At 45.0% G+C, this 57,671-nt stretch carries 40 protein-coding genes and 1 CRISPR repeat array (1 of these 41 only partly in view); of the genes, 19 read left to right on the top strand and 21 right to left on the bottom strand.

The features are described from left to right. Positions 1–141 precede the first annotated feature (141 nt). The 3 genes from C1A02_RS02410 to C1A02_RS02400 all read left to right on the top strand — a co-directional run bounded on the left by C1A02_RS02410 (position 142) and on the right by C1A02_RS02400 (position 5,871). Entirely contained in the window at positions 142–2,781 is a 2,640-nt protein-coding gene (locus C1A02_RS02410) for a YhgE/Pip domain-containing protein (RefSeq protein WP_101696600.1), read from the top strand. Between the two features lie 13 nt (positions 2,782–2,794). Then, positions 2,795–5,023: a YhgE/Pip domain-containing protein gene (locus C1A02_RS02405; protein ID WP_101696599.1), complete on the top strand. Its 2,229-nt coding sequence runs from the start codon at positions 2,795–2,797 to the stop codon at positions 5,021–5,023. Between the two features lie 140 nt (positions 5,024–5,163). Further along, the gene (locus C1A02_RS02400) at positions 5,164–5,871 is read left to right on the top strand and encodes a lytic transglycosylase domain-containing protein (RefSeq protein ID WP_370737776.1); all 708 of its coding nucleotides are present in this window, start codon (positions 5,164–5,166) and stop codon (positions 5,869–5,871) included. Positions 5,872–6,216: 345 nt separating this feature from the next. On the opposite strand, the gene C1A02_RS02395 is transcribed toward C1A02_RS02400, so the two are convergent. After that, complete coding sequence (locus C1A02_RS02395) at positions 6,217–6,681, bottom strand: pyridoxamine 5'-phosphate oxidase family protein (protein ID WP_243577888.1); 465 nt, start codon at positions 6,679–6,681, stop codon at positions 6,217–6,219. Between the two features lie 434 nt (positions 6,682–7,115). Here C1A02_RS02395 and C1A02_RS02385 point away from each other — a divergent pair, with 434 nt between their 5' ends. Continuing rightward, positions 7,116–7,586: a low molecular weight protein-tyrosine-phosphatase gene (locus C1A02_RS02385; protein ID WP_101696596.1), complete on the top strand. Its 471-nt coding sequence runs from the start codon at positions 7,116–7,118 to the stop codon at positions 7,584–7,586. A gap of 211 nt (positions 7,587–7,797) precedes the next feature. Here C1A02_RS02385 and C1A02_RS02380 read toward each other — a convergent pair whose 3' ends face one another. The 3 genes from C1A02_RS02380 to C1A02_RS02370 all read right to left on the bottom strand — a co-directional run bounded on the left by C1A02_RS02380 (position 7,798) and on the right by C1A02_RS02370 (position 11,054). Continuing rightward, complete coding sequence (locus C1A02_RS02380; protein ID WP_101696595.1) at positions 7,798–8,304, bottom strand: folate family ECF transporter S component; 507 nt, start codon at positions 8,302–8,304, stop codon at positions 7,798–7,800. Positions 8,305–8,493: 189 nt separating this feature from the next. Further along, positions 8,494–10,170, bottom strand: coding sequence for a formate--tetrahydrofolate ligase (locus C1A02_RS02375; RefSeq protein WP_101696594.1), 1,677 nt, complete (start codon positions 10,168–10,170; stop codon positions 8,494–8,496). Positions 10,171–10,427: 257 nt separating this feature from the next. Beyond that, positions 10,428–11,054, bottom strand: coding sequence for a HutD/Ves family protein (locus tag C1A02_RS02370; RefSeq protein WP_101696593.1), 627 nt, complete (start codon positions 11,052–11,054; stop codon positions 10,428–10,430). A gap of 244 nt (positions 11,055–11,298) precedes the next feature. Here C1A02_RS02370 and ftcD point away from each other — a divergent pair, with 244 nt between their 5' ends. The 4 genes from ftcD to C1A02_RS02350 all read left to right on the top strand — a co-directional run bounded on the left by ftcD (position 11,299) and on the right by C1A02_RS02350 (position 16,947). After that, a complete protein-coding gene (ftcD, locus tag C1A02_RS02365; protein WP_101696592.1) occupies positions 11,299–12,192 on the top strand; it encodes a glutamate formimidoyltransferase in 894 nt (297 codons plus the stop codon). Positions 12,193–12,218: 26 nt separating this feature from the next. Then, positions 12,219–12,845, top strand: coding sequence for a cyclodeaminase/cyclohydrolase family protein (locus C1A02_RS02360; RefSeq protein WP_101696591.1), 627 nt, complete (start codon positions 12,219–12,221; stop codon positions 12,843–12,845). Between the two features lie 886 nt (positions 12,846–13,731). Further along, positions 13,732–15,261: a histidine ammonia-lyase gene (gene hutH, locus C1A02_RS02355; RefSeq protein ID WP_101696590.1), complete on the top strand. Its 1,530-nt coding sequence runs from the start codon at positions 13,732–13,734 to the stop codon at positions 15,259–15,261. A 381-nt stretch (positions 15,262–15,642) separates the two neighbouring features. Beyond that, positions 15,643–16,947, top strand: coding sequence for a Na+/H+ antiporter NhaC family protein (locus tag C1A02_RS02350; protein ID WP_101696589.1), 1,305 nt, complete (start codon positions 15,643–15,645; stop codon positions 16,945–16,947). A gap of 152 nt (positions 16,948–17,099) precedes the next feature. On the opposite strand, the gene C1A02_RS02345 is transcribed toward C1A02_RS02350, so the two are convergent. The 6 genes from C1A02_RS02345 to C1A02_RS02315 form a co-directional block, all read right to left on the bottom strand. Continuing rightward, positions 17,100–18,428, bottom strand: coding sequence for a Na+/H+ antiporter NhaC family protein (locus C1A02_RS02345; protein ID WP_101696588.1), 1,329 nt, complete (start codon positions 18,426–18,428; stop codon positions 17,100–17,102). A 359-nt stretch (positions 18,429–18,787) separates the two neighbouring features. Further along, on the bottom strand, positions 18,788–19,756 hold the full coding sequence (locus tag C1A02_RS02340; protein ID WP_101696587.1) for a C-terminal binding protein: 969 nt from the start codon (positions 19,754–19,756) through the stop codon (positions 18,788–18,790). 180 nt (positions 19,757–19,936) lie between these two features. Continuing rightward, positions 19,937–20,350 (bottom strand): aconitase X swivel domain-containing protein, encoded by a 414-nt coding sequence (locus C1A02_RS02335; RefSeq protein ID WP_101696586.1) that lies wholly within the window; start codon positions 20,348–20,350, stop codon positions 19,937–19,939. 1 nt (position 20,351) lies between these two features. Continuing rightward, on the bottom strand, positions 20,352–21,557 hold the full coding sequence (locus C1A02_RS02330; protein ID WP_101696585.1) for an aconitase X catalytic domain-containing protein: 1,206 nt from the start codon (positions 21,555–21,557) through the stop codon (positions 20,352–20,354). Between the two features lie 1,144 nt (positions 21,558–22,701). Further along, positions 22,702–23,490 carry a histidine racemase CntK family protein gene (locus C1A02_RS02320; RefSeq protein ID WP_101696877.1) on the bottom strand — a complete coding sequence of 263 codons (789 nt, stop codon included), beginning with the start codon at positions 23,488–23,490 and terminating at the stop codon, positions 22,702–22,704. 81 nt (positions 23,491–23,571) lie between these two features. Further along, entirely contained in the window at positions 23,572–26,583 is a 3,012-nt protein-coding gene (locus C1A02_RS02315; RefSeq protein WP_101696583.1) for an AfsR/SARP family transcriptional regulator, read from the bottom strand. 198 nt (positions 26,584–26,781) lie between these two features. On the opposite strand from C1A02_RS02315, the gene hutU reads away from it, so the two are divergent. Together hutU and hutI are read left to right on the top strand one after the other, a co-directional pair. Beyond that, positions 26,782–28,803 (top strand): urocanate hydratase, encoded by a 2,022-nt coding sequence (gene hutU / locus C1A02_RS02310; protein WP_101696582.1) that lies wholly within the window; start codon positions 26,782–26,784, stop codon positions 28,801–28,803. A 91-nt stretch (positions 28,804–28,894) separates the two neighbouring features. Continuing rightward, complete coding sequence (gene hutI / locus C1A02_RS02305) at positions 28,895–30,142, top strand: imidazolonepropionase (protein ID WP_101696581.1); 1,248 nt, start codon at positions 28,895–28,897, stop codon at positions 30,140–30,142. Positions 30,143–30,833: 691 nt separating this feature from the next. Here hutI and C1A02_RS02295 read toward each other — a convergent pair. Further along, a complete protein-coding gene (locus C1A02_RS02295; protein WP_101696579.1) occupies positions 30,834–31,775 on the bottom strand; it encodes an agmatinase in 942 nt (313 codons plus the stop codon). Between the two features lie 222 nt (positions 31,776–31,997). Between C1A02_RS02295 and C1A02_RS02290 the strand changes: the two genes are divergently transcribed. Then, entirely contained in the window at positions 31,998–32,432 is a 435-nt protein-coding gene (locus tag C1A02_RS02290; protein ID WP_101696876.1) for an Lrp/AsnC family transcriptional regulator, read from the top strand. Between the two features lie 244 nt (positions 32,433–32,676). Here C1A02_RS02290 and C1A02_RS02285 read toward each other — a convergent pair whose 3' ends face one another. The 3 genes from C1A02_RS02285 to C1A02_RS02270 all read right to left on the bottom strand — a co-directional run bounded on the left by C1A02_RS02285 (position 32,677) and on the right by C1A02_RS02270 (position 36,900). Further along, positions 32,677–34,365: a CapA family protein gene (locus C1A02_RS02285; RefSeq protein WP_207204867.1), complete on the bottom strand. Its 1,689-nt coding sequence runs from the start codon at positions 34,363–34,365 to the stop codon at positions 32,677–32,679. 403 nt (positions 34,366–34,768) lie between these two features. Next, entirely contained in the window at positions 34,769–35,899 is a 1,131-nt protein-coding gene (locus C1A02_RS02280) for a DUF4317 domain-containing protein (RefSeq protein WP_101696578.1), read from the bottom strand. Positions 35,900–36,270: 371 nt separating this feature from the next. Further along, positions 36,271–36,900, bottom strand: a complete 630-nt coding sequence (locus tag C1A02_RS02270; RefSeq protein ID WP_101696576.1) for a flavodoxin family protein — start codon at positions 36,898–36,900, stop codon at positions 36,271–36,273. A 572-nt stretch (positions 36,901–37,472) separates the two neighbouring features. Between C1A02_RS02270 and C1A02_RS02265 the strand changes: the two genes are divergently transcribed. From C1A02_RS02265 to C1A02_RS02245, 5 genes are all read left to right on the top strand, one after another. Next, complete coding sequence (locus C1A02_RS02265) at positions 37,473–38,666, top strand: saccharopine dehydrogenase family protein (protein WP_101696575.1); 1,194 nt, start codon at positions 37,473–37,475, stop codon at positions 38,664–38,666. A gap of 490 nt (positions 38,667–39,156) precedes the next feature. Then, positions 39,157–39,480: a hypothetical protein gene (locus C1A02_RS02260; RefSeq protein ID WP_101696574.1), complete on the top strand. Its 324-nt coding sequence runs from the start codon at positions 39,157–39,159 to the stop codon at positions 39,478–39,480. Between the two features lie 391 nt (positions 39,481–39,871). Further along, positions 39,872–40,813 carry an alpha/beta hydrolase gene (locus C1A02_RS02255; RefSeq protein ID WP_101696573.1) on the top strand — a complete coding sequence of 314 codons (942 nt, stop codon included), beginning with the start codon at positions 39,872–39,874 and terminating at the stop codon, positions 40,811–40,813. After that, positions 40,800–42,080 carry a hypothetical protein gene (locus C1A02_RS02250; RefSeq protein WP_101696572.1) on the top strand — a complete coding sequence of 427 codons (1,281 nt, stop codon included), beginning with the start codon at positions 40,800–40,802 and terminating at the stop codon, positions 42,078–42,080. Before C1A02_RS02255 ends, C1A02_RS02250 begins: the two co-directional genes overlap by 14 nt. After that, a complete protein-coding gene (locus tag C1A02_RS02245; protein WP_101696571.1) occupies positions 42,067–42,735 on the top strand; it encodes a DUF6320 domain-containing protein in 669 nt (222 codons plus the stop codon). The genes C1A02_RS02250 and C1A02_RS02245 overlap by 14 nt, the downstream gene beginning before the upstream one ends. A gap of 66 nt (positions 42,736–42,801) precedes the next feature. On the opposite strand, the gene C1A02_RS02240 is transcribed toward C1A02_RS02245, so the two are convergent. From C1A02_RS02240 to C1A02_RS02225, 4 genes are all read right to left on the bottom strand, one after another. Continuing rightward, a complete protein-coding gene (locus C1A02_RS02240) occupies positions 42,802–44,049 on the bottom strand; it encodes a DEAD/DEAH box helicase (protein WP_101696570.1) in 1,248 nt (415 codons plus the stop codon). A gap of 84 nt (positions 44,050–44,133) precedes the next feature. Beyond that, complete coding sequence (locus C1A02_RS02235) at positions 44,134–44,346, bottom strand: cold-shock protein (RefSeq protein WP_101696569.1); 213 nt, start codon at positions 44,344–44,346, stop codon at positions 44,134–44,136. A gap of 409 nt (positions 44,347–44,755) precedes the next feature. Then, entirely contained in the window at positions 44,756–46,840 is a 2,085-nt protein-coding gene (locus C1A02_RS02230) for a sodium-translocating pyrophosphatase (protein WP_101696568.1), read from the bottom strand. A 990-nt stretch (positions 46,841–47,830) separates the two neighbouring features. Next, positions 47,831–48,667, bottom strand: coding sequence for a pentapeptide repeat-containing protein (locus C1A02_RS02225; protein ID WP_164997131.1), 837 nt, complete (start codon positions 48,665–48,667; stop codon positions 47,831–47,833). A 406-nt stretch (positions 48,668–49,073) separates the two neighbouring features. On the opposite strand from C1A02_RS02225, the gene C1A02_RS02220 reads away from it, so the two are divergent. Then, a complete protein-coding gene (locus tag C1A02_RS02220; protein ID WP_164997130.1) occupies positions 49,074–50,180 on the top strand; it encodes a PRK06851 family protein in 1,107 nt (368 codons plus the stop codon). Between the two features lie 186 nt (positions 50,181–50,366). Here the strand turns inward: C1A02_RS02220 and C1A02_RS02215 are convergent, their stop codons facing one another. The 3 genes from C1A02_RS02215 to C1A02_RS02205 form a co-directional block, all read right to left on the bottom strand. After that, positions 50,367–50,996: a hypothetical protein gene (locus C1A02_RS02215; protein WP_101696566.1), complete on the bottom strand. Its 630-nt coding sequence runs from the start codon at positions 50,994–50,996 to the stop codon at positions 50,367–50,369. 108 nt (positions 50,997–51,104) lie between these two features. Beyond that, entirely contained in the window at positions 51,105–51,986 is an 882-nt protein-coding gene (locus tag C1A02_RS02210) for an MBL fold metallo-hydrolase (RefSeq protein WP_101696565.1), read from the bottom strand. 294 nt (positions 51,987–52,280) lie between these two features. Then, positions 52,281–53,936, bottom strand: a complete 1,656-nt coding sequence (locus tag C1A02_RS02205; protein ID WP_101696564.1) for a DUF2207 domain-containing protein — start codon at positions 53,934–53,936, stop codon at positions 52,281–52,283. 152 nt (positions 53,937–54,088) lie between these two features. After that, positions 54,089–55,880: direct repeats of the CRISPR family, unit length 33 nt; unit sequence ATTTCAATCCACGCTCCCCGGGTGGGGAACGAC. Positions 55,881–56,533: 653 nt separating this feature from the next. Here C1A02_RS02205 and C1A02_RS02200 point away from each other — a divergent pair. Together C1A02_RS02200 and C1A02_RS02195 are read left to right on the top strand one after the other, a co-directional pair. Further along, on the top strand, positions 56,534–57,526 hold the full coding sequence (locus C1A02_RS02200) for a hypothetical protein (RefSeq protein ID WP_101696563.1): 993 nt from the start codon (positions 56,534–56,536) through the stop codon (positions 57,524–57,526). After that, positions 57,523–57,671 carry the 5' portion of a protein-glutamine gamma-glutamyltransferase gene (locus C1A02_RS02195; protein WP_101696562.1) on the top strand. It continues 661 nt past the right edge of the window, so the window shows 149 of its 810 coding nt (coding positions 1–149); it begins with the start codon at positions 57,523–57,525; the stop codon falls past the right edge of the window. The genes C1A02_RS02200 and C1A02_RS02195 overlap by 4 nt, the downstream gene beginning before the upstream one ends.

The raw sequence follows: 57,671 nt of genomic DNA, 5'->3' as shown, positions 1-57,671 counted from the left end.
ACAGAAATCAAAAAAGATTATAACCCCAGTTTGTTTCCCCCTTAATCCATTGACAAACTGCAAGAAAAGTGTATTATAGTAAACCATGTGTAACTGCCAAAAAACCGATCGTAACTGCGAAATCATTGCGGGAGGAAAGTCATGAAATTCAAAAACATACGGAAGGTTTTTATTCGGGATTGGAAAAATATTGCCCACAATCCATTTGCTATGATTATCGTTTTTGGAATTTGTCTGATTCCGTCCTTATACGCTTGGGTTAATATTCAGGCGTGTTGGGATGTTTATGAGAATACAGGGAATATTCCGGTTGCCGTTGTCAATAACGATAAACCAGCTTTATTAAACGACACGGAAATTAATATTGGTGAAAGTGTCATAGAACAGCTTGAGGAAAATGACAAAATAGATTGGAAGTTTGTGAACGAACGGCAGGCCGAGTTGGGCATTGCAGACGGAACCTATTTTGCAGCTATTGAGCTGCCAGAGGATTTTTCGGAAAACTTTGCAACTATTTTTTCGGATAATCCGGTTAAACCTCATATCATTTATAAAGTGGATACCAAAGTAAACCCCGTAGCAGAAAAAATTACGGAAACGGCCAAAAATACATTGGTTCAGGAAATTGAGTCTAATTTCATCGCCACCGTTAACGAAACGGTTTTTGCCATTCTAAACCCGGTGGGCAGCAGTGCAGACGAAAATCTGCGCGATGTTATCAAGATGAAAGATGCCATTGTCAAGCTGAGCAAAAACATGAATGTAATCACAAAGTCTATGGATGGCCTGCATGACAATGCCGACAACCTGAATCAGTTTTTAACCAGTATGAATGCGGCGTGGCCTATGATGCAGAACAGCCTGAACACCGTGACGAAAAATGCGCAAACCCAGCAGGAACTTTCCCGTGCCACGCATCAGCGGCTTAACGATTCCCTTACTTATACCGATACTAATTTACATACCGTGCAAAACTCCAGCCAACGCATCCATGTGCTTTTAGAAGAACTAAACAACACCGCTTCGGAAGGTAATGTTGCCAAAATGAACAACACCTTCTCTAAGCTGGACACCACATTGTCTTCTATGGATCGTTCCATCGGCGCCACCATTACTTATTTGCAGCAATACAAAAAAATTGATTGGAGCGACGATGCAGACAATGCTTCTGATAGGCTTTCATCACTGCAAACCTCTTTGACAAATCTGCGTTCCCAACTGGAAGATCTGCAAAAGAATTTGAAGAAATTTTCTTCTTCTACCGACGGCTTATCTGAGTATTTGGGAAAAACACAACAGCAGCTGCAGAAACAGATTGAGGAAATGGATGCCTTAATCGGCAGCACGATTTCTTCGCTGGAAACCATCAATAAAATCCTTAAATCCCCAGAAATCAGCGCTGTGATTCAGGAACTGAAAGCCTTGCGGGAATCCGGAATCGGCGACGCCGTTTTAGAGCCGCTGAAAAACCTTCAGAACTCTGCCGAGAATATTACCGCGTCCATACAAACCGTTTCGGGAGCCGTGGGCAGTGCCATCCGAACAATCGATCATGCGATGCCCAAAATCAAAAATGCTATTTCTTTCTTGGATTCTGTTCAGAAACACGATAAAACAAAAAAGCAGGAAGTGGGCAATCTCATCACCTCTTTGGACACCATTCAAAGCGAAGTGGAGGGAATGCAGGCTCAGCTTACCGCCATTCAGCAGGAAGCGAACCCGGCCGCGGCGCTCTCGAAAGAAAAGCGCGATACCATCAATAAAGATTTATACGAGATGCAAACGCAGCTCAACACTGTTTTGACTTCGTACAATCAAAGCATCCGGGGCGATTTGGATACCATCGGTTCACGTCTGGTCGTTTCTTCCGACACCGCTGCCGCTGTGGCACAATCTGCAGAAGATCTGGGTGTCGAAATCGGCGCCATGCTGAAAACAGCCCAAGAAGGTGCCGATTTAACCACCGATTTTACCGGCAGATTAAATAACAAGCTGAATGAATTCAGCGATGTCATCGAAAGCCTTGGCAGCAAATTAGAGCTGGTTAACAACAATGACATTGCACAAATGATATCGATTCTGCAAAACAACCCCGAATTCATGGGCGATTTTATTGCAATGCCCTTTGAACAAAGAACCGAAACCATCAATGACATTCCCAACTATGGCTCCAGCATGGCGCCCATTTACACAACTCTGGCCTTATGGGTCGGGTGCCTAATCCTCAATTCCATTTTGCGGTCACGCCCGGTTACCTGTGCCGAAATGGATGAACTGACACTGAGAGAAAAGCATTTTGGGAAAATGCTGACCTTCTGCTCTTTTGCAATCATTCAGGGACTGATTGTTGCGTTGGGAAATATTTTTCTGGTAAAGATTTATACGGTTCACGCATTTCTGTTTGTCTGCGTGGCTGTGTACTCTTCCATTGTGTTCTGTATTATCACTTATACTCTCTATTCCACTTTGGGCAACAGCGGTAAAGCCATTGCCATTATCTATATGATTTTTCAGCTGGCCGGCAGCGGAGGAACCTATCCCATTCAGGTAGATCCCCAAATATTCCGGGTTCTGCAGCCCCTTTTCCCCTTCGCCTATACCGTCAGCGGATTTCGAGAAGCCATTGCCGGGCCTTTGATTACAACCGTGCTTTTGGATTTTGTTGTGCTGAGCCTGTTTGCTTTTGTATTCTTGATTTGCGGATATTTTCTGGTAGTACGGCTTAACGAACCGGTGCACCGTTTCGAAGAAGAATTTGAAAGCTCTGGTCTGGGAGAATAAGGAGGTTGCCATAATGAAATTTCGGACATCTTTGAAAACGGCGCTTCTGAAAATTGCCGGATGGTTCCGCCACATTGCTCGTGATCGGATTAAGCCTGTATTTTTGGTTTTCTTTCACGACTTAAAAACCATACGCAACAGCAAGGCTACCCTTGCCATTGTAATCGGTCTTTGCATTTTGCCTTCTTTGTACGCGTGGGTCAATATTTATGCCTGCTGGGATCCTTATGCAAACACGGGGAACCTGCCCGTAGCAATTGTAAACAATGATGAGGGAACCGTCATGAACGGCGAAATCATCAATGTTGGCGAAACCGTTATGGATGAGCTAAAAGAAAACAAGTCGATCGGCTGGGAATTTGTAGACGACTGGCAGGGAAATTATGGCCTTAACGAGGGAAAATACTATGCCATGATTGAAATCCCCCGCAATTTTTCAGAGCGTTTGACCAGTCTTGCCACCACCACGCCACAAAAACCAGTCATCACTTACCGGGTCAATGAAAAGCTGAACGCCATTGCTTCTAAAATCACCAACGTGGCAAAGGATCGGCTGATTGAAAGCATTGAAAGCAGCTTTGTCAGAACTGTGAACGAAAAGGTGATGGACACCTTAAAATCAGAATCGGATAACATGAAGATGGATTCTTCCCGCTTAAAAGAGCTGAAAAAGTCTTTAGAACAGGCTGACAAAGACATCACCAATGCCAAAGAACAAATTGAGAAAGCAAATAAAGACTCAGAAAACTTTCAAAAATATTTAGAGGACGCTTCTGCGCTGTCACCAAAAATTACAGCACAAATCAACAGCCTGCAAGAGTTAACCGCCGCCGGTGCCTCGCTGGCACAAAAAACCCAAACTGCCGTTGAAACCATTGCAGAAAACATCAGCGATGATCTCAACCGCATGCAGGAACTGAATCGGCAGAACCAGCAGTTGATTGCTCACCTGAAAGCCATCAACGACAACACTCTTGATGAAAACACAAAGACGATTCTTCGCCAGAATATTACCATGTGCAACTCTTTAAGCATCCTTTTAACAACAGATATTGCCGATTTGGATGATTTAAACGATTCGTATGACTTAAATTCGCTCACTTTATTGATTAACTCTCTGCGTTATGCCAATCGGCTGGTGCTGGCGCAGCAGGACGCCATGGAACAGCTATTAACCATAAAAAACAATAGCACATCCAAAGAGACGATTTCAAAGTCACTGGATACAATTTCAAAGCTCAGCGACGAAATCGCCCAAACAACACAAACCTTGTCTTCGACCTATACCTCGCAAGGCGCACCGTTGCTAACCAGCTTGGGTAATAACATCGTGCGCTCTTTGAGCAGCGCCAGCGGACTCATCGGTTCGACTTCAGCCATTGTGCCCCAACTGGACGCCTTGTCTGCCTTTACGCAGGCCTCCAGCGGCATAGCTGTGCAGCAGGGAAACCGAATGATTGACCTTTTGGATTCCGTACAAGAGGACTTAAATAAGATTCTGGAAAAGATAGACGATGTTTCTTCAGAAGATATTGAAACGCTGGAGGATATCATTCACAATAACCCCACTGTCATTGCCGATTTCATTGCCTCTCCCTTAGAAGTTGTTCAGACAGAAGTCTATAAAGGCGGCACTTTTGGGGAAGGCCTGACTCCGTTTTATACCGTATTAGCCATTTGGGTCGGCGTTTTGTTGCTTTGCGCTTTCTTGACGGTTCATTGCAATGAACTGGAAGGGTATCAGCTGAATTTAAAACAAAAGCATTTTGGAAAAATGACTCTGTTTTTGTTTTTATCCCTGATCCAATCCACCATTATTACCATTGGCGATGTGATTTTGCTGGGCGTAAAGCCACAGGATTTTGGCCTGATGCTTTTGTTCAGCGCCCTTTGCTCGGTGACTTTTGTGGTGATTATCTTTACCTTGGTTTCTTTGTTTGGCAACGTAGGAAAAGCCATTGCAGTCATTATCATGGTGTTTCAAATTGCGGGAGCCGGGGGAATTTACCCCATTCAGACCAATCCCCGTATTTTTGGAATTCTTCATCCTCTTTGGCCCTTCACCTATGGAATCAACGGTTTTCGCGAAGCGATTGCCGGGCCCACCTGGGAACATGTCAGGGCGAATATTATCGCTCTAATCGGATTTATTCTGGTGTTTCTTCCCTTGTCTGCTCTGCAAAACTTGGTGCATAAACTCACCGCCTATTTCGAGCGTCGATTTAAGCAGGCCGGTATTTAATATCAGACAACTCCTGCGCAATAAAATGTTTCTTTATTTTTCCAAAAATCCATTGACAAACTCTTGTGCTTATATTAGGCTTGAATCAGAAAGAAATCGTCGAAACACTTTGAAATCGGACGAAAAAAGGAAGATGCATTTTGGAATCATTGCTTTTAAATGGCATTCCGATTCATACCAACCGATACAATGGACGAACAGACATAAGCGGCTCTGCGGAATCTGGCGGAGTTTTTTCCGGGTTACTGGATGCCGCCATGAAGCCCACCGATCTGGATGCGATATTTGATAAGGCTTCTCAAACCTATCATGTTCCCGTGGGTTTGCTGAAATCAGTGGCTAAGGCAGAATCCGGCTTTGATCCCAATGTGGTGTCCTCTGCCGGGGCTCAGGGTGTCATGCAGCTCATGCCCGGCACAGCCCAAGGCTTGGGTGTAACGGATCCCTTTGACCCCGAACAGAATATCATGGGCGGCGCAAAATATTTAAGCCAGCTTCTTTCTCGGTTTGACGGGGATGTTACTTTGGCGGTGGCAGCATACAACGCCGGGCCGGGCAACGTGGCCAAATATGGCGGCGTACCGCCTTTTGCAGAAACTCAAAACTATGTCAAAAAAGTGTTGGGAACCGACGGAACCGCTTTGACTGCCGGAACAGTCAGCACAAGTGCACTGTCGGCAGATTCTCTGCCGCCTTCTGCGGATCTCAGTGCCTTTGCGGATACCTCTTTTCTGGGAGCCACCACCGCAGAAAGTTACCTGCTTCTGAAACTCTATCAGTTTCAGGCCACTAAGGGTCTATTTTCCGACTTTTCTGATTCGGAAACCCCTTTGGATTATCTGATCTGATTTTCTTTCAAAAGAACAAAAATAAAACTGAATGCAAAAATCCCGTGCAAATGGCCTGAGCCGCAGCACGGGATTTTTTGATTACACGAGCAGAATAATTACAGTCCTCTCACTTAACAGGACTGCCTGTAAAAATTTAATTTTCAGTTTTTCTAATTTCGGCAGAATTCTTCTTTCCCGGGAAATGACGAAACAATAGATTGCACATCACCGTGATTTTTTCTTCATAATCAGCAAAGAAAAGAGCATAAAAAGGAAGAAACTTCCCTTTTCATGCTCTTTTTGGTTGATATTAGATTTTTCATTTGACCTTTTGCCGATTCGTGTTACGGTCACTGCTTTATCTTAATCGTCCCGGTTCTTTTTGCCGGTGATTTGTTCCACATTGATTTTGACAATGGTAACCGCAGCCAATTGTTTGCGGATTACTTCATCCCGCCGGTCCAGCACGCCGGGCGCCAGAATATCACAAAGCTGTATCAAACGCTTGGTTTTCTCCTGTGGATCCGTAATGAAACTGGCAGTGCCCGTAGCAATCACACTGTCATAGTGGGTCACAAAGCGTTCCGGCATAATGGTTTCCTGCCCGATTACCGCAAAAGATACCCGGTTATTCTCTTTCAAAATATCCAGCTTGCGGCCTTTGACAAAACAGTGAAAATAAATGGCCTGCTCTTCCGGCAAATAAAAATAATTCAGCGGCACGCCATAAGGCTCCCCATCAGGGGTGGCAATGGACATTATGCCGTATTTCCCTTCCTGCAGCACCTGAATGGCTTCTTCCTGTGACATCACTCTTCTTGGGTTCATCTCGAATTCTCCTTTTGTTTGGGCCGGCTCCTTAGCCGCCCGACTGTTTCTGTATTCGGCACAGCTGAACTGCACGTATAAGATGATTCTGAAACATAAAACAACTTTCGGCGCCATAGGCAGCGAATCGTTTCTTGTAACTTCAAATTACATCAAAAGTATAACAGCTTCCAGAAAAAACAACAAGTATTTGCCCCCACCCATTGATTTCCTTTGAAAAGCCTTTGGGGGATTATCTGGCTTTGCCTTTGTAAGACAACCCCAAAGCAAACCCGGTTGTCTTGTGGGACTGGCCCATGTTATAATAACTTTTAACCATTCTCAAGAACATACAATCATAGTTAAGCCATGATTTATCTTTTCTTTGGGAAATGGATGCCAGTATCAGACGCATATATATCAAACGAAAAATCATAACAACAGGAGAAAACCATATGATCCGAATCCTATTTGTTTGCCACGGAAACATCTGCCGCTCCCCTATGGCGGAATTTGTAATGAAAGATTTGGTCCAAAAACAAGGGCTAAGCCGATCGTTTTCGATTGCATCCGCCGCCACCAGCACAGAAGAAATCGGCAATCCCGTTCACCGGGGAACTGTGGCAAAATTAAAAGAATATGAAATCTGTGCCGGCGGAAAATATGCTGTGCAGCTAAATCGATCCGACTATGATCGATATGATTATCTGCTGGGGATGGACAGCCCAAACATAAGAAACATGGTTCGGATTCTTGGAAAGACCGACCGACAAAAGGTCCGCCGGCTTCTGGATTTTTCACCGCATCCCAGAGACATCGCGGATCCTTGGTACACCGGCAATTTCGACATTACCTATGATGATGTTCTGGAAGGCTGCGAAGCTCTTTTAGAGTATTTGAAAAGCCACCACAATCTGGAACAATAACATTAAAATTTTAGAAAAACAGAAGGTCTAATGGAATTCTTTTTCTTTCCCGGAAGCACTCTCCGCCCGTCTAAATAAGATGACTTCACTCTATTTTACGTACTTAATTAAGTCAAAAGCAGCATTCTCTGAAAAAGAGAATGCTGCTTTTTTAAATGGAGGTTTCTTCCACATCGGGAATATCATAAAATCATCTGCCCCGAGCAGGTTTTTATTCGTACACAAACCGGCGCACACAAATACGCTGTTGGGCAAGGCGCACCAAAAGAATTTGAATCGGTATCATAATCAGGCATTTAATTGCCCGGGCCGGCAGCAAGACAGCGGCCGATTTGCCCAAAAGAATAGTAAGCCAATACGTATCCAGCCCCAGATTCAGCACAATACAGATTATCAGTACTGCCGCTATCAGGCGCCATGGTTTTTCGGAATTGCGATACAGCAGCAGGCCATAAACAGCTCCGGTCAAAGCGGCTGTCAGGGTAAATCCGGGGAAAAACGCACCAACGGGGAACAAAAATGCCCCGATAATATCTGCGATTCCGGCGCACATCGCGCCCCAAATCGGTCCATAACAGATTGCCGCAATCGCGATTGGCAAAAAAGCAAAGCTGATTTTTACAATGGGAGTTGAAATTGCAAAAAATCGGGAAAGGATAATTTCTGTCGCAATCAGCAGACCCAACATCACAATCTGCTTGGAACTAAGTTTTTTCATAAATGGTCTCCTTCAACAGCAAAGTATGAACATACCAGAAACCGCGGGTCTTCCGGCTTGTCTGCGCTCATAAATTGGCAGAGGGCTGACAAAAAGTCGGCTGCGGCGGCGCCCAACACGCCGCGGCAGCCAATTTGGAAAATAGGAGTAGAGCGCAGTTCTTGCTGGAGGTTCTATGGGATATATGGTTTAGAACAGGCCGGAAATCCGTCCGTTCTCGTCCACATCAATGTTTTCTGCCGCAGGCTTTTTGGGAAGTCCGGGCAAAGTCATCACATCACCGGTCAAAGCCACGATAAATCCGGCACCGGCCGATACCTTCAAGTTGCTTACCGAAACGGTAAAGTCTACAGGGGCACCCAGGCTCTTGGCGTCATCGCTAAAGCTAAATTGGGTTTTCGCCATGCAAATGGGCAGATTTCCAAAACCAAGCTCTTCCAGCTGAGCCGCCTGTTTGGCCGCATTGGGGGTCAACACAGCGCCCTTGCCGCGGTATACCCGCTGAACAATGGTATTCAGCTTCTCTTTGATGGACAAACTCTCATCATAAACGAAATTAAAATGGTTGGGGGCTTCGCACAGGCTGATGACTTCCTTCGCCAGTTCAATCGCACCTTCGCCGCCCTTGGCCCACACTTCGCTCAGCGCAACGTTTACGCCGATTTCCTGGCATTGTGCGCGAACCAATTCCAGCTCTGCCTCGGTATCAGTGGGGAAACGGTTGATGGCAACCACGCAGGGCAGACCATATACATTGGTGACGTTTTCCACATGACGAAGCAGGTTGGGCATTCCATTTTTCAGCGCTTCCAGGTTTTCGGTGTTCAGGTCAGCCTTGGCCACGCCGCCGTGATGTTTGAGGGCACGAACGGTGGCAACAACCACAACCGCGCTGGGGGCAAAGCCAGCCATACGGCATTTGATATCGAGGAACTTTTCTGCACCCAAATCCGCACCGAATCCGGCTTCTGTAACGGCATAGTCACCCAGTTTTAATGCAATGCGGGTTGCCATAACCGAGTTGCAGCCATGAGCAATATTGGCAAAAGGACCGCCGTGAATAAAGGCCGGGGTTCCTTCCAAAGTCTGAACCAGGTTTGGTTTAATGGCATCCTTAAGCAACGCGCACAGCGCGCCTTGGGCACGCAGCTGGCCGGCTGTTACCGGTTCGTTGTCGTAAGTATAGCCAACAATCATGCGGCCCAGCCGCTCTTTCATGTCGCTGATGGAAGAGGACAGGCAAAGCACCGCCATAATCTCAGAAGCAACGGTAATATCATAACCATCTTCGCGGGCAACGCCGTTGGTGCGCACACCCAAACCATCCACAATGCTGCGCAGCTGACGGTCATTCATATCCACAACGCGCTTCCAGGTAATGCGCTTGGGATCAATGCGCAGTTCATTGCCCTGATAGATGTGGTTATCCAGCAACGCCGCCAGCAGGTTGTTTGCAGCGCCAATGGCGTGGAAATCACCGGTAAAATGCAGATTGATGTCCTCCATAGGAACAACCTGTGCATAACCGCCGCCGGCCGCACCGCCCTTGACACCAAAAACTGGGCCCAGCGAAGGCTCACGCAGAGCCACAACCGCTTTTTTGCCAAGACGGCGCAGGCCATCGGTCAAGCCCACGCTGGTGGTGGTTTTACCTTCACCGGCAGGGGTGGGGTTAATGGCGGTTACCAAAATCAGCTTGCCATTGGGGCAATCTGCCATATCACTGAGAAGTTTGTAATCCACCTTCGCCTTGGTGCGTCCATACAGTTCCAGATATTTTTCGTCAACACCCGCAGTCTTTGCAATCTCGCGGATATCCTTGGGGTCATACTGCTGCGCGATTTCAATATCAGATAAAAAAGCCATTGTTACAGTCCTCCTGATTCATTATTTTGATTCCGGAACGCCATCTGCGTCCCGCTGAATATGTCCCGTCCCTATGCGGAACCGTTCCGTCAATGTAACAATACCACACAGGAAACAGCGATACAATATCCAAACTTTCGTCTTTCGTCTTATTTGACGATTATAAGACGTAAAACCATACAGCTTTCACAAATTCGGTATCCTTTTGAATGATGACCGCCCAAATTTCCGCATGCCGCCAAGCCGGCCAGCGTATTTTACAATGCCGTTCCGGTAAAACACACCTGGGCAATCATCAACTTTGCCGATACGCCACCCCCGTTCTTTACCTTTATTATATCAGGAGTAAATCCCTCATTGTCAAGCTGTATAGCCTGATTTGTGGATAAAGTTAACAGATCGTCCCCCATACTTCCGTGCACCTCGCCTTCTACACACCAGATCAAGAGCACGTTGCGGCCCGTTGCTTCCGGCAAAGTCAAGGGCAAAGCACATTCTTCCCCGGGCTTCAAGGTACGCCCAAAGGCCTCCCCTGTGCAAACACCTTTTCGGGTCATCAAATTATAATCGGTTACTTTTCCTTTGCTGCGGGTATTCCATGCGCCGTCAAATCGGCTGAACTCCATTTCTTCCAGCACTTCCGGTTCCCGGCTCCCATTGTAATAAAGAAACAGCCGCCCTTTCACAGGTGCAATCATACGCTCATAATCCGGCAGCGGGGTAAATTCCGATTCTTCCAGCTCCACACTGGCGGAACTCACCCGAAAGTGAAAGTTTCGATCTGCATAAACCGCTTCGGGCGGATCAATGGCAATCTGCGTTGTTTTGCCGCCGGACCAGTCACTGACAACAAATTGGTTCGGGGTGATTTTTTTCCATTGCAATCTTTGTCACACTCCCCTTTTGTATTTTGAATTTTATGGTATATTTTTTCTTTTGGAATCAAACTATATGCAGTATAGCCCCCAGTTCGTCTAATAAACGTCACAAACCCATGCCAAAGGCCGTTGGATACGTTTTAGACGGTTGCGTTCCCCGGAATCTTCCTTTATGATGAAATTGTAAGCGATGGTATTCGCCCTGCGGATACCTCAAAATAAAATTCACATAGAAACGGAGCCGAGCATTATGATGAACAAAATTCTGGAATGTGTACCCAATTTCAGCGAAGGCCGGGATCTGGAAAAAGTGGAAAAAATCGTCTCTTCCTTCCGTGGAAAAGAAAATGTAAAACTGTTGGATTACAGCACCGATAAAGATCATAACCGCTGCGTCGTTACCGTGGTGGGCGAACCCGAGCCCCTGCGCGACGCTGTGATTGAGGCAATGGGAACTGCCGCCCAGCTGATAGACATGACAAAACACGAAGGCCAGCATCCCCGCATGGGCGCTACCGACGTGGTTCCTTTTATTCCCGTTCGCAACTGCACAGTGGAAGAAGCCGATCAGATTGCGAAAGAGGTTGCCAAAGCCGTAGCAGAAAAATTTGAAATCCCAAGCTTCCTGTATGAAAAGTCTGCCACAGCAGCCCACCGTGAAAATCTGGCCGCCATCCGCAAAGGCCAGTTTGAGGGCATGGCCGAAAAGATGAAGGATCCCCAGTGGAAACCCGATTTCGGCCCCGAAACCATTCATCCCACCGCAGGCGTAACCGCAATCGGCGCCCGTATGCCTTTGGTTGCTTACAACGTCAATCTGGACACCCCCAATTTGGACATCGCAACCCAAATTGCCCACAAGATTCGCCACATCAGCGGCGGATTCCGCTATGTGAAAGCAATGGGCGTTATGCTGGAAGACCGCAACATCGCTCAGGTGTCCATCAACATGACCGACTACACCAAAACATCGTTGTACCGCGTATTTGAAACTGTTAAAATGGAAGCCCGCCGCTACGGTGTGAACGTGGTGGGCAGCGAAGTCATCGGCCTGACCCCCATGGCCGCTTTGATCGATTGCGCGGAATACTATTTGCAGATTGAGAACTTTAATATGGATCAGGTACTCGAAACCCGTCTGTAAGCCAATAATTTTCGGAGGTAATACCCATGGAAATGAAAAACATGACCCTTGAGGTCTTTTGTGCAACAACCGCTTCTAACGAACCGGCCCCCGGCGGCGGAAGCGTTTCTGCACTGGCCGGCGCACTGGCCGCTTCTCTTGCCGAGATGGTGGCCCAGCTGACCATTGGAAAAAAAGGATATGAAGATGTTTCGGAAGAAATGACACTGCTGGTTCCTCAGGCTGCCGCTTTGCGCGCAGAACTTTTGGATGAGATTACCCGTGACAGCACTTCTTTTAACGCTTATATGGACGCCCTTGGTCTGCCGAAAGAAACCGAAGAGGAAAAAGCAGTTCGCCGTCAGGCCATGCAGGATGCGCTCAAAGAAGCGGCTGAAGTACCCCTGAGCGTGGCAAAAACTGCGGCAAAAATTATGCCGATTGCTTCCGTTCTGGTGAAAAAAGGGAATTCCAATGCAGTGACCGACGGTTTGGTTGCCGCCATGATGACCCGCACCGCCGTGCTTGGTGCTTTGCTGAACGTAAAAATCAACTTGGGCTCCATTAAAGATGATACTTATGTAGCCAAAATGAAAGAAACCATTCGTGAAATTGAAACTGCTATCATTCGTGACGAAGCCGCCGTTCTCGCCGATTCCCCACTGGCTGACTGAACGCACTCTTCCTTGTAACTCATTAAAAGCAGCCGGATATCTCTCCGGCTGCTTTTTTGTTGCAACGTGAATATAAAAAAATTGTTTCTTAATTTTTAAGCGCTGTTGTCTCCCTGCTGGGATTGCTTCTTGAAATATTGTTACCGAGTGCTTTTCAAATTTTTTGAGCCCTTGTCCCCTCTGTTTCATAAAAAAATACAATCGCCTCTTTTTGCAGCAAAAAGACAAACAGAACCCATAGGCAGAAAAAACAAAAAAGTGTTAGGTAAAATTTTTTCTTAAATCCTTCTGCCCATTTTTACGAAGTCCCTTTTCTGATAAAATAAACTCATTAAAAAAGAACCCGAGCGCTCATTTCTGGCACAAAAGATCTCATACTAAGATCTATCGCGGTTCCAATGGCATTCCGGTCTATTTCGTGTAAGATTTTATGATGTCATCTCATTAGTATGTTAAATTTTCATCTTATTTCCGTCTTATCCCTCTTGTCCGCAAGCCGTAATCTTCTATTTCAGCAAGAAAGATATATGAAATAGAGATTATTCCGCCTCTTGGGATCATAAAGATATTTTTTACGCATATTCCTTCTTCCCTTGCTTTGCCTGCCATTTTAACGAAAAATTAGGGGGAAAACAGTTGAATCAATAACTTTTGTAACTTTCGCACTCATTTCTCCAAGTTTTTCCCTTCCCTTTATGATAGATTAGAAAAGAAAAAAATTTAAAATTCCTACAAAAACACTCATAATTTACTCATATTTAAAAGTAACTGATGTCGTCTTAGACGTTTCTTTGACAGCACATCCGTATAATTATTGAAACGTCAGCTGTAAAATTGTGTGCAAGTTACACCGACATCACTTCAAGTAAAAGGAGATTGTGGAATTATGGAGACGATTATTTTAACCGGCCAGACCCTAACTTTGGATGAGGTTGTCCTGGTTTGCCGACAAGACGCCCCGGTCGCACTGTCTGAAGAGGCAAAACAAAATATTATTGAGTCCCGCAAGGTTGTGGATCAAATTATTGAAGAGGAACGCGTTGTTTATGGTGTGACCACCGGATTTGGAAAATTCAGTGATGTGGTCATTAACTCAGACGAATGCAAACTGCTTCAAACGAATCTGATTATTACCCACGCTGTGGGCGCAGGCGAGCCTTTCGCCCGTGAAATTGCCCGCGGAATTCTGTTGCTGCGCATCAACAATCTGGCAAAAGGATATTCCGGTGCCCGCATGGAAACCGTTCAAACCATGGTTGACATGCTTAATAAGGGTGTGACCCCGGTTGTTCCTCAAAAGGGTTCGTTGGGTGCTTCCGGCGACTTGGCTCCCCTTTCTCATGTGGTACTGCCCATGCTGGGACTGGGTCAGGCAGAATATCAGGGTGAAGTTCTGGATGGCGCCGAAGCTATGAAGCGTGCTGGAATTCCCACCATTGAATTGAGCGCAAAAGAAGGCCTGGCTCTCATTAACGGCACTCAGGTTATGACCGCAGTGGGCGCATTGACTGTTTATGATGCTCTGCAGCTCATCAAAGTTTCTGACATTGCCGCAGCACTGAGCTTTGAAGCACATAACGGCGTTACGGATGCATTGGATTCCCGCATCCATACCATTCGTCCCCATCAGGGTCAGATGGATACCGCACGTATTTTAAAACAATTGCTGGAAGGCAGCAAAAACACAACCCGTCAGGGCGAAATCCGCGTTCAGGATGCTTATTCCCTGCGCTGCGTCCCGCAAATTCATGGCGCCAGCAAAGATGCCATTAACTTTATCAAGCAAAAAGTAGAAATTGAAATTAACTCCGTTACAGATAACCCAATTATCATGAAGGATACCATGGAAGGAATTTCTGGCGGAAACTTCCACGGACAGCCCATGGCCTTACCCTTCGATTTTCTGGGAATTGCTATTGCAGAGCTGGCAAACGTATCCGAACGCCGCATTGAGCGCCTGGTGAATCCCGCATTAAGCGGCCTGCCGGCCTTTTTGACCAAAGACGGTGGTGTAAATTCCGGATTTATGATCGTTCAGTATTCTGCTGCCGCACTGGTATCAGAAAATAAAGTTCTGGCACATCCGGCCAGCGTTGACAGCATTCCTTCCTCCGCCAATCAGGAGGATCATGTCAGTATGGGTACTATCGCAGCGCGCAAAGCCCGTGAAATTCTGGGAAATGCCCGCCGTGTACTCGCCATGGAGCTGATGTGCGCTTGCCAGGCTATCGATATGCGCGGCGACAAGGGTATGGGCGTCGGCACAGCCCCGGCATATGAGGCAATCCGCTCCCTGGTGTCTACTTTAGAAGAAGACCGTCCCTTGTATGAAGACATCAACAAGTGCGAAAGTGTTATCCTTGATGAAAGCTTAGTCTCTCAGGTAGAATCCAATGCTTCTGTCATTGAATTCTAATTCATAAATTGCATTTGATAGTGCGGCGGCTGGGTGGTTTTTCCAGTTCCCCTCAGCCGTCGATTTTGCAAAATAAGAAGAGCAGAGTCGGCTTGTTTCACAAAATTTGACGCCATATCATTTCAAGATTGCAATAATAGAAAATCTTAATGATTAGCTGTTGATATTGCATCAATATTTATGCAATAATGAAGGAGTGGATCTGCAAATGAAAAAATGATGTTTCTGAAGTTTGTAGAATTGTGGTGTACATGATAAGGAAAGGGGGAATCACTCATCCATTTTTAACGGACAGATAACATAAGGAGGGGGCTCTTTGTTACCGGTTGCGTGTGTGCGTCCGAAGCATACTCCTTATCAAAAAAAAGAGGAGGTATTTTTATGATTTTGACAAACCCAGTACTAATTTCCGTTGTTGTACTGCTCGTTCTGTGCCTTCTGAAAGTAAACGTTCTGTTGGCTCTGTTTATCTCTGCCGTAACAGCCGGTTTGGTTGGCGGCATGGGCATTGAACCGACTATGACAACCTTTATCGCCGGTATCGGCGAAGACCCTGAAACAGCCTTGGCTTATGTGATGCTGGGCGGCCTGGCAGCCACCATTAGCTACACGGGTGTTTCTGATATTTTGGCGGTGAAAATTGCCAAGGTCGTTGATGGCAGAGCATTGGTATTTATTTTCGTTATCGCATTTATTGCCTGCCTGTCTCAGAACCTGATTCCAGTACATATTGCCTTTATTCCGATTTTGATTCCCCCGCTGCTGATTGTCATGAATAAGATGAAAATCGACAGAAGAGCAGTTGCCTGCGCTCTTGCCTTTGGCCTAAGAGCACCTTATGTTGCTATTCCTGCCGGATTTGGCTTAATTTATCATGGCATCATCGCCAACAACATGACCAAGAACGGCATGGTTGTTGACAAAATGGAAGTATGGCGTTATACATGGACCCTTGGTATCGCCATGCTGATCGGCCTGATTCTTGTGGTGATGTTCCTGTATCGTAAACCAAGAGAATACAAAGATGTTCAAGGCTTTGCGGTTGATCTGGATTCCGTTGACACCACCATGACACCCAAACACTATGCTGCTGTAATTGCTGCTGTTGCCACATTGGTGATTCAGCTGGTAGCCGGTTCTCTCCCGCTGGGTGCTCTGGTCGGTTTGGCCATTATGTTCCTGTCCAAGGCAGTCAAATGGTCTGACATGGATAAGATTATGGACGAAGGCGTCGGACTCATGGGCTTCATCGCTTTCGTAATGCTGGCTTCCAACGGTTTCAGTGCTGTTTTGCGCGATACCGGCGGTGTCGAGCAGCTGATTCAAAGTTCCTTGCAGTTCATTGGCGGCAACCAGTTCCTGGGCGCCTTGATCATGATGACAGTTGGTCTGTTTATTGTTATGGGCACCGGTACTTCTTTTGGTACCGTTCCTGTTCTGGCTGTTTTGTATGTGCCGCTTTGCGCACAGCTGGGCTTCAGTGTCGCGGCGACCACGCTCTTGATCGCTGCCGCTGCCACCATCGGCGACACCGGCTCCCCTGTTTCTGATACCACATTGGGACCGACGGCCGGACTCAACGCAGATGGTCAGCACGACCACATTTGGGACACTTGCGTTCCAACCTTTATCGCATCAGACATTCCCATTTTCGCCTGGGCTCTTCTCAGCCACTTATTTATTTAAGAACAGGCTAAAGGACGATTTGGGTGTATCTTTTCCAATTGGTTTGATATGGTGATTCCTTTTGTTTCACCGTATAATCGGTGGCCAATAAAAATGTAGAGTCAGGGCAAAATTGCTGAAATCAGTGATTTTGCCCTGACTTCGTTTTCTCTTTAGAAAATCATAGCACCAATGACAGAGAACAGCATTGAGCCGGTTACAAAGAAGAGAATCTGTGGGATGCAGCTATCCCAGATATGATCATGCTGCCCATCCACATTCAGTCCGGCTGTGGGGCCTAACGTGGAATCAGAGGCAGGGGAACCGGCATCGCCAATGGTTGCGGCTCCTGCAATCAACACTACGGTAGCACCCACATCGAACCCAACCCGCTGTGCAAACGGAATGTACAGTGCGGCCAGAATCGGAACGGTACCGAACGAAGAACCGGTACCAATGGTAAGTACTAACCCCAACAGAATCATTGCAATTGCAATGGCCAGATGGTTGGTTCCAATCACGTTAATGGTGGCGTTTACCAATGCATCCACATTGCCGCTTTTCGTCAAAACATTGCTGAATCCGGCTGCGGTCAGCATCACAAAGGCCATGAATCCCATAATGCCCACGCCCTTATCTACCACATCATTCATGTCTTTCCATTTGACCACTCCAAAGAACATAAAGAGCAGCAGACCGGTCATTGCGCCGATAACCATAGAGTCAAATGTCAGCTGAAGAACCACAATGGCAATGATTCCAATTAAAGTTCCAATATGTTGTTTGGTAAACTTCTTTCCGCCTGTTTGGGCCAATTCTTCAGACACTTCTGTCGCCTGAATAAAATCACCGTCTGCCGCGGAATATTCCCGGGGTTTTCTATACACAAAATAGGCCCCGATCATTCCAAACACCATACCTAATCCGATGATGGATGTATATTTCCACACGTCCATAGTGGCGACCGGCATACCGTGCAGCGCCATATTTTTTGCAATGATTGTGTGGAAAATCAGGCCGAATCCCACAGGGAATGTGACCCAAGTGGCCTTCATACCAAAGGCCAAAGAGCAAGAAGCCAATCTTCTGTCAAGCTTCATTTCGTTCATGAGCACCAGCAGACTGGGGATAATCATGGGAATGAATGCAATGTGAATCGGAATAAAGGTCTGGGACAAAGCAGCCATAATAATCAGTAAAAGAACCATCTTGATTTTGCTGCCCTTAATTAATCCAGATAACTTTGAAGACGCTATCGTTGCCAGCCCCGACCGTTCAATGGCTACGGCAACCGCACCCAATAACACATAACTTAATGCCGTTTCGGCGTTTCCTACCATTCCCTCTGCAAAAAAGTTCATCACATCAGAGAGTTCGATCCCTGATAACAGTCCGCCGACCATTGAGGAAATCACCAGTGAGAAAATCACGTTGACCTTAATTAGGCAAAGTACCATCATTACGGTAACCGCAACAATAATAGGGTTGGTTATTATTTCCATAAAATACCCTCCTTAAATTCATGATTTTTGCTTTCACAGTTTCGGGTGATTTTGATTGCTCCGCAAATGAAAGTGTAAGAAATCCGACCTAACTAGCCAGACCGAACAAAGAGCCCGGTTTAACCCGCAAATCCCCTTATGAATGATTTGCACAGGATATTCGCAGTTCTATTTCCCTGCATTAACGGTTGCGATATCACATCCTTCAATTCATTCCAAAATTCCCGCTTTGCCGGCCTGCTTTTCAAAAAGCGCTCTGCCGAATCCACCATGCCTACAAGATTCCTTGCCCGGGTGATCACCCCAAACTGACAGGGGCTTTTGCAGGCATGGACAAACCGTTTTTTACCGCAAAAGGATTAGTTAACCAGATCATCGGGTGTTTCGCCCCGCAGCATACGAATGGCATTCCATGCTGCCCGGTTCCGCAATTCTTCAAAGGATTCCTGCGATATGTAAGAAACATGGGGTGTCACAATGCAGTTTTTAGCACTGAAAATCGGTTCCTGATCCCGAGGTGGCTCATGAGTGATGACATCTACTGCCGCACCGGCAATAACCTGATTGTTTAACGCCTCAATCAAATCATCTTCTTTCAGAATTGCTCCCCGCGCAGTATTAATGAGGTATGCGCTGGGCTTCATCATCGCAAATTCTTTTGTCCCCAGCAATCCTGTGGTGCTCTCGTCCAGACGCACATTCACGCTGACATAATCCGCCTGGCTCAGTCCTTCCTCCAGCGTTACCTTTTGAATCCCCTGTTCTTTTAAAAAGCTTTCGTCCCGATTGGGATCATAACCTAAAACCGTCATCCCCAGACTTTGGCAGCGCTTTGCCACGGTTACACCGATTCTTCCGCAGCCCACCACCAACAATTTAGAGCGAGAAATCCGCCGGGGTGGCTGTTTCACTGCCTGAGCGCCCCAGGCCCCGTCGCTTAAATTGCTGTGATACACAGGCAGCCCTTTGTAAAAATGAAAGATTGCCGCCAGCACATAGTCTGCTAAATCTTCTGCACAGTAACCTTGTACATTTGTGACACCGATGTTTTTGGCCCGAGCCGCCGCCGTATCCACCCGATCATAGCCGCCGCCCAAGAGGGCGATGCCTTTGCAGTTTTCCAGGCGCTCAATGGCAGAAGCGGGAATGTGTGCATAAACCTGCCCGATAATTGCATCTGCCCGGTAGCCAAATTCCTTTAAATCTTCTTCATAATCATAGCTGGAAAACTTCAGCTCACAGTCTGGATACTGCTCCCGCAGCACCGCTGTTTCCAAATCGTAATCCTTCCATTCTTCATCAATAAACCAAAACAAGGGATGTTTCATCTTAGGTACCTCCCGATAGACTTAAATATGAATTTTTTATTTGCTCAGGATCCCGGCAGGACGGAAAAGTGCCTTTTTTCAAGATGCTGCTGTATGGTACTCTCTTGATGGCAATCCACCAAGCCCGGCACAGCTTATTTGAAGATTCCACCCATTCCGTCCATTACCAAGATTCGTGAATTAATCCCGCAGGATTTCCACCGTTCCGTGATTCGCATCCACTCTTACAATGTCGCCATCCTGCAATTCGTCATAAAAAGCTTGATCCACTTTATCGACCATGGGGATTTCCATGATAATGGTGCTGGATACCAAAACGGTTTCTGGGTGCTGAATTATCATTGCCTTGGGTGCGTTGCCACGGGTATTCAACTGATAGATTCCATCGGCCTGCACCACCGAGCTTCCCTTACCGCTGGGGAACAGCAGGATTTTCTGTGCAATGCTTCTGCCTTCCAAATCGTGCCCGGGCTCAATCACCGTGCCGGTTTTGGGATCAATCAAATAAAACATGACATCGTCTTTTGAAATGACCACCTGACCCTCGGCAACTCCTTCTGAGATTTTGTGGCAATTAAAAATTTTCTTTTTCATCTTATTTCACCTCACCTGTCAATGCCGCTTTAATGCAGGCATCCAAATCTCGAATCACAAAGTGAATTCCTCTGCGCTGGGGGTAATAGGCGCATTTCGGAGATTCGGTAACGCCCACTTTTCCGTTCAGATGATTCCAGCAGGGCTGATCCGGGCAAGTATCGGGAACGATGTATCCGCCGGCTTCTGAGATAATCTGATCCAGTCCCATTCTTACGGCCATCTCTTTGACATGGCTGGAAGTCAAAATCCACATTTCTTTCGCCATTTTTTTGCCGTGGACTTTTTGTGCGATATGCAGGACTTCTTCCAAAGTGAAGTGAGGACAGCCAAACATTACAAAGTCAATTTCACGATTTCCTTCCAAAGAAATCTTCGTGAGCTCTTCCTGCAAATCCTCATTGGTAATCACCACTTTGCGCTTGGGTTCTGTGCCGCCAAAGGCCGCTTCCACCGTGGGAGCTTCCGGCGTAAACCCAACAATGTGATACATTCCATAAGCGCCGGAAGTATTCAACTGTGCGCCCAGGTTGCGCAAAGACTCTTTGCTGATGTGTTTGGGAAGCCCGGTAAACACAGGAATTCCATTTCCAATCTTTTTGCCCATCATGCCCAGCATATGATAATCATAAGGAGTTTTCATATCGGCTTTGACTTCTACCAAGATATCTCCTTTTCGATTTTCATCCATCAACAGCCCATATTCCGGAACAAAACCGGTAATGGCCGCACACAAGGCACTGTTGGCGCCTTCCCGGTTGGTTCTGGCCCCCCAGACAGAATTCACATACGGGGTAGCGCTGGATTCGGAAAAGGCAATCACTTCTTTGTAGTTGGGCACGTTCGTGTCTATGTATGGTGTGCAGTTATAACTTAAAACCGCACCCAAACCTTGATAGGCATTGTGGGTTCTCTGCATCAAATCTGCGTCTTCTTTGGATACCATGCTGTGATCTTTAAAGAAAGACAGGCAGAATCCGGGGTTTACCGTGGGGGCAATTCTGCATTTGGCACCTGCCTCCAATAATTTTTCTGCAAACCAAAGATCCGCTTCCTGATTGCTTAGCGCGACATGCGCCCGGGTAATAGGAACCATGCGTTCGGCGTCAAAGGATTCTCCGATTGCAACCTGAATTTTCATTGCGTATGCGGTTCCTTTTCCGTATTTGCCGTCCAACATATCTTGTTGTTCTTGTGTCAACTTCATAGCTTTTCTCCTTTTTAAGTTCTCAGTCTAAAAAGACTGGATGAAACCCATATGAAGCAGTCGATCTCAAACAGATGATAGAACTTTCCTTTTCCTTTAGTAACAAACCAAATGGATTGTCTGCAAAAGATTCGACACTTTTAATGGATCAGAGTAAGAATTAAAATATCCCATTTTTGCCATATGTTTCCAGTGGATTGTTTTTAAATAAATATTCACTCTGATGTTGACTTCATTATACACACCCCTTGTCAAAGAAACGTCTAAGAAAATTTACTAAAATTATGATTTGATCGGGGTTATTTTTATTAACACTATACCTTAATTACAGAATACTACATAAAAAATTATAAATCAATCAGATTTAATATGCATTAGAATAAGGTTATTTCAGTATATTTATTCAAAAAGATTTTGTTTCTATTGCATTTTACTATAAAATTATAAAGCAAAAAATGCAAATTAAATTTCTTCTAAAAGAAAAGAATTATAGTAACTTGTTTCTTATTTGATACATCAAACAAAAAATCAGGCTTGTAATAAGATAAAAAGAACAGAATTCTTTTCAAAGCTTCTTATCAGAGATATCACTATTTGTTATGCAGTTAATATGGTAATTCGATAAAGTGGAAAAGTAAGGAAAAAATAGGCTTTTCGACAGTTCTTATATACCATTTGTGAATTAAGTTCACTTTCAAAAATCATTTTGTCTGCTTTTTTTATAAAAATAAAGAATATAAGGAGAAAAAACGAAGGAAGAAAGCAATCAACCTTCTTTTCTTTTTTAATAAAACAATTGTGGTTTAGACGGCAGGTAAAACATAACTCTCTGAAAGAAAGACAACGTCCCTAATATCGGTACCTTCACAACCGAATGCAATTGTCCGAATCAGTCAAATCCGGTTTGTGCTTATTTTCCAACAGCACTTCTTTTCTTCTTCTCTTTTTCATCAATAAAATGGATTCCCAACGCCTTATCAAATCTTTTTCATTTTCGAATCTCCCCCATTCACTCAATTTCTCTGTCGAAAAAGATTTTTCCTGTAAAAGTGCTGCAAAAAAAAGAACCTTCTGTTGTTTTTCAACAGAAGGTTCTTTTCCGAAATAGAATTCTCTTATAGAGCTATAGAACAAAAATCAATCACTAACATTCGGGAAGCTCCAGCGTGATCTCGTCAGATAAAGTAACCGGCCCGCCCATGCTGCACCGCACTACTTTTCCATTTTCCACTGTGGCCGTCACTTCAATGATGCCACCCGGCTGATGCAGACTGCAACGAAATTCGCCGTTGTCCTGTTCTATGGCACGCAGAACCCCCACCGCCATAGAACCACTGCCGCAGCTGCTTTCCCAAATCAGGGAATCTGTTTCACACACATAAACCACAGGAACCATGTGATCCCCTTCGGCGAACAGAATGCCATAGGCGCTGCTGGGAACCGCCGCTTTTGCCGCTGCCAGCACCCCTTTTACAAAGGCTTCGTCACGAGCCGGGCCGGGTACAATGGTGTGAACAATTCCGTCAAAACACACCGCTTCATACTGCACACCATGATAAGGGATGACTTCGGTGCCAATTGGAAGAGGCATTTCAATTTGACATCTGCCGTTTTCCCGGTCTACCTTTACTTCCAGCGGTTGATCCGCACCGCTGATTTCCACTTTTACAAGGCTGGGCTCGCCGGGCAGCATCGTGCTGAGAAGATAGCCATAGCTGCGCGCAGCATTCCCACAGAATTCACCGCCCATCATTTGGATGCGTCCGTCGCCTCCCAAACGGGGCAAAACACGAAAAGCAACCTGCTCTGCGTGATATTCCTGATGAGCCAGCAGCTGTGCAGCCACGGGCGCATATTGCCCCGGTAAAATATGACTCATCACAAAAATGGTAATATTACCGGCCGGATCTGCAATTCTGATTGAAAGATTCATCTGCAATTCCTCCCATTGTGTACCGACCGGCAGGCCGGTATGGATTTTGGCCATTATACCACTCTGGCGTCTTTTTTCCGTTTATCTGCTAAGGTTCGGCAGTTCAAACGGCATTTGGGATTCATATGCACCCGGCAATCCCGCAAAGTGTTTCTCGGATTGAGCACGGCAGGTGTCAAAATCCACTGTGATAATTTCGGCAAACTCCTCCGGAAAAGATTGAAGCAAGATAGCTTTGTTGCGTTCTAAAATTCCCAGCGACATGGGGGAACGAATGGTATAGGCTGTTTTTTCTGCTTCTGTGAGCAGACGCTTGGCATCACACAAATGGTTGCCTGCCGCATAAATCAGGCTGCAATAAGATTTTGTGATAGCGCGCCCAACCAAAATATTAGAAGCATCATATAGCTTATTCGCGGTAAAAAACTGTTCGGAAGCCTGCTTGATTCTGCCCAAAGCCAGAAGTGCCCGGGCCTGATTGGAATAAAAAGTGGGGTTCTTGGGGTATTTTCGGTCACTGCAAACCTCTAGCGCACGGCAGTAGAAAGTGAGCGACTCTTCAAAATTTTGCTGTTTGCGCTCCACTTCTCCCAAATAGTTATAGCAGGCCGCCAGATTCAGCACATAATTCTGCCCGTCCAGTGCAGCGGATTCAAACAAACCAATCGCTTGATGCAGCTGTTCGCGGCTTTCTTCATACCGGCCGCACATTGAAAGATACAAACCGTAAAGCCGGCATTCGGTGGCATAATCGGTGCTGAGCCGATTTTCTTTTGCGATGGCCATGCATTTTTCAATATTCTCGCGCATTAGTTCCGGGTTCCAAGTCTGAATTCCATAAAAGGTGAGCTGACGCAGGCAAGAGATATACACTTGCGGATGCTGTTCCAGATAATCAATGTGTGTCAGGCTCAGCCGAATGGCATCCAGCCCTTCTTTATACCGCCCCTGAGAAATGCAGTATTTTCCAACCACCAGATACAGCCGTGTTTCCAGTTCTGCAAAATCAATCACATTGGGCTGGTAGTTATACAAACGAATCAATTCTGCTTTCAGTTCATCAAAATACTTTAAAAGCTGCTTGGGTGCTTCCAGCGCAGAATCCTTTTGGGGCTGAAGAACCGGATACAGCTCGTAATTATACCGGGAATAATCCGCCAGACTCAGCACTTTATATTGCAGTACCTTGGCATCATTGCCGGCCTGCGCATAATGATAAATCACTCTTTGATACCATGTGTTGTTGTGCAGCAAATCTGTAGCCTGCTCATAATAATTTGCCACACGGGCGTGCAGCAGCCGCCGTTTGGAAGGCGAAAGCTGGGAATGCACAAAATCCTGCATTTTCGCATGGCGGAACTGGAACCGAATCTGCCCGTCCGCTACCTTTTCACGAATCAGGCTGTGCTGCTTTAAATCATCCATTAACTCAATGATCTCCAGCGTATTGCGGTTAAAGAAATATTCTACAATATCCAGCGTAATGGATTCCGGGCAAACCGAAATGGTGTCCAGCAATTGCCGGGCATCGGTTGAAAGCTCTTCCAGACGTGCCAGCAGAATATCCTGGGGGTTCGAAAGCGTCTTTTGAGAAGACGCCGAATCACAAGTCAGATAGCTGAGCAATAAATCCAGAAAAAACCCGTTTCCTTCCGAATCCTGATAAATGTGGCGGATAATCTGATCATTGAGCGCATCCGGCCCCAAACGATCCGCAATAATATCGGCCACGTCCTGCTGAGTAAAGGGTGAAATCAAAAGCTGACTTAAAAACTTTTCGCGCAGCAGCGAATTGATTTGTTTTTGCAGATAGGGCGGCTGCACATCCAGGCAGGTGCAGATGCACATAATATTGGGGTTTCGTTCCCGAATAATCAAAGACAACAGTTCCAAACTCAGGTGATCCATAAACTGAATATTATCAAAAAACAAAATAATGGGGGTTTCTTCGCCAAGAAGCGAAAACAGTTTTAGAACACTGTTCCGGGTGGTGCGGTAGTTATAAGAAATCATTACGTCTTCCGGAACTTGAGCCGACAGTGTATGGTTGCCGAACAATGGGAACAAACTATTGATATAGGTGGTGCAGTGTGCAGGTAACGTCACATCGTGACTTCGTATGTATTGATCCAGCTGCAGCATAATCGTGTTCCAAGGCTGCAAAATAAAATCGCGTTCCGCCTGAAAACAAATCGTTTTCAGCACAATGCAAGAGTCCTCTCCGATGCTGTCAAAGAAATGATTGACCAGATGTGTTTTTCCCACTCCGTTGTCGCCAACCAGCAAAAGCGCTGTGGGTGTTCCAAGCAAAAAGGAACGATAGTTTTTCATTAAATACTGCATTTCCTCTTTGCGCCCAATGATATTCGACGGCGTGGGTTCCGGCTCGTCCGAACTGGATTCTGTCCAAGCGCTCAGCAGTTCCCGGTGCAGCTGGCTCAGTTCTGCACACGGGGCAATGCGCAGCTCGGTATTCAGCAGTTTGCTGATGTTCTGATACACCTTAATGCCCTTGTAATATAAACCGTTTCTTTGGTAACATTCCATCATCAGCTGATAAACACGTTCATCCAGCGGATCTTTTTTTATGTATTTGGCAAACAGAGATTCGGTTTCCGTTACGTCTCCTTTTGAACTTTCAATCATGCAGTCATATAGCTGGCGCAGATAATATTCTTTTAGCTCGGTGCGTTCCATGTCCAGCCAATTTTCAAAGGAATCGGCATTTTTCAGGCTGAATCCCTGCATCAGTTCGCCGTCACTCAAAGAAAAATCATGGTTTTTCATGAATTCATCATAATCGATTTCATATTCCAGTTCAGGATTCAGCGTCAGCAGATGTTTTTTGGGGGAAACAATCAGTTCCAGATCGAATGCTTTTTTAATGGTATATAACGTGTGCCGCAGATTTTTCTTCGCAACCTGCGAATCGTCTGTGTCCCAAAGCAGGTTGGCGGCCTGCTCGCGTGATATTGTCTTTTTCAGAGCCAGGCAATAAAGCAGCGCTTCTGCTTTCTTAAAAGGAAGAAGAACCGGCTGATCGTCTAATAAAACTCTTGGAGTTTGTAATAGCTTGAAAGAAATTTTCGACATTGGGGAACCTCTCTTTCGCATACGGTGGACAAAAAACGTTATAATGAAATCACATAGATAGCTTTATCCCTATTATAACAAGAATTTTTTTGAAAAGCATCTAGAAATTTTAAATTTCAATAATTTATCATATGTATTATAGACGTTATTTAGACATTGCTGTGATACTATCTAGTTGTAAAGGAGGTATTTATAAAAATGAATAATTTTGATATTGGTAATGCGATGACTGTAAAACTTGATCCTGTTCTGCCGGAATATCCTTCGTTCAAAGAAGGGGTGCGTCGTGCTCCAAAACGCGAACTAACCCTGAACGAGCGGGAAATTAAGCTTGCACTCAAAAATGCGCTGCGATATATTCCAGAGGAACTGCACGAACAGCTTGCACCGGAATTTTTAGAAGAACTGATGACCCATGGCCGCATCTATGGTTACCGTTTTATGCCGAAAGAGCGAATTTACGGAAAGCCCATTGAGGAATACAAAGGCAACTGCGTCGAAGGCAAAGCCTTTCAGGTTATGATTGACAACAATCTGGATCACGAGGTGGCACTTTACCCCTATGAATTGGTTACTTACGGGGAAACCGGCCAGGTGTGCCAGAACTGGATGCAATATCAGCTGATTAAAAAATATTTGGAAATCTTGACAGACGAGCAAACTTTGGTCATGATGTCCGGTCACCCAATGGGCCTATTTAAATCTCACAAAACCAGCCCCCGTACTATTATTACAAATGGTTTGATGATAGGCATGTTCGATAACCCCCACGACTGGGCAAAAGCAACCGCCATGGGCTGTTCCAGCTATGGCCAGATGACCGCCGGCGGCTGGATGTATATTGGCCCGCAGGGCATTGTACACGGCACCTTTAACACATTGCTCAATGCGGGACGCAAAGTGCTGGGAATTCCCGAGAATGAAGATCTGCACGGCCGTTTGTTTGTCACTTCCGGTTTGGGCGGCATGAGCGGTGCACAGCCCAAAGCAGTGGAAATTGCCGGCGGTGTCGGAATTGTCGCCGAAGTGGATGCTTCCCGCATCGAAACACGCCACAGTCAGGGATGGGTCGGCAAAGTAGCTGAAAAAATAGAAGATGCTTTTGCTTGGGCCAAAGAAGCGCAAGAAAAGAAAGAAGTCCTCTCGATTGCCTATCACGGCAACATTGTGGACCTGCTGCAATACGCTGTGGACCATAACGTCCATATTGATCTGCTTTCTGACCAGACCTCTTGCCACGTTCCCTATGACGGCGGCTATTGCCCTCAGGGACTGACCTTTGATCAGAGAACCGAAATGCTGGAAAATGATAAAGATGGTTTCTGCAAGCGGGTTGACGAATCGCTGACGAAGCACTATCATTTAGTAAAAACCCTGGTAGAACGCGGCTCTTACTTCTTTGATTATGGCAACGCCTTTATGAAGGCTGTGTTTGATGCCGGCGCAAAAGACATTGCTAAAAATGGTGTTGACACAAGCGAAGGCTTTGTTTTCCCCTCTTATGTGGAAGATATTATGGGGCCGATGCTGTTTGATTATGGGTATGGCCCGTTCCGTTGGTGCTGCCTGTCCCGCAAACCGGAAGACCTGCGCAAGACCGATCATGCCGCTATGGAAGTGATTGACCCCAACCGCCGCGGTCAGGATCGTGACAATTATATCTGGATTCGCGACGCAGAAAAGAACAGTCTGGTGGTTGGCACCCAGTGCCGCATTCTGTATCAGGATGCTTTGGGCCGCCGTGACATCGCACTGAAATTCAACGAGATGGTTCGCAATGGAGAAATCGGGCCGGTTATGCTGGGCCGTGACCATCACGACACCGGCGGAACCGATTCCCCCTATCGTGAAACCTCAAACATTTATGACGGCAGCAATGTGACCGCCGACATGGCGATTCACTGCTACGCCGGCAATGCGGCACGCGGCATGAGTTTGGTGGCACTGCACAACGGCGGCGGCGTGGGCATCAGCAAATCCATCAATGGCGGCTTTGGCATGGTGCTGGACGGCAGCAAACGTGTGGATGAAATTTTGATGGCTTCGATTCCCTGGGACACGATGATCGGTGTTGCCAGAAGAAGCTGGGCACGCTGCGAGCATTCCATCGACACCGTGGCGGAATACAACCAGACTCGCGATGGACAGGATTATATTACGATGCCCTATATTGCGTCTGACGAACTAATCGAAAAAACCTATCACAAAATCGTGAAATAATCACAGCGAAGCCGCTATTATTTCAGCTTCGCCAATTAAAAGATACCACAATGGCGCATTGCGCCTGTGGTACCATAATGGAGGATTTGCTATGAGCAAAAAGTTAATTTGCCATGCGGCGGAGTTAGTTACTTGCGCCGGAAAAGCACCAAAGCATGGCAAAGAGATGTCTGAAATTGGCATCATTCATGACGGAGCAGTGTTGATCGATGGTGACAAAATTATTGCCGTGGGCACCACTGAAGAACTCAAACAAAAATATGACGGCGCAGATTGCGAAATCATTGATGCCACAGGCAAAACCGTTATGCCGGGCTTTGTGGATTGCCATACCCATTTTGTGTTCGGCGGTTACCGCGCGGATGAATTTTCGTGGCGGCTGCGGGGCGACAGCTATATGTCTATCATGGAACGCGGCGGCGGAATAAACGCCTCTGTCAGCAAAACCCGCGCCGCTTCTTTGGAAGAACTGGTGGAAGCCGGCCGCGACAGAATGGACAGAATGCTGGAATTCGGCGTAACAACCGTGGAAGGCAAAAGCGGTTATGGCTTGGATAAAGAAACCGAATTAAAACAACTGCGGGCCATGAAAGAACTGAACGCTTCTCATCCCGTAGACGTTGTTTCCACTTTTATGGGGCCGCACAGCGTATTGCCGGAATACAAAGGCAAGGAACGCGAGTTCATCGAAATGATGCTGCGTGAAGTTATGCCCATCGTCAAAGAAGAAAACTTGGCCGAGTTCGCAGATATTTTTACGGAAAAGAATGTGTTTTCTATCGAAGACTCCCGCTACTATCTGAATGAAGCCAAAAAAATGGGCTTTCACCTAAAAATACATGCAGATGAAATTGTACAACTGGGCGGCGCCGAACTGGCCGCCGAGGTTGGCGCAACTTCTGCCGAACATTTGCTGCAAAGCTCTGAAGCAGGAATTGCCGCCATGGCAAAATCCGGTGTGATTTGCACCACTCTGCCTGCAACTGCATTCTCTCTGAAAGAGGAATACGCAAATGCCCGCAGAATGATTGAAGAAGGAGCGGCCGTTGCCATTGCCAGCGACCTGAACCCGGGCAGCTGCTTTACCAACTCGATTCCTCTTTTAATTGCCCTTTCCTGTATCTATATGGGCCTTTCCATCGAAGAAGTGATTACTGCGCTGACCATCAACGGCGCGGCAGCGGTGAACAGGGCCGATAAAATAGGCAGCATTGAGCCGGGCAAACAGGCAGACATCATCTTTTTAAGATACCCTTCTATTCACTTTTTGCCCTATCACACCGCCATTAATCTGGTGGACACCGTAATGAAAAACGGTGAAATTGTACTGAAACGATAACTCCTTTTCCTTTTATGGAAACTCTCTTATCCATCGATGGCAGGCAGGTTTTATTTTATAACCCCTGGGGGTGGCACCCTCTCTCGCTTCCTTCCAGGGCATTTCCTCCATCCGGATTTCGTGCCGACGGTTTTGCTACACTCAGGCCCGGCTCGCAAATCGGCCTGCCATCCCCTTTCTGCTACATAACATGCTTATATGACCCTGGCACAAACATTTGGTACCTGTGCTGGACTTCTAACATAGGGCAACAAGCCTCCTCTTGATTTTGGCATTCCTGAACCCTCTGCCGTTTTCATCAGTAAGCTTGTTGCCCGCTCCTTTCACAACATTCCATTTGGCCCAAATGGGGGCAAATGTTTTTGGCCGGGCGCTCCTCCCGGCTTCATGCTAACCAGGGGCATTTCTGAAAACTCCAACTAATCCATTTATTTCTATTGTAAAAAACAGTTTCTGCGTCAAAAATGCTCGAAATGCATCTGGTATTCCTGCACTTTTTCTGAAACATGTTTTTGGGGGCAGCGAAAACGCGTTGATATTTCGTTCTCAGAAATGCCCGAAAAGAAAAAGCAGCCTGATTAATTTCAGGCTGCTTTTTCTCTATTGTAAAAAAAGAATTGTGGGTAAACTTATTATCATAATCCATCAAATGAAACACAAAGTATTTTTTTGCTAAAAACGCTTACATTGATTATTTCTTCATAATCTGAGTTTCAATCTGTGCCATGGTGTGCAGCATGGTCAAAGCGCCTAAACGCACCGTGCTGCCGGATGGATCGTATACCGGGGAAACCTCCACCAGATCCGCAGCCACAATACGGCCTTTTTTGCCAACACCGGTGATGATATCACACACCTGATCGAACAGCAGCCCCCCAGGATAAGGCGACGCCACACCGGGCGCAATAGAAATATCGAAACCGTCAATATCTACCGTAATATAATAATTTTTAGCGTCAGGAATTTTCGCCAAAATGCCTTCTACACCAATTGCATGTGCTTCTCGGGCAGAAATAATCACACTGCCATAAGCCCGGGCATCTTCAAAGTCAGACTTTTTGCTGCTGCCGATTCCACGCAAGCCAATCTGAGCCATTGGGCCAATGTGATCCATCTCAGACATCCGGCGCATCGGGCTGCCGTTGCCATATTTCAGCGGGCCAACGTGATCCGACCAGTCCAGGTGAGCATCAATTTGCACCACGCAAATTTCTTCACCCAGCTCTTCCAGCGCCTTTCCAACCGGCGCACTGATCGAGTGATCACCACCCAATACAATGGGAACCGCTCCGCGGCGCAAAATTCCTTTTACACCTGCAACCACTGCGTCAAACGTATGCTGGGGGTCTGCGTGAAGAATATCAGCATCACCGCAATCAACTATTCTCAGCGGCGCAGCCAGACATTGCCGATCGTTTTCAAAATCATAATAACCGATATCGCCCCGGCTGTACTGGGTAGAAGCCTCACGGACGCGACGCGGTGCAAGACGTGCGCCGCTCATATAGCTGACCGCAAAATCCACCGGAACGCCCAACACCGCGATGTCAGCGTCCAAATTTTCCAAATCCGTACAAATTGGATATTTGCCAAAGGAACAAATGCCCGTAATGGGAAGATTTAAGCGTTCCATAAATGTGCCCCCTGATACTTGTTATGCCGGGTAAAAATCCGGCTGAATGGTTGGTCGCCAGAGCTTTTTTGGGGTTCCGGCTGAATGTGTATTTATTATAGCATCGGCATCGGAATCTGTACATGGAAGCTGTTTTGTGTTATAATCCATTTAATTTACAATATTCGTAAAAAACCGGCTTTTGCTTTACAAAATGTGGTTGTGTCAAAAAGGAGTCTGCCGATGGATCAAACCGACATCAAAATTATGAATATTTTGCAGCAGGATTGCAAAACAACTATGCGTGAAATCGGCTATCAGGTGGGCTTGACCGCGCCTGCTGTTTCAGAGCGCATTGCCCAACTGCGTGAAGACGGCGCGATTGAGGAATTTCGGGCAAAGTTAAATCCGGCTGCTTTGGGTAAAAAACTTTCGGCTTACATCATGATCAATGTGCCGCCAGAGCTTTACACTAACTTTTGCACCTTTGCAGAAGAAAACCCCGCCATTATGGAACATCACCACATCATTGGGCCTCATAACGCTTTGCTGAAAATTCATGTGGCGGATTCAGAGGAACTGGAACGCCAATTGGGCGACATTCGAAAATTCGGCATGTCACAGACTGCAATTGTTCTGAATACCTATTTTGACCAAAAACCGTTTTTATATGAATAAGGGCAAAAAATAAAGTTCTTTAAAGGAATATTTCATACAAACAACAAAAAATCGTCTAAAAAACACAACCAAGCTGATTTCTTTAAGAAGATCAGCTTGGTTGTTTCAATCTTTCTTGATTCGCAAGAAGATAATGCTGTGTGAAAAGAATCAAATGGTTCAAAAATAAAGAATACAAAACAATATTTCTTAGATTTTTTTCAAAAAGCCCCTCCGGTATTTAAATACTGGAGGGGCTTTTGAGTTATTCGACTAAGATGCCGGAATAGTCTTCAGGCAGTAAAATTTTACGGAGCACCACATCATTCAAGTGGGGCAGCTGCCATTTTTCCAAATCGGTCAGCCCATAATCATCGGGGTTCTCATACACATCTTTAAATTTTAAAATCCGGCAGTCATATTTTGTATCAGATAGCTTTTCATTCAGAATGTAAATGGGCAGCATTTTCAAATCGACTAAGCGGGTTTCTGTTTCACCGGTTACTTTTGATTTCCCTTTTACAATATCAAATTTGGTGAGATAAGCAATTTTCGAATTTCGGCTATCGGGATGAAAACTCACAAAATCGCCATAAGCATACACCACCAACGCTTCTGGGCGAGGCGGATAACTATCCGGCCTGGAATCATAGCGCTCCATCGGCTGGCTGACATGAGGATGATTGCCCAAAATGGCATCTACCCCACTCTGCAACATTTCGCGTGCCACTTCTACGATGTTATTGTGAGGGTACATCTCAAATTCCCATCCCCAGTGGCAAAACGCCAGAATAATGTCCGCACCCTTTTCCTTCGCCTTGGCCACATGCCTTTTCACCATATCGATATTGCAGAACTGATCGTTAAACCGCACTTCATTCACCAGATAACTTTTGTTTGGCGGAAGCTGGTTGCCGTTAATGTCAAAGGTATAAGAAAGCATGGCAATTTTGATTCCGTTCTTATCAACAATCAGAACATCGTCCTGTTGCTGCTGGTTTTCATTAGTCCCCGAGTAATAAGCCCCTGATTGTTTTAAAACATTCAATGTGGCAAGAACCCCTTGTTCTCCCCAGTCCATGGCATGGTTGTTGGCTGTACTGAAATAGTTGATTCCCGCCTCGTTGCGGAACTTCCAGAACATTTCTTCAGAGGTGTTCATTTTGGCCGGCTGACCCTTAACCTGTGTGCGCCCAACGGGACTGTATTTATCCACCGTTGATTCCAGATTAGCACAAACCAAATCCGCATCGCTATAAAAATCCTTAATTGCGTCAAACAAATATGGGGTATTTTCTGGTGTGAGTACATCCACCGCCAGCAAATCGCCTGCAGAAGATAAAGTAACTTTGTTCGTAATCTCGAAATCGTCCTCAGACAAATATAAATTCTGTTGTCGGAAATATTCCTCCAAACCAGAGTCTTTTTCCGCTACTTCCAGCTGATTAAACCAATAACGGTACAGCCACTTTAGCTTTTCAAACGGATTGCCTGTAATATTATACTCGCCAATCTGAGGCTGAGGATAATGAAACTGATCGTAAAAAATATAGCTGCAAAGCAGCACAAACGCCCGTGTTAACATACGGTTGTCAACATCTTCCGGATCGGGGAAAGGTGGAAAAGAGAAACCGGGATCCGTTCCGTTCTCCGGAAAATGAGGAAAGTCTGGAAGAACGGGCTTCCAAATCATTCCCGGGTCAACATCATTCCATACAACTTCCCAACCGCCATCCAGAATTGGTTCAAAAGCTTCTTTGCACACATCCCCGTCCATTTGAAGAGCCCATTCCAGCAAAGACTGTGCAAACTCTTTTTCTTCCTCATAGGCAGTTTGCGGCATTGCCCAAGTTCCATTCCAAATCGGTTCCATAGTGGTATGAATGGCATCTTCATCCATTCCAGTCAAGTACACCAACAGATCTTCCAGCAGACTTTTGTTGTCAAGATTCATTTACTAACTTCCCTTCTGTCAAATCCGTGCTTCTTCATTGCAAATAATCAAAAAATACACACGAGTAAATTTTGGAATTAAGAATCATTCCCCTTATATATATCTTTGCTTCATCCGTTAAATGCCTTGTAATGCCATTTTTCAAGGGGATTAAAACAAGATAGTTGTAATTGCACGAATATGTATGAAAAAACAGAAGTTATCAAAGCATAGCGCACAACAGAAATAAAGAAGAAACAAAATCCAAGAATATTGCCAGAAAAGAAAGAATTTACTCTTCAAAAAGCGATGTATTAGAAGCATCCCATTAAAATTTTGAGAATCAGCATCTGAATGTGCTTAATCCATCAAAGAGTTTTTAAAAATTCAAGCTAGAAAAAAGAAAATTGAAATCGGAAGCAAATTAAGAAATGTGAACCGGAACACCATTGACTTCCACCCCATCCTCAACCCGGATCAGAATGTATTTTATCCCGTTGATGATGCGGGTTTCTACCAGATCGTCACGGCCGGAATTCACTTGTATTTTAATATCTGAAGTCGTTACCACCGTTTGCTTGGTATCAACAATATTTTTCGGACTCAAATTTGTTTCGGAACCAAACTGCTCGTCAAACTGTTCCTCAAAACATTCCAAATGCGATTCCGAAACCCCCTGTGCTTTCAGAATTTGCATCACATGTCCTTTCGAAACAGTCAGCGGCTCTTCTTCTTTGTTCGCTTTATGCTCTTCAATCAGCCCTTGCAGCTGCTCATGAACAGCCTGTACCGTATCAAAATTACATTCATCCTCCAGTGCACTGCACAGAATGGATTGAAATGCCTCTTTTTGTTCAGCTGCGGGCATGGGAACTTCACTGTGAAACACAGCATCCACAAATTCACTGTGAGTTTCTGAAATATCCCGGGTATAGTAAAGGGCGTTGTATATGTTCGCGCTTCGGTCATCGAACGCCGGGAATAAAAATCCCATTTCCGGCGGCGACACAATCCAGTCTGTGGTGCAGTTGCGGAATAGATTCTCATTCACATAATAACTCAAGGCAGGCTTGGTCATCTTCACCGGACAAATGCTGCACAGAACATAGGTATACACCTCTGACGAAGCATCGTCCTGTTTTTGTCCGTCTTTGGAACGATAAGGAACATCATAAGTATCACAAGTCAATAGAATCAAATAATTTTCTTCCATGGTAACCGCCTGAATCACCTTTTGAAAAAACGCTTGTATTGCACCTTCTTCTTTCAGTGACGAATCGCGAAGTGCCATTAAAAGCTTATGTTCTTCACTGTCAATCACTTGCTCTGTGGTAAATTCTATTCCAATCAAATTCTTTTGAAGCGTACCGGAAAGCGTCTTTTTTAAAATGGATAGAAATCTTTCGCTTTCCTCTTCCGGCATCAGGGCAACCGATTGGTTAAATTCCGAAATAATTTCTTTGTTTTTATTCACATAGCAGCCGCGTATGCTGGTAATATTGCTTTTTTCCGGCCGAAAACGGCGGCGAATTTCTGAAACTTCTTTTTCGTTCATAAGTAACCTCTCATCATTATTAAAATCTGAATCCGCACAAAGGTGACACGCTTTCTGCACCGCGGCCAAAAACACAATCCGCGCAGTTATGCCAAAGCGTAAATTTGTGCTGTATTATGATAAAAATGCCTTATTTTACCATATTCTATATCATCTCACAGGATGCTGGCTTTTGCAAGAATTTCGATAAAAACAGACTAAAAAAACTGGAAGCACTTCCGGCTTTTCAAATTCTTTTGCAACCAATCAACAGCAAAGGACTGACTTTTTCAAATCTGAATCAGCAGGAAAAACGCTTTATTAAAACAAAAATGCCAATTCCAATACCTAAATAGACAGTGGCCTATTGTCCGCTTTCAAGGAAGTCGATTTCACTCCTCAAAAATTGCCCTATCCCTTTGGTTTTCCGGCTCTTTTTCATTCCTGCCTGTATTCCATAGGATTCGTGCAAACGCTTTGGCATTTTCTTCTTTTTCTTTATCCATAAAAATATGTTTATAGCCCAGATCCCGTTCAGACAGCATTCCCACATAAGAAAGCTGAGAATGCTTACTGTACCTTTGTATTCCTAATTCCCACAAGTCTGCTCCCTTTTCCGGCTTATAGCCGCAAGTGGTGATCAACGCCAATTGTTTTCCGGCCCAAAGGGAAGGGCCTTTTTCTTCTCCATAGTATTTATTCATACCATAAACCAAACGATCCAGCAGAGCTTTCATGGGCGGGGTACAGTACCAGGAATAAATCGGAGTCGCTAAAACAATGACATCCGAAGAAAGAATCGCATCAAAAATCTCTTGAACATCATCTTTGTACCAACAGCCGAATTTTGACCAATCTGCCTGACAAACCCGACAAGCAATGCACGGCTGAATCTCTTTATCATAGAGCCAGATCAAATCATGCTCCGCTCCACAGGCAGATAATTCATTCAGAAATGGGTTTAAAAGAGAAGAGGTGTTTCCCTTTTTTCTTGGGCTTCCCATTAAAATGCAGAATTTCATTGTATCTTCTCCTCTTAGAATATTGGTCATCCAACCATAAAAATTGACCAAGTTCAGAATTCCACCCCGGAATATATTCTTTCATGATACCTTGCCGCGGTATTTTTCTTTGAAATTGCGACCCCAAACAATAAAACTTACCGTTTTGATTTTACCATTGGACACACAGACAAGCAAGCACCTTTGACTGTAACACCAAACGCTTTTGATTCCAATCATGCCCTCTTCAAAAGATGGCATCACAACAAAGAATGAAATTGCTTTCGTTTCTTATCAGAGCATGAAGCAAAAAGCCGCCTGTTTTTCTCTAAGATAAAACAAAGTGATTCCTTTGCATAAAAATCTTTCTGGCAAATTCATTTCATGCAAAAATACATCTTGATTTTTGTTAATAAAGCAAAAGAAAAAGAGGTTCCAGAGGTATCAATCGGGTATTTTTCCATATTGTAGCTTATAAATATTTAATAACTGTAAATATTTTTCCAAATAATGGACTCTTGATATGTTTGGTGCTATAATGCCCTTAGAGTGTAGTAAGCCGATACACAAAAACATTTTAAGGAGGTTTTATTATGAAACTAGTTGTATTAGGTGGAGCAGGTTCCCAAGCACTTTATGGTATTAGAGATTTAATCAACCATGGGAGTATTTTTGACGAGGTAATTATTTCCTCTCGCAATCTGGAAAAGAACAAGAAGATTGTTGAAGGTCTTAATTCGCCAATCGTCAAAGCAGCGCAAGTTGATGTTTCGGATGAAAACGCATTATATGAACTCATCAAAGATTGCGATGTGGTTGCTAACTGCACAGGCCCTTATCATATTCTGGCATATAAAATTATAGAAACGACCATAAAAGCAGGCAAGCACTATATCGATTTCTGCGATGACATCGAAGCATTTCATAAAATATTTGAATCTGACTTACCCAAGAAAGCACAAGAAAAGGGCTTGAGCATGGTGATGGGTTTGGGGGCAAGCCCCGGGTTCCTTTCTGTGCTGGCATGCAGTGCAGAACAGCGTTACTTTGATTCGCTGAAAGAAGCAATTTTCTATTTTGCCTGCGATGAACAAGAGCCGGGCGGCCCTGCAGTACTTGGACACATGTTAGAATGTGTACATAACGCCCCCTACATTAGAAACGGAGAAAAATTCAATGAGCCTTCCTTCCGGGAAGAATGGGATTTCGACTTTGGAGAGCCTTATGGAGTGCGTAAGGTCACCAGAATCGGCCACCCCGAAGTCTTTACCTTCCCCAAATATGCCCCGGGAATCCCCAATGTATCTGTCCGATTCAGCTTGGAACCGGCATCGGCATATCAAGGATTTAAAGACCTCAGCTTGGCCGGCCTGACCTCCACTCATCAGCTGAACATCAACGGTAATCCGGTGTCGCCCCGTGACTTTGCTTTGGCCGTGTTAATCGCCCAAAAAGCAAGCAGACCGGAAATGACCGAGGCAGAACTTCAGGAATTCTTAAAAGGAGTTACTGCATGCGCAGCCGCAGAGCTGCACGGCGAAAAAGACGGAAAAGGAATGTCTTATGTGGGCAGAGTAGCCGGAAACATGGCCCCACTGACCGCAATTCCGCTGATTATCGGCGCTGAAATGCTGGCAAAAGGTGAGATAACAAAAAAAGGCATTATGGTAGCGGAAGAGGCCATTGAAGATGCTGATAAATTTGTCAAAGAAACGGTAAAGAGAATTCGCGATGATGGATTTGGATTTACGGTAAACGAAGAACTTACGGTTAAAGAAGTATATTAATCTTAAGAATAGATTGAAATGCAATTCTATCAATAAAAAAGTCTCCCGTTTAGCACTTTTGCTAAACAGGAGACTTTTTTACCGGAACGCAAGTATAACATAACTCCTCTTGCTGTCTGCTACAATTAAATCTTGCATTTATTCTAAGTAAAGATCGGTTAGCCTTGTATCGGAATGAACTAGAAATTCATCAAACGATAAAACAGTTTGAAAAGAGCAACGGGAGGCAAAAATAGATCGGCTTCTATTTTTCTATGGCAAACAAAACGACTGGGAAAGCTCACTCATTCAGATGCTCTACACCAAAATTACTTCTTTCTGTACTAGCAAAAAAACTCAAGCATACATTATACTATAGCTTTTTTAAAAAAGAAAACCAAAGGATTTTTCTCTGAGAAACACCTATCCCCCGATAAAATTATGGGATCTTTTAGGGCTTGTAACCAGGTCTTGCAAATGATATACTACCTTTTATAAGGAGGCGTCATCAATGCTGGATAAAAACGACTTGCAAGCGATTGCAGAATTATTAAAACCAATACATAGCAGACTGGATTCTGTAGATGGCAGATTGGATTCTGTGGACAGCAGGCTGGATTCCGTAGACAGTCGATTAGATTCCATGGACAGCCGATTGGATTCTATGGATGGCAGACTAATCTCTGTTGAACAACAGCTGTACAGGCTGCAGGAAGATGTAGAAGTGCTAAAAGAAGACAGCAAAATCACCCGTACGGCGATGAATCAGATGATTGAATGGGCCGATGATGCCAGTATCCAAGTGATTCCCTTATTTAAGAAAAAGGCAAAATGATATTATTATGCGTTCAGTCAACTGGCTGGGCGCGTTTTCTGTTTTTAGAACAAAAACTTCATTCTAACATCAGCATCCAAAATCAAATGGAAGCACCTCGTTCCTTTGAAAAGGCAGAAAGATAAGATGCCCAAAAGCAACCCAACTTCTTTCTTTGTACAACGTTCCATTGGATATTAACCCCTAATTATGGTATAATTTTATAGAATATAGCCAGGCACAAACATATATCGTGTTATGCAGATTGCCGGCACACTTTTATAAAAGTGGTAATCAGTAAGCGTATTTCAACCATAAAAACTACACTACGTATTGTTTTTCTCATCAAATAGTTACGCAAGCAAACAGCTTCACTGTTTTTTCCTTTTATAAAGAAGGAGATGTGGGATATTTGGCCATCAACAAAGTTATGCAGGCAGCACTCAAGGCAATTACATCCCTAGAACCGGATGTAAAAAAATCCTATAAAATGGAACGGCAGATTCAAGTGCTTACTTCGCGTCTGCGCGGAAAACCCAAAGATTATAACATGTGGGATCATCAGGTTTTCTATGAGGATCATGCCATTCCGGTGCGCCTTTTTTCCCCGGAAGCAGAAGGGAATTTTCCTTTGCTGCTTTTTTTCCATGGCGGCGGCTGGGTAACGGGCGGAATCGAAAACTATACCGGCGTCTGCGCCGATCTTGCAAAAGCGGTGAATTGTACGATAGCGTCTGTGGATTACCGGCTGGCGCCGGAGCACAAATTCCCCGCCGCGGTGGAAGATTGCTATGCGGTAACCCGTGAATTTTTTCTCGGACGAATCCCGGGTATCGTCCCGGACTCTATTACGCTGATCGGGGACAGTGCCGGGGGAAATCTGGCTGCAGCTGTTTCGCTGATGGCGCGGGATCGGGGCGAATTCCTCCCCCAGCGGCAAATCCTTTTGTATCCTTCCACATACAATGACCACAGCGATCAATCTCCGTTTCCGTCCATCCGCGACAACGGAACAGACTATCTTCTTACCTCCCGGCGAATTCAAAGTTTTATTGAGCTGTATCGAAGTTCCGATAATGATTTAAAAAATCCTTATTTCGCGCCGCTTCTGGCATCGGATTTTTCACGCCAGCCCCGCACCTTGCTGATTACGGCAGAGTATTGCCCGCTTAGAGATGAAGGAGAGGCATATGGGGAAAAACTGCGTGTCGCCGGAAATGAGGTAGAAATTGTTCGGATGATGGATGCACTTCACGCCTATATGATGCTTCCGCCGCGGTTTGAACATGTGCAGCAGACCTATGATTTAATTAACGTTTTTTTACAAAGGGGTACTCTTCATGGCAAAACGTAAACAATGGAGCCGGCTGGACAATGCCGCGAAGATCTTTCCTCCTACCAGCACCAATCGGGACACAAAGGTCTTTCGCTTTGTATGCGAGCTGAACGAGCCGGTAGACAGCACATTTTTACAGGATGCGTTGGACGAAACCATTCAGGAATTTCCGTTGTACCGCTCCATTTTGAAAAAGGGATTGTTTTGGTACTATCTGGAAGAAAGCAATCTCCATGCCCAGGTTACTGAAGAGGTTCTACCCGTTTGCAGCCCTATTTACAACGAGGACAGACCCGGCTTATTGTTTCGCGTGCTTTATTATCAAAAACGAATTCATTTAGAAGTATTTCATGTTTTGTCAGACGGCACCGGAGCAATGCAGTTTTTACGCACTTTGGTCTTTTCATATCTGTCTAAAAAATATGGAATTTCAGAGCAGTTGGCCGACTATGACGCTTCTCAAGATCAAAAAAGTCAAGATGCCTTTTATCAATATTATCACAAAACTAAGAACGACCACACAAAGAAGCGCTGCCCTGCTTATCGGCTTCGGGGCACACGCCTGCCCGAAAACCGAATCGGAATTACAGAAGGGTTTTTATCCGCCAAAGCCGTGCTGCAAAAAGCGCATGAGAACGATGCCACATTGAGCGAATTTTTGGTTTCACTGCTGATGTGCTCCATTTTTGAAGGAATGGCTGTTCGCGAAAGAAATCGCCCCGTGGTCATCACCGTACCGGTGGATCTTCGCCGTTTTTTCCCGGCTCAGACCGCCCGGAATTTTTTTGGTGTGATTCAAATTTCTCATCACTTTCAAAAAGATGGACAGGAGTTTTCGCAAGTCCTTTCAAATGTGCGTGAATCCTTTCGGCAGCAGTTAACCCAGGAAAATCTGCAAGGAATCATCAGCCGATATTCGACTCTTGAAAATAATCCTTTTATTAAAGCCATTCCTCTGCCGGTTAAAATTCCCATTCTGCGCATCAGCGGACTTTTGGCAGAGGGCGAAGACACCGCGGCTTTCTCTAATATTGGCCGGGTTTCAATACCAGCGCAGGCAGCAGAGCATATCCGGCTGTTTGATGTGTTTGTCAGCACCAAGCGCCCACAGCTTTGCCTTTGCTCCTTTGGTGATACTCTGGCCATCAGCGTATCGTCTCAGCTAACGGACACCGGGATTCAGCGGCGTTTTTTCCGCCGCCTGACCGAGATGGGAATTTCGGTGCAGGTGGTGTCCAATCTGGAACAGTATAGCAGAGAGGAGGAGGCGCATGCTCAGGTGTAACCATTGTAAAGTGGATTTGCCCGGAAATCAAAAGCGCTGTCCACTCTGCCAGAAGAAACCCATTGGAACTCCGGACGGCTCGGGCAACCCGTTCCCTCATCTGCCGGAGCCCCGGCTTCCGGTCAGTCGAATTTTAATTGCATGGATGGCTTTTGGAAGCGTGTGTGCAGCGGCTATTTGTATTATTATTAATATGATTCTGCCTTCCGGCGGATGGTGGTCACTCTTTGTGATTGCGGGGATTGGCAGCTTATGGGTTGATTTTGCTCTAATGATGAAAAAGCGAAAAAACCTGCCCAAAAACATTCTTTGGCAGGTAATCAGCATTTCACTCATCGCTGTTTTCTGGGACTTTTTAACAGGTTTCAGCGGCTGGTCGTTAGACTTTGTCTTCCCCATTCTTTGTTCCTGTGCTATGATTGCCATGGCTATCGTGGCAAAAGTCCGCAGACTGGATACTCAGGATTACATTTTGTACCTGATGATAGATTGTATTTTGGGAATCGTCTGTTTTATCCTGATGTTGACGGGTGCGGTTCATGTGGTAATTCCATCGGCCGTCAGTTTTGGAATTTCCATTGTTTTTCTGGCCTTTTTGCTGTTTTTTGAGGGAAAAGCACTTTGGGCCGAAATTCAGCGAAGGCTCCATCTATAATAAAAATAAGCCTGCACAATCGGCGAACATTCGCTGCTTGTGTAGGCTTTCATTTTTGAAAACAGATTAGGCTTTTAACGCCTGTCTATGCATAGGCTGATCCTGTTTCCAAGGTTTTCTTCCATTTTTTTGTTGGCCCCGATTGTCTTTTTTGTACTGCCTCGGAAGGCTTGAAAAATCAGGGAAGGCCACCTTTGTATCCAAAACAACCGGGTTGATGGACGCTTTGGTGCTGGAAATAATTCCATGCAGCTTGCCCCGCTCTTTGGGATAAATAAAAGTATATGCAACACCGCTGTGGTTGGCTCGGCCGGTTCGTCCAATGCGGTGCACATAACTGTCCGCATCCCCGGGAATATCATAGTTTACCACTGCGTCAATTCCCCCAACGTCAATGCCGCGGGCGGCCACGTCGGTTGCAACCAGAATTTTCACTTTGCCGTCACGATAACGCTGCATTACCTTATCACGCTGCCTTTGGCGCAAGTCACCGTGAATCGCTTCTGCCGGGTATCCGGCTTCTGTCAGTTGAGCAGCCAAGCTGTCTGCCATCACTTTTGTTGCAACGAAAACCAAAGAAAGTTCAAATTGCTTTTTCTGCAGCAACTGTAACAAAGCCGAAAGCTTCTTGTTGCCGCGAATTTCGCAATAGAATTGCTCCACCTTTTCCACTTTCGTGATATTGGGCTGAATGCAAATCTGCTGTGTGTTTTTCTGATACTGTGTCGCAATCTTTTTAATCTCAGGGGACAAAGTTGCAGAAAACAGCACCGTTTGCCTTATGTCGGGAACCCCCTGTAAAATCGTATGGATGTCTTCGCGGAATCCCATATCCAACATCTGATCCGCCTCATCCAGCACAATGCAGTTGACGCCGTTCAGCCGAGTGGTTCTGCGGCGCATATGATCCATCATACGCCCGGGTGTGGCCACCACAATTTGCGGGCAGCGTTTCAGTGCCGCAATCTGGTATTGAATGGGTTCTCCTCCATACAGCGCAAGAATTCGAATCCCTTGTTTGTATGCAGCCATTTTTTTCAGAACGCTGGCTGTTTGCACTGCCAATTCCCGCGTGGGGCACAGAATCACCGTTTGAATCTGACGGTTAGCGGGATCTGTATTTTCTAAAATCGGAAGACCAAACGCAGCTGTTTTTCCGGTTCCGGTGGGAGCCTGTACTAACAGGTCCTGTTTATCAAGCATCGGTTTTATTGCTGCTTCCTGCACAGGGGACGGATCGCAATATCCCATTTTTTCAATTCCCCGCAGCAGTTCCGGTGTAAAGCCAAATTTTTCAAAGTTAGTAATAATCATAATCTCCATTTCTACTAATGTTTCAGTGAGTCAAAGAAAAGCCGCCAACCCCGATTGGAATTGGTGGCCTTTCATCCGTTTTCGTTATGCTACTCTTACGTTCACAGCGCGCAGCTTGCGGCTGTTTTTGGGATCCTGTTCTGTGTCGAAAGTGACTTTGTCGCCTTCGTTCAGGCTCTTGTAGCCTTCGGACTGAATGGCAGAGAAGTGAACGAACACATCGTCACTGCCGTCATCGTTGGTGATAAAGCCGAAGCCTTTTTCAGAATTGAACCATTTTACTGTACCGTTATTCATATAATAGGTACCTCCATCCATATATTTGCACCCGTAACTGCACAAAAAATCACATATTTTTATAACTCATGAAACGAATCAATGACTTACAAAAATATGTGAGGCAATGTAACATTTTTAGAATACTCACTTACTTTAACATACATTTTATCAAAAGTCAACCCCTACTATTAAAATTCCAATGAATTGTGCTTAAAATTTTTGTGTGAATTGTTTTTTGCCAATAATCTTTGAATGCAGAAAGCCTATAAGAACATTTCTCTGTTTAAGGGAAAAAACTTTCCCCCACCTTTATTCTTTATATCCATTCCTATATGGATAGTCCATCACTTGGCATCTATCTATACTATATATATAATACTAAAACCAGCTCCGGCTGAATTCGGCCGGAGCTGGTTTTGTCGATCACTTACAGCAGACCCATTAAGTTAAAAGAAAGAATCAAGCCAGAGAATACAATAGAAACGGTAGAGCACAGCTTAATCAAAATATTCAAGGAAGGACCAGAGGTATCCTTAAACGGATCTCCCACCGTATCACCGACCACCGCTGCCTTATGGCAGGAAGAACCTTTCCCGCCGTGATGCCCGGATTCAATGTACTTCTTTGCATTATCCCATGCGCCACCGGCATTCGACATAAATACAGCCATGGCAAAACCGGTAACGGATACGCCGCCCAAAAGTCCCACAACACCTTCGGCACCCAAAATCAGTCCGGCAACAATCGGAACAATGACAGCTAACAGCGCAGGTGCAACCATCTCGCGCAAAGCGCCTTTGGTGCACAAGCTGACACAAGATTCATAGTCAGGCTCTGCCGTACCTTCCATAATACCGGCAATTTCTTTAAACTGGCGGCGGACTTCCATCACAATGGACTCAGCCGCAACCTGCACCGCACTCATGGTAAAGGCAGAGAATACGAAAGTCAGCATTGCGCCCACAAACAGTCCCACAAGAACCGTAGGATTGGTCAAAGACAGGTTCATGGTGAAGCCCTTCTCAGTTACAATGTTTACATAAGACACCAGCAAAGCCAACGCAGTCAAAGATGCAGAGCCAATGGCAAACCCCTTGCCGGTGGCAGCGGTGGTGTTACCCAAAGAATCCAGTGCATCGGTGCGCTCCCGAACTTCATCGGGAAGGCCGGCCATCTCGGCAATACCACCTGCGTTATCTGCCACAGGCCCATAAGCGTCGGTGGCCAGTGTAATTCCTAAAGTAGAAAGCATGCCAACAGCGGCAATTCCAATGCCATACAGGCCCATGTTGTAACTGCTTGCTCCCCCGGCAGCAAAGAAACTGACGATGACAGCAGCAACCACGATCAGAATCGAAGTAGCTGTTGATTTCATTCCCAAAGACAGGCCGCCAATGATAACCGTTGCAGAACCGGTTTCGGAGGAAGCTGCCAGTTTCTGAGTTGGCTGATACGTATCCGAAGTATAATATTCTGTAAAATAGCCAATGGCACATCCGCCAATCAGTCCGCACAGAATGGCGACGTACACGCCCCAATTCCCAACGGTGTAATAAGTCAGAGGAGCCGCCACAACAGCAGACAAACCGGCAGCCAAATAAGTACCGGTACGAAGTGAAACCAGCAAAGACTTCTGGGTGGCATCCTCTTTTGTCTTGACAAAAAAAGAACCGATAATCGAGCATATAATACCGCATACCGCAAGCAACATGGGTAAGAGCATACCTTCAAAACCATAACCGGCCGCAGCTGCCAATGCAAAAGTTGCTAAAATAGATCCTACATAAGACTCGTACAGATCGGCGCCCATACCAGCCACATCACCTACATTATCCCCCACATTATCGGCAATCGTAGCAGGGTTGCGAGGATCATCTTCAGGGATGCCGGCTTCTACCTTGCCGACCAAATCAGCGCCCACATCGGCCGCTTTGGTATAGATACCGCCGCCTACACGAGCAAACAGAGCCATAAAGGAAGCACCCATACCATTCATTACCATAATGTTGCCCAATTGGACGGGATCGGTAATATTAAACCCATAATGCAGCAAATAGAACCAAACCGTAACATCCAAAATGCCCAATCCTACCACCGTAAAGCCCATGACAGAGCCTGAGGAAAATGCGACACGCAGGCCTTTATTCAGGCTTTCTGATGCCGCCTGAGCAGTGCGGGCATTGGCATTGGTAGCGATTTTCATTCCAATAAAGCCAGCCAGCATCGACCAAATACCGCCTGTCAAAAAAGCGAAGGGGGTAAATTTAGAAAGCATTTGCCCGTTCGTGCCAAAGGCCATGGCAAGCAGAACAAGGAACACAACAACAAACACTTTTGCCACAGCAGAATACTGCTGCCTTAGGTAGGCGTTGGCTCCGGCACGGATAGACGCGGCTATTTTTTGCATTTTCTCAGTTCCTTCGGAATAGCTCATAACTCTTTTTTTCTGCACATAAGCAAAAAGAATAGCCAGTATAAACCCGACGAAACCAACCCAAAACATATTTTGCATTGGGGTTCACTCCTTTTCATTTTTCATTCCTGATAATATAGAATTAAGAACAGATAACTTTTTTGCCTATCAACCAAACTGCAATCAGCCAAAAAAGACCGGCGCTGCGCCAAGCAACAAACACACAGCTTAGAAAGATATCTGTGAACACACCTTCTTCCGGTTTCCGATTGTGCAAAACGAAGTCATTCCGGCTTCTTCTTTTCTTTTTGCAGTCAGTACAAACACAATAGACAGCTGAATCAAAGGGATAAAAGCCATGTATAAGAATCGGTATCAGTCGCCGACAATAATTCAGATGGCTACCATTGCTGTCAAAAAAACTGCATCAGAACCGTCTGGGATATTACCGAGACAGAAGGAACTGTGACGGCTGCCATGAAACACAAAGACACAAATATCCGTTCAGCAGACAACATAAGCCCCCCCTCCTTTCTGTTAAGCATAAAAATGCAATAAATTAAACGCAAAAAGGGTGGAAGCTTCTCGCGAAGCCTCCACCCTGAGCTACAAAATCTTGAAAACAGATATCATCACAAATAACACAAATATCTGCCCAACCGGAAATCAAACTATTTAATTGCGTTTATTTTACAACTTCAGTCGAAGTTTGTCAACAGGTTATTAATAAAATGTGAATATGACCCTTTTGCTGTGTGTTTAGAAACAGAATGTGAAATTTAAAATCAATTTGACAACTGTTTTGACAACTGTATTATTTAGATAATATCCCTCTCTATTCATACAGGGTAATTTAAACACAATGAAGAGTGAGAAGTTTACCAATTAACAAAATTACATCCTAAAGCATACGCTGTAATATTAATTGCTATTCGTACACTGGTATGATATACTAAAAATAGTTCAGTGCCTTGGCAGGCGTGATATATTTATTATATCATGCGGTGGGTTCGATTCCCCCCTGAACGAAGAAAATAAGTATTGAAACATTTGTTTTTTTCGTTCAGGGGAAAATAAAATCACTTTGAACTATTCTAGTAAACTTGGACATAGCTGCTTTACCAAGTCAATAATCTCTGCATCAAGTTTTGCATACTTCAAGGTTTGGCACTTAATCAAATCAGGAACATGAATATTTTTACAGCCAATTAAATTTGCTCTCTCTAAATTGCAATCTAAAAAAATCACTTTTTTTAGATTGCAATTTTTTAATATAGAATACCTCAAATCTGCTTTTGTGAAGTCTGTCATTTCCAGATTACAATCATTCATTTTGATACTTGACATATTAGCATTTGTGCATTTTAGTAATCTCAGCCCGCAGGTTTCAAATGTACAAGATTTAAAAGCAGTACCCTCACAAAATGCACCCTGTAAATTACTTCTAGTAAATTCAGAATGCTCGAAATTTGAATTGCTGAGTACAGCTCCCATCATTTGACAGTCAATAAATTTAGTTTTTTTTAATTGAACATTAAACAAATAACATTTAGTTAAGTTGAGTGAAAGCACGTTTTCTTCTTGCAACAATCGTATTAATGAGCGTAGCTTGTATGCAGCTTGCTCGCTGAACCAGAAGCGACATGCTTCAATTTCATCCAAATAGTTTTTTATTATATTCTTAGTCTCCCATCGGCTTAAAAGAAACGTTAATAAAACACTAAAAACTAAGAAGTCGATAAGACTGCTATACATTCCAGTCACAATAGTCTCATAAAAAGAATCCTTGCCCCAAATTCCAAAAAGGTTGTAAAGAGGTAACACTTCATATAGCACAGTTAATAAAATGGTAATGAGTAAATACAGAACAAATATTATACATAAGATTGTGACGTTTAAATGCTTATATTTTCTCGCTCTTTTCATACTGACCCTCATTTTAATTATATATTAATGTCTCATTTTTGCTATCACGTGCATGTCCATCGTAAACATATTAGAAAGTTAGATATAACAGCCTTTTCACATATAAATACATTTTTTCTTATATCATAAGAAACGGCGAAGTCGTACCGGAACAATAACGGCGGCTATGATTCCATGTTCTCTCACGGTGTAAGCCAAAGCTTTGCTTTGGCTTACACCGTGAGGTTATTATATCGCAATTTAATTATAAAGGAAAGCGAGTCCTTTCTGTTTGGAACAAGCCGTTTTACGCTCAAAACTCATCAAGTCAATATTTTTATTTTTTAGAATATAGGTACTGGGAATATTGCCCCCGCATAGTATGATACAGAAAATACACATATTGTGAGTATTGTGAGGTGTTTCTATGGCAGAAAAAATGATTCGTCACATGTTCCCCGGAAATAATACCAGCCAAGGCTTCTTCTCTTATTTTGATTACATCCTGCCGCATGCGCAGGCCAATCGTATCTATTGCTTAAAAGGAGGCCCCGGTGTGGGCAAATCTACATTTTTGAAGCGCATCGGCGAACGGATGCTGTTGGAAGGGTATCAGCTAGAGTACCTGCACTGTGCATCGGATCCGGACTCACTGGACGGTTTGGTGATTCCGGCGCTAGGCGTGTCACTTGTTGACGGAACGGCTCCGCATGTAACTGACCCTGTCTACCCCGCCGCGGTGGACGAGATCATCCATTTGGGAGAATACTGGGATGCAGAAGCAATCCGCCGTAACCGTGATGAAATTGTGCGTATCAACGCAAAAAACAAGCGGCAATACAAACGTGCATACCAATACCTTTCCGCAGCCAAGTGCCTGATGGACGATATTTTAGAAACAGTGAGCTCGGCGACAGACAAAGCCGGAGCACTGCTGCAAGCACAGCGCGTCATCGATGAGGAACTGACATGGATTTCGGGAAACGGCAAATTGGGCAGGACCCGCCGGCTGTTTGCCAGCGCCATCACTCCATCGGGGATTGTGCATCATCTGGAATCACTGGCAGACAGTGCAGAAAAAGTGTATTATATCAAGAACCTGTGGGGCGTCGGCGTGCATGAAATGCTGAAAAAGGTCGCCGACGAAGCGCTATTCCGCGGGCTGGATGTCGAACTGTATTACTGCCCGCTGGCACCTGAAACACGCATTGAGCAGCTGCTGATTCCCGAACTGAAACTGGCACTGATTTCAGAGCAGGAAAGCTTCGAGCTAAAAGGCCACAATCCTATTCTACTGGACTTGACGCAGTACACGGACCTTTCGCAGACCGAATCGCAGAAAGATGCGACAGCGTTTGATGTCAGCACATACCACACACTGCTAAAAGAGGCTGTAAATGCACTGTCCCGAACAAAAAAGCTGCATGATGATCTGGAAGGGTACTACATCCCACATATGAACTTTGAGCGCGTACAACAAAAACTAGATGAAGTCTGCCAACAAATTCTGACACTCGGCAAAACACCAGACTGATTCATAGAGGATAATAACAGCAGATTCCATTTTGACCCGTTTTGAACTCATGCATGACGAGAAGATAAATTCCTCTTGAGAAAAATTCAAATATAAAAGCGGTTCGCTTCTATGGCATTTCATAGGAACGAGCCGCTTTTTATAACGAACCCTACTGTTTTGTAACAGTGGTCGCCCAACGGAAACTTATGTAATATATGCGGCTTTCACGCGTGTATTTTCTATCAAAAACACACGAAACTCCTCTTGTGTCCTATTTTGCAAATCCTGTTTTTGCAAGATGGTCACCCGTTCTTCCCAAGTGAAAAGATAAATGCTTTCAGTTTCCACGATGGCATCAAAAGAGTCATATGGAACCACTTTTCCGTCCGGCAAAACCATGCCCTTTTGCATAAAGTGCACCAGAGCAGGCGCATCTTCCGACTGTTTGAAAGTCTGCATGCCAGAAAGAAGTTTCTCCGCCGCTGCTTGAAATTGTCGGGATGGATTTTTGCGAGGCACAAGATATATCAGCCCCAACAAAAAACAGATTCCCCCTGTAACGAGTGGTATGAGCAGTTCTTTCGGCTCCATCAGCCCCGGTATTACCAGAAAAAAGCCCATAGCCAGCAAAATAACTCCATAGACTTTATAACGAATTGCCCTGCGCCGCACAACAAGCTCCGGCGCTTTGGAGCCATCCAACCGCTCAATGACCCTCCACATTTTTGGGAGTTTTCTTCGGGAGTTCCATTCCGTTCGTTTTTCCATCGCCCGGCTTACCTGCTCCATCAAATCATCTTGATGATAGGAACTGAGCTGAAATGTAAATTCCATATTCGTATCCTCTATCATTCAGCCGTTTACGGTATCGCTTCTAACACAATCGATAAAAAAGCGTCTTGTTCCGGCCCTGCCTATAAAATTTTATAAAATGAGATAATATTATTCTATTGTTTTCCAGAGTAATTGTCCGTTTTCAAAAATCACGTCCATTCGTCCCGTATCTTTCAGCCAAGAGAGATACGATCGAACGGTGCTGCCAACCAAAACATATTGCTGAAAATTCATTGTCAGGTGATAAGCATTGAAAAGATGCTGCAAAACAGTTTCAAAAACACTTGGATTGTTACAGATGTTCAGGATATGCGCTGCTATTTCATGGACTTTATCAATATTCATCTGGGCCAGTGGAGTAATGTCATTCGTTTCTTCTGCATGGGCAGGGACAAAAGCCTTTGCTTTTAAGGTCTTTACCATTTCTAATGTGTCAAGATAAGCGGCTACATCATAAAGAAATCCAATTTGGTATTTCTCCAGCGTTTCTGCGCTTGATAAGCAATCGGCCAGATAAACCACATCATCTGCTGTCCGAAACCCCACCATATCAAAGCAATGACCGGGAAGAGCAATGATACTCATGCCTTTTGGCAGCACACCCTCTGTCAGACATTCCGCATTGCTTTCTTTAGCCATCAAAAATTTATGCTGCAATTCTTTTGGCGCAAACCCGCCATACAAAAAAGACGGTTCTAACCGCGGATGATTGGTAAAGGCACAATCGATACCAGGAACATAAATTTTGCATCCGGTCTGATTTTGCAAATATTGATTACCACCGATATGATCCGCATGGGAATGGGTATTATAAATCGCTTTCAGGATCCAGCCATTGGCGTCTAATATCTGCCGAACCTTCCTGCCGGCATCCTTGTCGCTTCCGCTATCGATCAGGCAAACCTCGGTGTCATTGAGTCTGACAATTCCGATCTTTGCCGGACTTTGAACATAATAACTGTTTGCACCAACTTGATTTAGTTCGTACATGAAAAAGCTCCTCCATTAAAGAAAAACCGCCGGGAACTTTGCCGAAAACGCCTTAGCCAAACACAAAGTAAACACACAGAAACACTGGATATTTCGTGCATTTGGGCAGTGGTAAATGTGGTTTTCAGCAGAATTTCCCTTGAGTCTGAAGTTTTTAGATAACTTCTAATAAAAATATTGTTACGTTTTAAAAAAGAACCAACTCGTTGATAGCCGCTGTTTTGCAAAGAAATACAGTGTGAAGCATAAGCCCGAAAGACGCCCGCCTCAGTAAATCAGCAAGGTGCAAAAACATTATCTGCTGCCGCCACCTCCGCCGCCGGAAAAACCGCCACCGCCAACAGACCCTGCCGCACCACCGGTTCCAGATACATTGGAGGCCGCTGAATTTGAGATATGATGGGTCATGGTCATAAAGTACATCATGTGGTAAGAGTTATAACCATACATGCCCGAAAAGGTTTCAAAATAAGCTGGGTCAAGGGTTTTCATGCTTTTCAGAACCTGTTCTCCCATATCAAATAAAGCGGCAAATACAAGATAATCTCCCCAAAGTTCTCTTTGGGTCGTTTCGCCGTCTTTCGGTTCTTGCATTTCTCTCAAGTATTTCTGCAGACCAAGCATTCGAACCGCTTGATCAAAACCCGGGGCAGTAAATCGAACGACACCGTTTTTGTCTTTTGCTGCCACACCCAAACGGATTAGTTCTTTTTCCCCTTCGCGGTTTACCTCTTTAGACCAGTCGCAGAGTTTTTTATAAATCTTCTCTGCCTGTTTTTCTATTGCAGAGCTCCAAAGAATTCCGTCCGAATCGGCATATCGGCTCAGAATATGATAGAGCGACTGCTCCACCCCATTTGTGGGTGTTTTGTCGGGGTAAAAGACGATAGCTTCTTCTTTTTTAAGTCGTCCTCTTTTATTCTCTCTCTCCCGTTCTTCAATACCGATATAGCCAATTTTCTGCCAACGGATGAGATACGCACTCATCAGGCTGCCACAGGAAATCCTTTTGCGCAATAATTCCATTGCCGCAGATACAGCCGGAATACTGCCGCCAAAAGGAATCGACCATGTTACCTCTATTTTATCTCTTCTGGTCAGCCTGACTGCCGTACCATCCGCCAGCTTAAAGCGGGAAATAAAGAAACCAGCTGCGCCGGCAGTTCCCGCTGCTAAAATGCCAAGAAACACATAGAGAGCCACATGAGAACCGCGATTTTCTGCAGTCTTTTGAAGTTGTTCAAAAGACATATCTGCAGTGGATGCCTTGGGGAACAAAGCCCTGTCAAAGCGACATAGCACATTTACTTTATGATTAGAATCAAGAGGCTGGGATGAAAAAGCCTTTAAGATGCCGTTTTCGGCGATCTTCACTTCGCCCGGAAATCCATATCCCCAAATGCGGGCATTGTTTTCTGTCAGAACGGTATCTGCCATCTGGATTGTAATCGAAACAAGCCCAGGAGCACTGGAAAGCTCTGATACAAACTGATGATAAAATCCGGCATAATCACCGTAATCCTTTACCAATCCATCCAATACATACTGAATCGTATACTGATGGTCGCCATAGTCACCAATTCCCCAGCAAAGCTCATATCCATTGGATGTTTTTAAAATACCACAGGTGCCTGCTTTCTCTTCTCGGGAAAGATTTGGGTCCCAGCTGTCCAGCGTTTTGTATTGTGTTCCGGACTCATCTTTTACCATGAGCGAATGGACGCTCATTCCATCCATGTTATGCAGCGCCTTGTAATACTCTGTGCCGCCGGAAACACCGCGCACATCCCAATTTTCTGTGATAGCTGCAGAGCCATCCCTCTGCAAAACGGCATCAATCCGAATGGACGGTATAGCCTGTTCTGCTGCAAATGCAGACACTGCATTGAAAAGGAACAGTACTGTAACCAGCACAGAAAGCAGAAAGCATCTTCTTGATTTTAATTTCATAGGTCTCTCCTCTCGTGTATGAGACATTCCAACGCCATTAGGAACCACTTTAGTCTTGGAAAGTAAACCCATTTGATAATCAGTATTCCCATCCACAAGCCTCATATGAGGGAAAATACAGATATGACATCATAGGCGTCATCGTAAAGCTTCTTTCAATCCACGTTCCCCGGGTGGGAAATGACAACGCGTGACCTCGTCCTTACCAAGGACAAACTATTTCAATCCACGCTCCCCGGGTGGGGAACGACGTGAATCGTATCCAGAGTTTGAGTGGTGTGATTGATTTCAATCCACGTCCCCCGGGTGGGGAACGACCCCTATGAGCACACATGACGCAGGGATACTTTTGCATTTCAATCCACGCTCCCCGAGTGGGGAACGACTAGTGGTATCCATTTCAGGCTGTTTAATGCACTTATTTCAATCCACGTCCCCCGGGTGGGGAACGACTATCTATACCGTCAGTGCTAGTGCAAGATCACCTATTTCAATCCACGTTCCCCGGGTGGGGAACGACTGCTTCTTCTGTTGTACCTGACACTCTCAATGGCATTTCAATCCACGTTCCCCGGGTGGGGAACGACTCAATCCATCTATGGATTTGTAAATGATCAGCTGGATTTCAATCCACGTCCCCCGGGTGGGGAACGACTATCAATTGCATTGAGTATAGCAACGGCGCACGGGTATTTCAATCCACGTCCCCCGGGTGGGGAACGACTCCAAATGAAAAGCTTCGTTCTTCTGTTTATTTATTTCAATCCACGTCCCCCGGGTGGGGAACGACGCTTTAAGTTGCACCCATGCGCATATCGCCTCGTCATTTCAATCCACGTCCCCCGGGTGGGGAACGACCCAAGCATAATGTGTCCCCCACTACCTTGCTAACAATTTCAATCCACGCTCCCCGGGTGGGGAACGACCATTGCCAAAATTCCAAGTATAGATTTCATACCGATTTCAATCCACGCTCCCCGGGTGGGGAACGACAGCGCGTCCGGTGTGTAAGCCAAATCCATACCAAGTATTTCAATCCACGCTCCCCGGGTGGGGAACGACGGTGGAAAGGTGCATCCATCCAATTGCCTGTACCATTTCAATCCACGCTCCCCGGGTGGGGAACGACAACGGGCAATGCAGGGTTATACTCCATTAAGCGGATTTCAATCCACGCTCCCCGGGTGGGGAACGACGGTAAATCTTATTTATCAGGAAAATCCGTCTTCCGATATTTCAATCCACGCTCCCCGGGTGGGGAACGACGGTAAGTCAGATGGGCTTATCAAAAAAAATTGTAATTTCAATCCACGCTCCCCGGGTGGGGAACGACGGTAAGTCAGATGGGCTTATCAAAAAAAATTGTAATTTCAATCCACGCTCCCCGGGTGGGGAACGACCTTTGGCTTTGCTTGGCATTCATGCCCTATTGGATATTTCAATCCACGCTCCCCGGGTGGGGAACGACTTCCAGTTTGCTTTTTTCTTCTATCCTATCCTCTGATTTCAATCCACGCTCCCCGGGTGGGGAACGACTTCCAGTTTGCTTTTTTCTTCTATCCTATCCTCTGATTTCAATCCACGCTCCCCGGGTGGGGAACGACTGGAAGTTGTAACCATACACAATGCGGAGAAGTGTCAATTTCAATCCACGCTCCCCGGGTGGGGAACGACTGGATCAAAGCGTTCAAGCATTTGACCCAATCAAAATTTCAATCCACGCTCCCCGGGTGGGGAACGACCTAGTTTTTCGATAAACTTTCTCTCGCCGAAATCATTTCAATCCACGCTCCCCGGGTGGGGAACGACCAAAGTCTATTCCCTCCCTATTTCGGATTTGGTAATATTTCAATCCACGCTCCCCGGGTGGGGAACGACCTGCGACTGCGGCGATTTCCGTCGTAGAGGAGGATTTCAATCCACGCTCCCCGGGTGGGGAACGACTGTAAACCAAATAAATAACAGGCAATTCTGTTTCAATATTTGGTAGTTAAGAACATAAGCCTCGAAAAAAATTATACTTTATGTATTTTTAGTGTTATAAATTACAGAATTTCATGTGCGAATCCTCACCGATTTTATGGGCACTTGCTATTCGCGCAAAAATCATCCCCCCTCTCAGAATGGTTCTGTATTCATAAGATAGTCTCAACTCCACTTTTGATTTTGGGGCATCCTACAACTTCAAATTCACATGCCCATCGGTTCTTGTAATAAAAACTTCTAAACAAAGGGAACTGCAATCATATTACGTTCAATTACTTTAATTATATATTTTAAAACCATCCAGCGCAACCCTGAAACAAATGATAGGGAATTCACTGTTTTACATGCAGCTAAACCATTTGGTCAAATAGAAAGTTTATTTTAAATGAAAATACAATATTTTTAATAACTGAAATCAACCGGATAAAAAACACGGTTGCTCATTTTCTATCCAGAGAGCCTTATCCGTTTACCATCTTTCTTTTGTGTTTTTCATCTTTTTAAGAAACAAGAACACTCTGTCTTAATATCATGGAATAAGAGACTGAAATCCTGTATGTTCCCGCCAGCGTTACGCTTTAACGGGGATAAAAAAAGACGGAGTTGATTTTATGAATGTAGATCATTCAAATGATTACAGCTATCTGGATCAGATCCGGATAAAGGAAGGCCCCGATCAATGTAAAAGCACTTTAAATGCACTTTTTCAAACAGATTCCAAACGCGCGGTTACCCTACTCAACGATAATCGGCTGATGTTCCCTTGCCTGTATGTATTGCACGAACCAATCCTGCGGAATCACAGTCAAAAGTATTTAAATAAGCGCAATATGGCCGCCCTGCAAATTACAAATCAAGTAAAAGGATCGAAAACAACCGGCCCCAATTATCTATCTTCTAAACAGAACTCGATGCATCCCGTTCTCAAATGGATATTGGAAACGGGCTGTGCCGAAGAAATTCCCGAGGATGATTATGAAGAAATATTGGACATCACCGTATCGGTATTGATAAATATATATAAAGATATTGACATATTACCGTTGGTGGTAGATTTGATTTTCAAGCGCAACAGAAATGGGAGCCATATTCATGACCTAGTATGGGCGCTTTTCCGCTCTCAAAATCCCGAGATATTAAAGTTAATTGCCCAACATCTTTCGTCTTCCAACCCAAAAGACATTGAATTGGCAACCGAATTATTGAATATTGACAAGACAAATATCGTGGCCTCAAAAGGCAAGAAAGAAAAGCAGGCCGAGGACTATCTTCACTGGCTGGAAGAGAATTTGCCATACCTGTATTTCACAGAGGAATGCTTTCAGTATTCCAGTAAACCAGTGTTCTGTACCGTAGATCTGGAACGCAAATACCTGCAGAAAGGCGATTCGGCTCACAGCAAACAGCCAATTCCTTCTTTCGATAACGAAGAGAATAAAAACATGGCAGCTTTTCAGCAGCTCAGCGTTGAGGAACAAAAAGTTCTGGCAGAATATTCTCAAAAAATCTGCAGCAAAAACGTATCTGCGTGGAAAGAATGGCTGCACGCGCCTGTTATCGATCAAATAAAAGCAGCAAAAGCCAGAACGGAGGGCGACAAATGATTACAATATCCGGCTCTCCTTTTGAAATCACCGAAATCATCGCAGATTATTCCGACAGCAACGTGGAAAAACAGCTCTTAGAGCAGATGTCCAAAAGCACCGAAACCTATCGGTATAATACTGTGCATCAACTCAAATTTGAGCT

Source organism: Clostridium minihomine, assembly GCF_900240385.1.
Lineage (GTDB): Bacteria > Bacillota > Clostridia > Oscillospirales > Acutalibacteraceae > Faecalispora > Faecalispora minihomine.
The sequence above is the reverse complement of the archived record's forward strand: the minus strand, read 5'-3'. Positions and strand labels throughout refer to the sequence as shown.

Excerpts from the sequence above, each read along its gene's own strand:
- C1A02_RS02330 (WP_101696585.1), bottom strand. The coding sequence starts at position 21,557 with ATGAAGTTGACACAAGAACAACAAGATATGTTGGACGGCAAATACGGA.
- C1A02_RS02405 (WP_101696599.1), top strand. The coding sequence starts at position 2,795 with ATGAAATTTCGGACATCTTTGAAAACGGCGCTTCTGAAAATTGCCGGA.
- C1A02_RS02235 (WP_101696569.1), bottom strand. The coding sequence starts at position 44,346 with ATGAATAACGGTACAGTAAAATGGTTCAATTCTGAAAAAGGCTTCGGC.
- hutH (WP_101696590.1), top strand. The coding sequence starts at position 13,732 with ATGGAGACGATTATTTTAACCGGCCAGACCCTAACTTTGGATGAGGTT.
- hutI (WP_101696581.1), top strand. The coding sequence starts at position 28,895 with ATGAGCAAAAAGTTAATTTGCCATGCGGCGGAGTTAGTTACTTGCGCC.
- C1A02_RS02345 (WP_101696588.1), bottom strand. The coding sequence starts at position 18,428 with ATGGAAATAATAACCAACCCTATTATTGTTGCGGTTACCGTAATGATG.
- C1A02_RS02295 (WP_101696579.1), bottom strand. The coding sequence starts at position 31,775 with ATGGAACGCTTAAATCTTCCCATTACGGGCATTTGTTCCTTTGGCAAA.
- C1A02_RS02375 (WP_101696594.1), bottom strand. The coding sequence starts at position 10,170 with ATGGCTTTTTTATCTGATATTGAAATCGCGCAGCAGTATGACCCCAAG.
- C1A02_RS02240 (WP_101696570.1), bottom strand. The coding sequence starts at position 44,049 with ATGATTATTACTAACTTTGAAAAATTTGGCTTTACACCGGAACTGCTG.
- C1A02_RS02200 (WP_101696563.1), top strand. The coding sequence starts at position 56,534 with ATGAATGTAGATCATTCAAATGATTACAGCTATCTGGATCAGATCCGG.
- C1A02_RS02205 (WP_101696564.1), bottom strand. The coding sequence starts at position 53,936 with ATGAAATTAAAATCAAGAAGATGCTTTCTGCTTTCTGTGCTGGTTACA.
- C1A02_RS02340 (WP_101696587.1), bottom strand. The coding sequence starts at position 19,756 with ATGAAACATCCCTTGTTTTGGTTTATTGATGAAGAATGGAAGGATTAC.
- C1A02_RS02285 (WP_207204867.1), bottom strand. The coding sequence starts at position 34,365 with ATGAATCTTGACAACAAAAGTCTGCTGGAAGATCTGTTGGTGTACTTG.
- C1A02_RS02410 (WP_101696600.1), top strand. The coding sequence starts at position 142 with ATGAAATTCAAAAACATACGGAAGGTTTTTATTCGGGATTGGAAAAAT.
- C1A02_RS02315 (WP_101696583.1), bottom strand. The coding sequence starts at position 26,583 with ATGTCGAAAATTTCTTTCAAGCTATTACAAACTCCAAGAGTTTTATTA.
- C1A02_RS02320 (WP_101696877.1), bottom strand. The coding sequence starts at position 23,490 with ATGAATCTTTCAATCAGAATTGCAGATCCGGCCGGTAATATTACCATT.
- ftcD (WP_101696592.1), top strand. The coding sequence starts at position 11,299 with ATGATGAACAAAATTCTGGAATGTGTACCCAATTTCAGCGAAGGCCGG.
- C1A02_RS02225 (WP_164997131.1), bottom strand. The coding sequence starts at position 48,667 with ATGAAAAGAGCGAGAAAATATAAGCATTTAAACGTCACAATCTTATGT.
- C1A02_RS02230 (WP_101696568.1), bottom strand. The coding sequence starts at position 46,840 with ATGCAAAATATGTTTTGGGTTGGTTTCGTCGGGTTTATACTGGCTATT.
- C1A02_RS02335 (WP_101696586.1), bottom strand. The coding sequence starts at position 20,350 with ATGAAAAAGAAAATTTTTAATTGCCACAAAATCTCAGAAGGAGTTGCC.
- hutU (WP_101696582.1), top strand. The coding sequence starts at position 26,782 with ATGAATAATTTTGATATTGGTAATGCGATGACTGTAAAACTTGATCCT.
- C1A02_RS02265 (WP_101696575.1), top strand. The coding sequence starts at position 37,473 with ATGAAACTAGTTGTATTAGGTGGAGCAGGTTCCCAAGCACTTTATGGT.
- C1A02_RS02220 (WP_164997130.1), top strand. The coding sequence starts at position 49,074 with ATGGCAGAAAAAATGATTCGTCACATGTTCCCCGGAAATAATACCAGC.
- C1A02_RS02245 (WP_101696571.1), top strand. The coding sequence starts at position 42,067 with ATGCTCAGGTGTAACCATTGTAAAGTGGATTTGCCCGGAAATCAAAAG.
- C1A02_RS02360 (WP_101696591.1), top strand. The coding sequence starts at position 12,219 with ATGGAAATGAAAAACATGACCCTTGAGGTCTTTTGTGCAACAACCGCT.
- C1A02_RS02250 (WP_101696572.1), top strand. The coding sequence starts at position 40,800 with ATGGCAAAACGTAAACAATGGAGCCGGCTGGACAATGCCGCGAAGATC.
- C1A02_RS02280 (WP_101696578.1), bottom strand. The coding sequence starts at position 35,899 with ATGAACGAAAAAGAAGTTTCAGAAATTCGCCGCCGTTTTCGGCCGGAA.
- C1A02_RS02270 (WP_101696576.1), bottom strand. The coding sequence starts at position 36,900 with ATGAAATTCTGCATTTTAATGGGAAGCCCAAGAAAAAAGGGAAACACC.
- C1A02_RS02395 (WP_243577888.1), bottom strand. The coding sequence starts at position 6,681 with ATGAACCCAAGAAGAGTGATGTCACAGGAAGAAGCCATTCAGGTGCTG.
- C1A02_RS02215 (WP_101696566.1), bottom strand. The coding sequence starts at position 50,996 with ATGGAATTTACATTTCAGCTCAGTTCCTATCATCAAGATGATTTGATG.
- C1A02_RS02260 (WP_101696574.1), top strand. The coding sequence starts at position 39,157 with ATGCTGGATAAAAACGACTTGCAAGCGATTGCAGAATTATTAAAACCA.
- C1A02_RS02380 (WP_101696595.1), bottom strand. The coding sequence starts at position 8,304 with ATGAAAAAACTTAGTTCCAAGCAGATTGTGATGTTGGGTCTGCTGATT.
- C1A02_RS02350 (WP_101696589.1), top strand. The coding sequence starts at position 15,643 with ATGATTTTGACAAACCCAGTACTAATTTCCGTTGTTGTACTGCTCGTT.
- C1A02_RS02210 (WP_101696565.1), bottom strand. The coding sequence starts at position 51,986 with ATGTACGAACTAAATCAAGTTGGTGCAAACAGTTATTATGTTCAAAGT.
- C1A02_RS02290 (WP_101696876.1), top strand. The coding sequence starts at position 31,998 with ATGGATCAAACCGACATCAAAATTATGAATATTTTGCAGCAGGATTGC.
- C1A02_RS02385 (WP_101696596.1), top strand. The coding sequence starts at position 7,116 with ATGATCCGAATCCTATTTGTTTGCCACGGAAACATCTGCCGCTCCCCT.